The organism is Streptomyces sp. NPDC032745, from assembly GCF_055579465.1.
In genome coordinates, this window is sequence record NZ_JBVING010000009.1 from 55,657 (window position 1) to 111,330 (window position 55,674).

52 protein-coding genes and 8 pseudogenes (2 of these 60 cut by a window edge) are annotated in these 55,674 nt (G+C 68.7%); 35 read left to right on the forward strand and 25 right to left on the reverse strand.

From position 1 onward, the window contains the following. From ACZ5WG_RS23335 to ACZ5WG_RS23345, 3 genes are all read left to right on the forward strand, one after another. Positions 1-637, forward strand: partial view of a cytochrome P450 gene (locus ACZ5WG_RS23335; RefSeq protein ID WP_468725608.1) — the 3' portion only. 599 nt of this gene lie to the left of the window's left edge; 637 of the gene's 1,236 nt are visible here — the last part of the coding sequence; its start codon lies off the left edge, out of view; it ends in the stop codon at positions 635-637. A gap of 411 nt (positions 638-1,048) precedes the next feature. Next, positions 1,049-1,210, forward strand: coding sequence for a hypothetical protein (locus tag ACZ5WG_RS23340; protein WP_468725609.1), 162 nt, complete (start codon positions 1,049-1,051; stop codon positions 1,208-1,210). 448 nt (positions 1,211-1,658) lie between these two features. Continuing rightward, the gene (locus tag ACZ5WG_RS23345) at positions 1,659-1,784 is read left to right on the forward strand and encodes a hypothetical protein (protein ID WP_468725610.1); all 126 of its coding nucleotides are present in this window, start codon (positions 1,659-1,661) and stop codon (positions 1,782-1,784) included. A gap of 377 nt (positions 1,785-2,161) precedes the next feature. On the opposite strand, the gene ACZ5WG_RS23350 is transcribed toward ACZ5WG_RS23345, so the two are convergent. The 3 genes from ACZ5WG_RS23350 to ACZ5WG_RS23360 are packed head-to-tail and all read right to left on the reverse strand — an operon-like array spanning position 2,162 to position 2,903. Further along, the gene (locus ACZ5WG_RS23350; RefSeq protein ID WP_468725612.1) at positions 2,162-2,398 is read right to left on the reverse strand and encodes a hypothetical protein; all 237 of its coding nucleotides are present in this window, start codon (positions 2,396-2,398) and stop codon (positions 2,162-2,164) included. Positions 2,399-2,442: 44 nt separating this feature from the next. Next, on the reverse strand, positions 2,443-2,652 hold the full coding sequence (locus ACZ5WG_RS23355; protein ID WP_383512389.1) for a hypothetical protein: 210 nt from the start codon (positions 2,650-2,652) through the stop codon (positions 2,443-2,445). 23 nt (positions 2,653-2,675) lie between these two features. Then, entirely contained in the window at positions 2,676-2,903 is a 228-nt protein-coding gene (locus tag ACZ5WG_RS23360; protein ID WP_468725614.1) for a DUF6233 domain-containing protein, read from the reverse strand. A gap of 719 nt (positions 2,904-3,622) precedes the next feature. Between ACZ5WG_RS23360 and ACZ5WG_RS23365 the strand changes: the two genes are divergently transcribed. Then, positions 3,623-4,078 (forward strand): YbhB/YbcL family Raf kinase inhibitor-like protein, encoded by a 456-nt coding sequence (locus ACZ5WG_RS23365; RefSeq protein WP_468725616.1) that lies wholly within the window; start codon positions 3,623-3,625, stop codon positions 4,076-4,078. A gap of 85 nt (positions 4,079-4,163) precedes the next feature. Here ACZ5WG_RS23365 and ACZ5WG_RS23370 read toward each other — a convergent pair whose 3' ends face one another. Together ACZ5WG_RS23370 and ACZ5WG_RS23375 are read right to left on the reverse strand one after the other, a co-directional pair. After that, positions 4,164-5,261: a baeRF2 domain-containing protein gene (locus ACZ5WG_RS23370; protein WP_468725618.1), complete on the reverse strand. Its 1,098-nt coding sequence runs from the start codon at positions 5,259-5,261 to the stop codon at positions 4,164-4,166. A gap of 126 nt (positions 5,262-5,387) precedes the next feature. After that, entirely contained in the window at positions 5,388-6,245 is an 858-nt protein-coding gene (locus ACZ5WG_RS23375) for a TIGR01458 family HAD-type hydrolase (protein WP_468725620.1), read from the reverse strand. Positions 6,246-7,149: 904 nt separating this feature from the next. Between ACZ5WG_RS23375 and ACZ5WG_RS23380 the strand changes: the two genes are divergently transcribed. Together ACZ5WG_RS23380 and ACZ5WG_RS23385 are read left to right on the forward strand one after the other, a co-directional pair. Beyond that, positions 7,150-8,907 carry a cation:proton antiporter gene (locus tag ACZ5WG_RS23380; RefSeq protein WP_468725622.1) on the forward strand — a complete coding sequence of 586 codons (1,758 nt, stop codon included), beginning with the start codon at positions 7,150-7,152 and terminating at the stop codon, positions 8,905-8,907. Continuing rightward, complete coding sequence (locus ACZ5WG_RS23385; protein ID WP_468725623.1) at positions 8,904-10,223, forward strand: DUF2254 domain-containing protein; 1,320 nt, start codon at positions 8,904-8,906, stop codon at positions 10,221-10,223. Before ACZ5WG_RS23380 ends, ACZ5WG_RS23385 begins: the two co-directional genes overlap by 4 nt. Positions 10,224-10,946: 723 nt before the next feature. Here ACZ5WG_RS23385 and ACZ5WG_RS23390 read toward each other — a convergent pair. The 5 genes from ACZ5WG_RS23390 to ACZ5WG_RS23410 form a co-directional block, all read right to left on the reverse strand. Next, on the reverse strand, positions 10,947-12,098 hold the full coding sequence (locus tag ACZ5WG_RS23390) for an aminoglycoside phosphotransferase family protein (RefSeq protein WP_468725625.1): 1,152 nt from the start codon (positions 12,096-12,098) through the stop codon (positions 10,947-10,949). 265 nt (positions 12,099-12,363) lie between these two features. Further along, complete coding sequence (locus ACZ5WG_RS23395; protein ID WP_468725627.1) at positions 12,364-13,659, reverse strand: MFS transporter; 1,296 nt, start codon at positions 13,657-13,659, stop codon at positions 12,364-12,366. A 49-nt stretch (positions 13,660-13,708) separates the two neighbouring features. Then, on the reverse strand, positions 13,709-14,467 hold the full coding sequence (locus ACZ5WG_RS23400) for a GntR family transcriptional regulator (RefSeq protein WP_468725629.1): 759 nt from the start codon (positions 14,465-14,467) through the stop codon (positions 13,709-13,711). Between the two features lie 382 nt (positions 14,468-14,849). Further along, positions 14,850-15,005, reverse strand: a complete 156-nt coding sequence (locus ACZ5WG_RS23405; protein WP_468725990.1) for a hypothetical protein — start codon at positions 15,003-15,005, stop codon at positions 14,850-14,852. Further along, on the reverse strand, positions 14,939-15,325 hold the full coding sequence (locus tag ACZ5WG_RS23410) for a DUF6197 family protein (protein WP_468725631.1): 387 nt from the start codon (positions 15,323-15,325) through the stop codon (positions 14,939-14,941). The genes ACZ5WG_RS23405 and ACZ5WG_RS23410 overlap by 67 nt, the downstream gene beginning before the upstream one ends. Positions 15,326-15,583: 258 nt before the next feature. Here ACZ5WG_RS23410 and ACZ5WG_RS23415 point away from each other — a divergent pair, with 258 nt between their 5' ends. Beyond that, entirely contained in the window at positions 15,584-15,751 is a 168-nt protein-coding gene (locus tag ACZ5WG_RS23415) for a hypothetical protein (protein WP_468725632.1), read from the forward strand. 30 nt (positions 15,752-15,781) lie between these two features. On the opposite strand, the gene ACZ5WG_RS23420 is transcribed toward ACZ5WG_RS23415, so the two are convergent. Continuing rightward, positions 15,782-16,363 carry a hypothetical protein gene (locus tag ACZ5WG_RS23420; protein ID WP_468725634.1) on the reverse strand — a complete coding sequence of 194 codons (582 nt, stop codon included), beginning with the start codon at positions 16,361-16,363 and terminating at the stop codon, positions 15,782-15,784. A 581-nt stretch (positions 16,364-16,944) separates the two neighbouring features. Here ACZ5WG_RS23420 and ACZ5WG_RS23425 point away from each other — a divergent pair. Next, positions 16,945-17,502 carry a GNAT family N-acetyltransferase gene (locus tag ACZ5WG_RS23425; protein WP_468725635.1) on the forward strand — a complete coding sequence of 186 codons (558 nt, stop codon included), beginning with the start codon at positions 16,945-16,947 and terminating at the stop codon, positions 17,500-17,502. Positions 17,503-17,544: 42 nt separating this feature from the next. Here the strand turns inward: ACZ5WG_RS23425 and ACZ5WG_RS23430 are convergent, their stop codons facing one another. After that, positions 17,545-17,952, reverse strand: coding sequence for a transposase (locus ACZ5WG_RS23430; protein WP_468725637.1), 408 nt, complete (start codon positions 17,950-17,952; stop codon positions 17,545-17,547). 38 nt (positions 17,953-17,990) lie between these two features. On the opposite strand from ACZ5WG_RS23430, the pseudogene ACZ5WG_RS23435 reads away from it, so the two are divergent. The 3 genes and pseudogenes from ACZ5WG_RS23435 to ACZ5WG_RS23445 form a co-directional block, all read left to right on the forward strand. Beyond that, positions 17,991-18,351, forward strand: a pseudogene (locus ACZ5WG_RS23435) (transposase); the annotation flags it as partial. Between the two features lie 2 nt (positions 18,352-18,353). Next, positions 18,354-19,776 (forward strand): annotated as a pseudogene (locus ACZ5WG_RS23440) (NF041680 family putative transposase). A gap of 48 nt (positions 19,777-19,824) precedes the next feature. After that, entirely contained in the window at positions 19,825-20,358 is a 534-nt protein-coding gene (locus tag ACZ5WG_RS23445) for a hypothetical protein (protein WP_468725639.1), read from the forward strand. Positions 20,359-20,425: 67 nt separating this feature from the next. On the opposite strand, the gene ACZ5WG_RS23450 is transcribed toward ACZ5WG_RS23445, so the two are convergent. The 4 genes and pseudogenes from ACZ5WG_RS23450 to ACZ5WG_RS23465 form a co-directional block, all read right to left on the reverse strand. Next, entirely contained in the window at positions 20,426-20,899 is a 474-nt protein-coding gene (locus ACZ5WG_RS23450) for a hypothetical protein (protein ID WP_468725641.1), read from the reverse strand. Positions 20,900-20,973: 74 nt separating this feature from the next. Then, positions 20,974-21,660: pseudogene (locus tag ACZ5WG_RS23455) on the reverse strand (NF041680 family putative transposase); the annotation flags it as partial. Next, positions 21,606-22,319, reverse strand: a pseudogene (locus ACZ5WG_RS23460) (transposase). The pseudogenes ACZ5WG_RS23460 and ACZ5WG_RS23455, both read right to left, overlap by 55 nt. Then, positions 22,316-22,483, reverse strand: coding sequence for a hypothetical protein (locus ACZ5WG_RS23465; protein ID WP_468725642.1), 168 nt, complete (start codon positions 22,481-22,483; stop codon positions 22,316-22,318). The pseudogene ACZ5WG_RS23460 and the gene ACZ5WG_RS23465 overlap by 4 nt, the downstream one beginning before the upstream one ends. A 192-nt stretch (positions 22,484-22,675) precedes the next feature. Here ACZ5WG_RS23465 and ACZ5WG_RS23470 point away from each other — a divergent pair, with 192 nt between their 5' ends. Beyond that, positions 22,676-23,410 carry a hypothetical protein gene (locus ACZ5WG_RS23470; protein WP_468725643.1) on the forward strand — a complete coding sequence of 245 codons (735 nt, stop codon included), beginning with the start codon at positions 22,676-22,678 and terminating at the stop codon, positions 23,408-23,410. 164 nt (positions 23,411-23,574) lie between these two features. Beyond that, positions 23,575-23,850 carry a squalene/phytoene synthase family protein gene (locus ACZ5WG_RS23475; protein WP_468725645.1) on the forward strand — a complete coding sequence of 92 codons (276 nt, stop codon included), beginning with the start codon at positions 23,575-23,577 and terminating at the stop codon, positions 23,848-23,850. Positions 23,851-24,117: 267 nt separating this feature from the next. On the opposite strand, the gene ACZ5WG_RS23480 is transcribed toward ACZ5WG_RS23475, so the two are convergent. Next, a complete protein-coding gene (locus tag ACZ5WG_RS23480; protein ID WP_468725646.1) occupies positions 24,118-24,621 on the reverse strand; it encodes a hypothetical protein in 504 nt (167 codons plus the stop codon). Positions 24,622-24,876: 255 nt separating this feature from the next. Between ACZ5WG_RS23480 and ACZ5WG_RS23485 the strand changes: the two genes are divergently transcribed. The 3 genes from ACZ5WG_RS23485 to ACZ5WG_RS23495 all read left to right on the forward strand — a co-directional run bounded on the left by ACZ5WG_RS23485 (position 24,877) and on the right by ACZ5WG_RS23495 (position 27,260). Next, complete coding sequence (locus ACZ5WG_RS23485) at positions 24,877-25,047, forward strand: hypothetical protein (RefSeq protein ID WP_468725648.1); 171 nt, start codon at positions 24,877-24,879, stop codon at positions 25,045-25,047. A gap of 26 nt (positions 25,048-25,073) precedes the next feature. Then, complete coding sequence (locus tag ACZ5WG_RS23490; protein WP_468725650.1) at positions 25,074-25,418, forward strand: transposase; 345 nt, start codon at positions 25,074-25,076, stop codon at positions 25,416-25,418. 519 nt (positions 25,419-25,937) lie between these two features. Further along, positions 25,938-27,260: a TolB family protein gene (locus ACZ5WG_RS23495; protein ID WP_468725652.1), complete on the forward strand. Its 1,323-nt coding sequence runs from the start codon at positions 25,938-25,940 to the stop codon at positions 27,258-27,260. A 22-nt stretch (positions 27,261-27,282) separates the two neighbouring features. Here ACZ5WG_RS23495 and ACZ5WG_RS23500 read toward each other — a convergent pair whose 3' ends face one another. Further along, on the reverse strand, positions 27,283-30,153 hold the full coding sequence (locus tag ACZ5WG_RS23500; protein WP_468725653.1) for a helix-turn-helix transcriptional regulator: 2,871 nt from the start codon (positions 30,151-30,153) through the stop codon (positions 27,283-27,285). 311 nt (positions 30,154-30,464) lie between these two features. On the opposite strand from ACZ5WG_RS23500, the gene ACZ5WG_RS23505 reads away from it, so the two are divergent. From ACZ5WG_RS23505 to ACZ5WG_RS23525, 5 genes and pseudogenes are all read left to right on the forward strand, one after another. Next, positions 30,465-31,001 carry a nucleotidyltransferase domain-containing protein gene (locus tag ACZ5WG_RS23505; RefSeq protein ID WP_468725961.1) on the forward strand — a complete coding sequence of 179 codons (537 nt, stop codon included), beginning with the start codon at positions 30,465-30,467 and terminating at the stop codon, positions 30,999-31,001. A 36-nt stretch (positions 31,002-31,037) separates the two neighbouring features. Then, positions 31,038-31,201, forward strand: a pseudogene (locus ACZ5WG_RS23510) (IS630 family transposase); the annotation flags it as partial. Positions 31,202-31,551: 350 nt separating this feature from the next. Next, positions 31,552-31,944, forward strand: coding sequence for a hypothetical protein (locus ACZ5WG_RS23515; protein WP_468725654.1), 393 nt, complete (start codon positions 31,552-31,554; stop codon positions 31,942-31,944). A 368-nt stretch (positions 31,945-32,312) separates the two neighbouring features. Then, the gene (locus tag ACZ5WG_RS23520; RefSeq protein ID WP_468725962.1) at positions 32,313-32,669 is read left to right on the forward strand and encodes a recombinase family protein; all 357 of its coding nucleotides are present in this window, start codon (positions 32,313-32,315) and stop codon (positions 32,667-32,669) included. Between the two features lie 457 nt (positions 32,670-33,126). Next, the gene (locus tag ACZ5WG_RS23525; RefSeq protein ID WP_468725656.1) at positions 33,127-33,591 is read left to right on the forward strand and encodes a lamin tail domain-containing protein; all 465 of its coding nucleotides are present in this window, start codon (positions 33,127-33,129) and stop codon (positions 33,589-33,591) included. Positions 33,592-33,597: 6 nt separating this feature from the next. Here ACZ5WG_RS23525 and ACZ5WG_RS23530 read toward each other — a convergent pair whose 3' ends face one another. Then, positions 33,598-34,356, reverse strand: coding sequence for a Ku protein (locus tag ACZ5WG_RS23530; protein ID WP_468725658.1), 759 nt, complete (start codon positions 34,354-34,356; stop codon positions 33,598-33,600). Between the two features lie 222 nt (positions 34,357-34,578). Between ACZ5WG_RS23530 and ACZ5WG_RS23535 the strand changes: the two genes are divergently transcribed. Next, positions 34,579-34,707, forward strand: coding sequence for a hypothetical protein (locus ACZ5WG_RS23535; RefSeq protein ID WP_468725660.1), 129 nt, complete (start codon positions 34,579-34,581; stop codon positions 34,705-34,707). A 251-nt stretch (positions 34,708-34,958) separates the two neighbouring features. On the opposite strand, the gene ACZ5WG_RS23540 is transcribed toward ACZ5WG_RS23535, so the two are convergent. Then, entirely contained in the window at positions 34,959-35,108 is a 150-nt protein-coding gene (locus tag ACZ5WG_RS23540) for a hypothetical protein (protein WP_468725661.1), read from the reverse strand. Positions 35,109-35,291: 183 nt separating this feature from the next. Between ACZ5WG_RS23540 and ACZ5WG_RS23545 the strand changes: the two genes are divergently transcribed. Next, a complete protein-coding gene (locus tag ACZ5WG_RS23545) occupies positions 35,292-35,615 on the forward strand; it encodes a hypothetical protein (RefSeq protein ID WP_468725662.1) in 324 nt (107 codons plus the stop codon). Positions 35,616-36,302: 687 nt separating this feature from the next. Here the strand turns inward: ACZ5WG_RS23545 and ACZ5WG_RS23550 are convergent. The 3 genes from ACZ5WG_RS23550 to ACZ5WG_RS23560 all read right to left on the reverse strand — a co-directional run bounded on the left by ACZ5WG_RS23550 (position 36,303) and on the right by ACZ5WG_RS23560 (position 41,932). Then, a complete protein-coding gene (locus ACZ5WG_RS23550; protein ID WP_468725664.1) occupies positions 36,303-36,596 on the reverse strand; it encodes a hypothetical protein in 294 nt (97 codons plus the stop codon). 471 nt (positions 36,597-37,067) lie between these two features. Then, positions 37,068-38,060, reverse strand: a complete 993-nt coding sequence (locus ACZ5WG_RS23555; protein ID WP_468725963.1) for a helix-turn-helix domain-containing protein — start codon at positions 38,058-38,060, stop codon at positions 37,068-37,070. Positions 38,061-38,197: 137 nt separating this feature from the next. Continuing rightward, positions 38,198-41,932 (reverse strand): S8 family peptidase, encoded by a 3,735-nt coding sequence (locus tag ACZ5WG_RS23560; RefSeq protein ID WP_468725666.1) that lies wholly within the window; start codon positions 41,930-41,932, stop codon positions 38,198-38,200. Positions 41,933-42,691: 759 nt separating this feature from the next. Between ACZ5WG_RS23560 and ACZ5WG_RS23565 the strand changes: the two genes are divergently transcribed. The 6 genes and pseudogenes from ACZ5WG_RS23565 to istB all read left to right on the forward strand — a co-directional run bounded on the left by ACZ5WG_RS23565 (position 42,692) and on the right by istB (position 48,610). Beyond that, positions 42,692-43,588 carry a hypothetical protein gene (locus ACZ5WG_RS23565; protein WP_468725668.1) on the forward strand — a complete coding sequence of 299 codons (897 nt, stop codon included), beginning with the start codon at positions 42,692-42,694 and terminating at the stop codon, positions 43,586-43,588. A gap of 128 nt (positions 43,589-43,716) precedes the next feature. Beyond that, positions 43,717-43,893 (forward strand): annotated as a pseudogene (locus tag ACZ5WG_RS23570) (IS5/IS1182 family transposase); the annotation flags it as partial. A 996-nt stretch (positions 43,894-44,889) separates the two neighbouring features. Beyond that, positions 44,890-45,393: a GNAT family N-acetyltransferase gene (locus ACZ5WG_RS23575; protein WP_468725670.1), complete on the forward strand. Its 504-nt coding sequence runs from the start codon at positions 44,890-44,892 to the stop codon at positions 45,391-45,393. A gap of 250 nt (positions 45,394-45,643) precedes the next feature. After that, positions 45,644-45,991 (forward strand): annotated as a pseudogene (locus ACZ5WG_RS23580) (transposase); the annotation flags it as partial. Positions 45,992-46,160: 169 nt separating this feature from the next. After that, complete coding sequence (gene istA, locus ACZ5WG_RS23585) at positions 46,161-47,813, forward strand: IS21 family transposase (RefSeq protein ID WP_468725672.1); 1,653 nt, start codon at positions 46,161-46,163, stop codon at positions 47,811-47,813. Continuing rightward, positions 47,810-48,610: an IS21-like element helper ATPase IstB gene (gene istB / locus ACZ5WG_RS23590; protein ID WP_468725674.1), complete on the forward strand. Its 801-nt coding sequence runs from the start codon at positions 47,810-47,812 to the stop codon at positions 48,608-48,610. The genes istA and istB overlap by 4 nt, the downstream gene beginning before the upstream one ends. A 309-nt stretch (positions 48,611-48,919) precedes the next feature. On the opposite strand, the gene ACZ5WG_RS23595 is transcribed toward istB, so the two are convergent. Further along, positions 48,920-49,840 carry a nitroreductase/quinone reductase family protein gene (locus ACZ5WG_RS23595; protein ID WP_468725676.1) on the reverse strand — a complete coding sequence of 307 codons (921 nt, stop codon included), beginning with the start codon at positions 49,838-49,840 and terminating at the stop codon, positions 48,920-48,922. 143 nt (positions 49,841-49,983) lie between these two features. On the opposite strand from ACZ5WG_RS23595, the pseudogene ACZ5WG_RS23600 reads away from it, so the two are divergent. Together ACZ5WG_RS23600 and ACZ5WG_RS23605 are read left to right on the forward strand one after the other, a co-directional pair. Then, positions 49,984-50,298 (forward strand): annotated as a pseudogene (locus ACZ5WG_RS23600) (transposase); the annotation flags it as partial. 50 nt (positions 50,299-50,348) lie between these two features. Further along, on the forward strand, positions 50,349-50,900 hold the full coding sequence (locus ACZ5WG_RS23605; protein ID WP_468725678.1) for a transposase: 552 nt from the start codon (positions 50,349-50,351) through the stop codon (positions 50,898-50,900). Here the strand turns inward: ACZ5WG_RS23605 and ACZ5WG_RS23610 are convergent. After that, a complete protein-coding gene (locus ACZ5WG_RS23610; RefSeq protein WP_468725680.1) occupies positions 50,884-51,915 on the reverse strand; it encodes a hypothetical protein in 1,032 nt (343 codons plus the stop codon). The two genes, ACZ5WG_RS23605 and ACZ5WG_RS23610, sit on opposite strands and share 17 nt — an antisense overlap. A 164-nt stretch (positions 51,916-52,079) precedes the next feature. Between ACZ5WG_RS23610 and ACZ5WG_RS23615 the strand changes: the two genes are divergently transcribed. The 4 genes from ACZ5WG_RS23615 to ACZ5WG_RS23630 form a co-directional block, all read left to right on the forward strand. After that, the gene (locus tag ACZ5WG_RS23615) at positions 52,080-53,018 is read left to right on the forward strand and encodes an NADP-dependent oxidoreductase (protein ID WP_468725682.1); all 939 of its coding nucleotides are present in this window, start codon (positions 52,080-52,082) and stop codon (positions 53,016-53,018) included. 599 nt (positions 53,019-53,617) lie between these two features. Further along, positions 53,618-54,250: a hypothetical protein gene (locus ACZ5WG_RS23620; protein ID WP_468725965.1), complete on the forward strand. Its 633-nt coding sequence runs from the start codon at positions 53,618-53,620 to the stop codon at positions 54,248-54,250. A 692-nt stretch (positions 54,251-54,942) separates the two neighbouring features. Then, positions 54,943-55,368, forward strand: a complete 426-nt coding sequence (locus ACZ5WG_RS23625; RefSeq protein ID WP_468725684.1) for a hypothetical protein — start codon at positions 54,943-54,945, stop codon at positions 55,366-55,368. 57 nt (positions 55,369-55,425) lie between these two features. Beyond that, a protein-coding gene (locus ACZ5WG_RS23630; RefSeq protein WP_468725685.1) for a hypothetical protein crosses the window boundary here: on the forward strand, positions 55,426-55,674 show its 5' portion. It continues 171 nt past the right edge of the window; the window shows 249 of its 420 coding nt (coding positions 1-249); it begins with the start codon at positions 55,426-55,428; its stop codon lies off the right edge, out of view.

Genomic DNA, 55,674 nt, shown 5'->3' on the forward strand with positions numbered 1-55,674 from the left:
GCTGGACGGCTACGTCCGCGACCGCCGGGCCCACCCCCGTGAGGACCTGTGCTCGGACCTCGTGGCCGCTTTGGCCCCCGGAGAAGGGGAGTTGACACTCGAGCAGCGTCACGAGCTCGTGGCCAATCTGCAGAACCTGCTGATCGCCGGCTTCCTGACGACGAGCGCGCTCATCTCCACCGCCCTGCTGCACTTGCTCACCGACCGGGAACAGTGGCTCCTGCTGCGTTCCGATCCGACGCTGATCGGCGCCGCCGTGGAGGAGTGCGCCCGCTTCGACACGGCCATCCAGGGCTTCCGGAGGGTCACGACGCGGCCCGTGACGCTGGGCGGGACGAAGCTGCCGGCCGGCGCCACCGTGCTCGTGGCCTACGCCTCCGCCAACCGCGACGACCACCGACACGCGCGGGCCGACCGGTTCGACATCCGCCGTCCCGTGGACCGGCGCCACCTCGCATTCGGCCACGGGCCGCACAATTGCCCGGGATCCCGCCTGGCCCGGGCCCAACTCCACCTGACGTTGCAGCTGTTCTCGCACGCCCTGCCCGGACTGCGGCTGGACCCACGCCGCCCGCTGCCATCCATGCGCCCCACCCTCATCCACCGTTCGCCCGAGACCCTGCACGTGACCTGGTGAGCAACTGATTCCAGCCGTGGCAGCCACTGGCCACTGCCCCAACGGTTTCTGGAATCAACCCGGTTCACGATCCCTTCCGAACGGCAGCTCGGCGAGCTCGCGGCGCAGGCCGCCGCCGAGGGCGGGCGGCCGCTGCCGATCTGCGGCGACTTCAGATCCCCCGGTCCCTCTTGTGCTGCTCGGTTCCGCCGACCTCCCCGACCCGCACGCGCGGGTCGTACGGGTGCTCGTGGCCCCGGTAGCGGCAGCACCGTGTTCGAGAACAAGTTCTATGCACATCGAGCGGGCAACGGCCTGCCTGGCAGGTCCTGACGTTATGCGCTCTCCGGAATGATTTCCTCCGCAAGGGTTGACGTGGGCGCCTCCCAGGCGGATTGTGATCGCCTCGGCCGCACGATCGCTGGAGGTCTCGTGAGCGAGTTCCATTCAAGGGTGATGACGCTGCCCAACGGCTCAGCCGCGGGTGCGGTTCTGACAGGAGCCGGCGCGGATCTGAGCGACGAGGAGTTCCTCGAGCGGTACCCGCGCGTGGCTGAGATCCTGGCTCGCTGGGAGCGTGAGGACCTGGACTAGGAGGAGGGAGGTTCGATGCCCCGCCGGAGAAGCGCCCCTGCCCACCTTCGCCCCTGGGGAGACGGCGGCCTCGCCATCCGCCACCACAAGGACTGCGAATGCATCGGACGCATTGAGTGCGTGGGCGATGAGTAGGAGGGCTGGTACCTCTCGTGGGGGTACTTCGGCTTTGCTCCTTCGCGGCATGAGGATGCTCAGGCGGCAGTCGTCGCCGCTTGCGAGGGCTACCCCGCATACCTGGAGAAGGATGCGGAGGGGCGTGAGCACTACGAGTACGAGGAGCGATTCGTTCGACGGCAGGCCGGCGCACTCGCTCGCGCGGGCGATCCGCGTTCTGGCTCGGGGCCGGCGAGGATGGAAGTCGACGCCAAGCAGCGACCCCGGCTGATCATTCCTTGCCGTCGGCGCCGCCCTGCCGGGCTGATGCCCCGCTGTCGCAGGAAGAACCGTGCAGCTGCTCGACCGCCCCGCCCCGTCCACCGATGAGACCCGTATGCTGCTGGCGCAAACCCGCCAGGAACCGCTGCTGCCCGCGGCCACATCGTCGCTGCTGCTCGCGGTGCTCGGCCGATGAAGGCGATCGCCGCCTCGGTCGAGGACTTCACGCCCGGGACGGAGCCGCAGGTGGTGCCTGACCGGCGCCGTATCCGGATCGCTCCGACAGCGGCGCGTGCGCTCGAGGCCTGCTTGGGCGCGCAGGAGACGTCCCCAGAGGAGCCGCTGCTGCTGGGCCTGCCGACGGTCGGGACGCTGCCTCGCGTGCTGCGGGCTGCTGCCAACCGGGCTGGTGTCGAGGCCGACGAGCACTCCCTGCGCCGTGTTGCGATCTTGCGGCGGGGTGCCGGGGTGCCGGGGTGCCGGGGTGCCGGGGTGCGGGTCTACGGTGCATCCACCGGACCATCTCGGGCCGACGCTGCTCCCAGTCCTCCCCACGGGAGGGTCGCCGCGCGCTCAGGCGTCGTCGCGCTCCTCGTACACATGCGGTTTCCCGCCTTGCCAGGCGATGACCTCGGAGTCGCCGAGTACGAGGTCGTCTGGGCCGGGGACGTCGATGCGTCGCAGGAACTCGATCAGGTCCCGGTCGGAAAAGGCGACGCCGAGGACGGTGTCGACGCCGCGGATTCGGATCACGACCCGCCGGCCGCCGGTCGGGGAGATCCGGTGCACGAGGATCGGCGCATGGTCCATGGCTCCAGCCTGCCGCCGACGTCCCGGCAGGGCATCCGGAGCATTCACTCGCTCCACTCTTCCGGGCCCCCGCCGAGCCACCGGATCGGGGGCCAGCCGTCCGCCGTCTCCAAGCCGGCCGCGCGGAGCAGCTCGACCACACCGGTGAAGCTGTGCGCTACGCCCAGGGCCCGGTCTTCGGCGTGAACGTGCGCCACGACGGCCCGGCCGTCTCCGGTGAGCGGGTGGACGACGATGTACACGCTGTCGGCCATACCTCCAGGGTGCGGCTACCCGGTCAATCCAGCACGCCAAGTGCGGTGTCCGGTCGGTGCTGCGTGCACGCCTCGACGCCCTCGGCGAGGGCACGCCGGGCCGTGTCCCGGTCGGCGGGCTGGCAGCGTGACGGGTTTTCCCAGCAGGTGCCGACGTGGACGCGGACGTGGACGCGGACGTGGACGCGGCGACCGACGCCGATGCTGTGCTCGATCAGCCCGTCCGGCGGCGGCGCGGGCGGCCGACGCACGGCCTCGGCGCTGCTCCTCCGCGGCGATCCAGCCGCGGGTCCGCTCGAGACCGGAGGCGACACAAGTTCGACTCTGCCCGCCCGTCCAGAACCCTTGACTGCAAGTCTTGAATTAAGTCTCGCGCCGGCCAATCGCGAGTTACCGCAGACGCCACTGCAACCGGCTCAGCAGCTGATCCTTGCCGCGGGCGTCCCGGTGGTCAGCCGCGTGCTCGGACTCTCTGGATCTGTGCAGGTACGAGGCTGCGCTTGCCCGCCAGCACGTCGTGTAAGCGTCTGCTCTCTCCGCGCGCTTGCCTCCATGTTCACGCGCTGAGCTTCAGCAAGGACGCGATTGGGCTCGAAACCCGCCTCACCAGGAGTCTGCATCACGACGCGTCAATCGCGTCAATAGCCGTAAGGAGTTCTTCCGCTTCACCCCAGCCGAAGTCAAGGCTGTACTTGAGCGGAGCGCTGGCGACCACCTGGTCGAGTTCAATGAAGTCGCCGAGGCGATCGAGTGGCGCAGCAGCATTTCAACGGGCGCAGGGCAGGTGTGAGGGTGGTGACACAGGACGCGCGAAGTAGCGACCGGCAGGCTCCCGCGCCCGTAGTGCCGGGCGGCCCCGCCCGGGGCTGCGCCTCGTCCCAGGCCGGGCAGTGGCGTGGCCGACGCCCCTTCGGGTGGATTCCGGCACGCAGCGGTACGGAGAGGGTCGGGGGCGGGGAAGACGGCGGCCGTGACCGGAATCCAGCTGACCAGCGCCGCCTTCACCGACCACGCCGAGATCCCACGCCGTTACAGCGGGGAGGGGGAGGACGTCTCACCACCCCTGACCTGGACGGCCGCGCCCGGGGGCACGGCCGAGCTGCTGCTCCTGTGTGAGGACCCCGACGCACCGGGGCCCACCTTCCTGCACTGGCTGGTCACGGGCATCGATCCGTGGACCGGGGGAGTGGAGGAGGGGCAGGAGCCGCACGGCGGGACGTCCTGGCCCAACGGGTTCGGACGGCTGGGCTGGGGTGGGCCGATGCCGCCGCCCGGGCACGGGCCGCACCGCTACTTCTTCCGCCTGTACGCGCTGTCGCAGCCGGTCCGCCTGCGCGACCGGCCGAGCGCGGACGCAGTGCACAGCGCCGTGCAGGACAAGGAGCTCGCGCGCGCCACCCTGGTGGGCACGTACCAGCGACTCTGAGGGCACGGGGAGGTCCCCGTACGCGGAGCTGGCACCGGCAGCGGGCAGGAGACCGGCCCGCGGCGTGGGGCAACGGGGTGCACCGTCAGGCTGGGATGCCGGGGTCGGCGTAGCGCAGCAGCGCCCCGACCCCCTCGTCCAGCCCCAGCTCGTCCTCCGGCACGACGACCAGTTCGGCGGCGGTGCCGACGAGGGCCCGCACCAGGGCCTCGTCGGCTGGTTCCTCGCGGGGCGCTCGTACCCCGAAGGCGACCAGCTCCTCCTCGGCCAGGGCGAGCTGGGTGGGCTGCGGGCCGGTCCACAGCCGCAGCGAGGCGGCGGGCAGGCGGTTCAGCAGCAGTGCGGAGACCTGGCCGCGCTGCAGGGCGGCGAGTGTGGCCTCCAGCCCCTCCGCCGCGGGCCCGCCCAGGGCCCGGCGGCCGATGAAGACGTTCACCAGGTCCCGGTCGTGCTCCGCCATCCGGCCGCGGAAGACGCTGTCGAGCTGGGGCTCCAGCAGGGCCCGTCCGGTGTCCGTCGGCGTCGGGCCCCCGCACCGTACGACCTTGTCGCGCAGGGCGCGCGGCAGCCGGCGGACCAGGACGTTGCCCGCCCACGCGTCCCCGGCGACGACGACGGCGTCGGCTTGGGTGCGCCGCGCCCAGGCGTCCAGTCGGTGGCCCAGCCGGACGGCGCTGTGGTGCCAGGTGGCTACGGCCACGTTGTGGTGCAGCCGCTCACCCGGGGTCACGGTGGAGGCCGGCCAGGTGCCGGACTCCGCCTCCACCGTCACCCAACCGTGCGTCTCGGCCGTCGGCAGCCCGCCGTAGTGCACCACCACCGCCAGGTAGGGGATCTCCGGCAGGTGCTGGGCAACCAGCGGCATCGCGTCCGGCAGGGTGCCGTAGCGAGCCAGGTCGTGGGCGGGCGGCCGGGGCAGTTCCCCGTCCATGACGAGCGAGCCGTTGGCCACGAAGATCGCCTGTCCGTGCATCCCGGGCACGCCCGCGTCCGCGCCGACCACCTCCTCCAGTACGCCGAGCAGCGACTGGTCCGCACCCTGGCGGGTCAGATCCGCGCGGAGCCGGCGCCAGCGCAGGGCGACGGCCCGGTCGGGCCGCTCGACGTCCCGCGAGGTGTCCAGGTACACCGAGGCGAACGGGCCGGACTCCGTGTACAGGGGTTCCAGGAACGACAGTTTCATTCCTCATCACCATCCCAGGCCGCTCCCAGGCGTCCCCTCTTCCGATGATGCGCGCGGGGGCGGGGCGGACGGAGACCGGCATCGGGATTGCGCGGCGGACCGTCCCGGAACCGCCGTGCTCAATGGCTACATCCCAGGTCTGCTCCTGCCGGAACCGGAACCGGAACCGGAACCGGAACCGGAACCGGAAACGGGACCGGGATCGGGACCGGCGCCAAGAAGGGCAGGCAGGTCGGCGAAGGAGTCGAGGACGTGGTCCGGGGTCCCGGAGGCGGCCCGGTGCGTCTCGGGGAGGTACTTGCCCGTCCTCACCAGTACGCCGGTGACGCCGGACCGCTGGGCGGCCAGCACGTCCGACTCGATGTCGTCGCCGACCATCAGCGCTTCGGACGCATCGGCGTCCAGGTGGGCGAGGGCGCTCGCGAAGAACGCGGGCGCCGGTTTGCCCGTCACCTCCGCCTCGGTGCGCGATGCCTTCTCGAGCCCCTCGAGGAAGGCCCCCGTGTCCAGGTCGAGGCCGCCCTCGGTGCGCCAGTACAGATTGCGGTGCATGGACACCAGCCGGGCTCCGCGCTGCAGTTGCCGGAAGGCGCGGTTGAGGGCCTCGTAGCCGAACTCGGGGCCCGCGCCGCCGAGCACGACCACGTCGGCGTCACCCTCGTCGACGAGGGTGACTCCCGGCAGGTCGCCCCGTACGTCACCGCTGTTGAGCAGGAGGCAGCGGGCGCCCGGAAAGTTCTCGCGCAGGTACGCCGCCGTGGCGGCCGGAGCGGTCAGGACGTCCGAGGCACCGACGGGGAAGCCGAGGCCGGCCAGGCGCGTGGCGATGGAGGCCCGGGTGCGGGAGGTGTTGTTGGTGACCAGCGCGATGCGCAGGCCGGCCGCACGCAGCCGCTCCATGGCGCTGACCGTCCCGGGCAGGGCCTTCCAGGAGACGGTGAGGACGCCGTCGATGTCGATCAGGACCGCTCGGATTCGCTCCATGGAACCGACGGTAGCCCACGGGCTGCGCCGCGGCGGGCCGGTTCCCGGGCGGTGGGCCGGCAAATGCCGTTGCTTCAGAGAGCGTTCCGGACGGGTTCGCCCTGGACGCTTCCGCTTCCCACCAGCCGCACATCACCACCCTCCAGCGCTACATGCGCACCGCTGAGCTGGACGACGTCTCACCCCTTTCACCGAGTCCTGCGGCACGGCTGCGGCCTCCGTCACCGACCCAGGCGAGGGCATCAGCCGGAGTACCCGCGACTGGGTCGAGGGATACGTCCCAGCCCAGAGCGGGCGAGGGAAGTACACGGCCCACGTCACCGTCGGCTTCGCCACGCTCGATGACCTCAAGGCCATCGAGACCGAGCCGTTCAACGACTTCGACGTCCACCCGGCCGCCGTCGCCCTCTACCGGCTCGGCAACAGCGGAGCCGCCCGCAGACTCCTCAAGAGCTGGACCATCCCGCACTGACGGCCGGTCCGGCCGCCCGGGGCTCAGGGCCTCCTCACGCAACCCGTCGACTCGACGGCGGGCAGCGAGCTCGTGCTGTTCCAACAGTCCGACAACCGACGGCATCCGCAATCTCCCGGGGAGCGACGAGGCGACACGCCACCAATCCCGCCGAATCGCCGAACCTATGCCTGACCAGCGAAGACACCGCCAACAGAGTCGGAACGACAACAGCTGCTCCCGGAGCGGTCCCGCAGCGGCGTGGCACGCTCACCCACCGTTGCCCGAGAGCCTTGGGCAAACCGATTGGGGTCACTGTTCATCAGCTCGGGTGTTCGTGCGCAGGAGGGCTGATCGGGTGGCCGTTGTCTGTGTCCGTCGCGATGGACGACGTGGGGTTTGGAGGACGCGGTTTGATCCCTAGACCCCGACGTGGCGAGGAGGAGGGTTCACGTGACCGACGAGGACATCCTTCTGGGCATCGCCCTGACCGTGGCCCTCGCCGCCGGATCGCAGGTGCTGGCGAACAAGCTGCGGGTCCCCGCGCTGATCGTGCTGCTGCCGGTCGGCTTCACCGCGGGCGCCCTGACCGACGTCATCCACCCCGGGCGGCTCGTGGGCCCGGACTTCCCGGCGTTGGTCTCGCTGTCGGTCTCCGTGATCCTCTACGACGCCGGCCTGGGCCTGAACCCGCGCAACCTCACCGGCCGCACCCGCGGAATCGTGGTCAAACTGCTGATCATCGGGATCCTGGCCACCTTCTTCGCCGTCTCGGCCATCGGCCCGGCGCTCTTCGGCATCCCGCTCAGAGTGGCTGCCATGATCGCTACGATCCTGGTGGTGTCCGGACCCACAGTCGTCGGCCCTCTGTTGGAGTACGTCCGGCCGACGGACAGGCTGCGGCGCATCCTCATCTGGGAGGGCACCCTGACCGACCCGATCGGCGGCATCCTCGGCGCCATCGTCTTCCACGCCGTGGCCACCACCGGCCGGATCGACATCGGACGCGGCTACCAGCTCGGGCAGTTCCTGATCAGCATGGCCGTCGGCATCGCGGGCGGTGCGGTCGGCACCGCCCTCCTCTGGGTGTCCCTTCGCGTGCTCCGGCTCGGCGAGACGCTCGGCACCCTGGCCCAGCTGGCGACCGTCGTCGTAGTCTCCGCAGGCTGCGACATCGCCCGCGACGACACCGGCCTCATCGCCGCCATCGTCACCGGACTCGCCGTCACCAACCTCCCCGGCCTGGACATGCCGGCCCGCAGGCCCTTCCTCGAAACACTCGTCCAGCTGATCATCGGTCTGCTGTTCATCTCGATCTCCTCCGCCGTCACCCCCGCGTCCGTGGCACCTGTGCTCGTCCCCTCACTGATCCTGATCCTCGTCCTCGTCCTGGTCCTGCGGCCGCTCATCGCCTTCGCCGCCGCCCGCCGCTCCGACCTGACCCCGGGCGAATGGGGCTTCCTCGGCTGGATGGCGCCTCGCGGCATCGTCGCGGCCTCGACCGCGTCCACGTTCGCCGCCGGCCTGGTGCAGAAGGGACTGCCCGGCGCCGCCAAGATCGTTCCGATCACCTTCCTGGTGATCGTGGGAACGGTCCTGGTCTACTCGCTGACCGCCGCACCCGTCGCCCGTCGACTCGGCGTGATCCGGCCGGCCCGGACCCGGCCGCTCCTCGTCGGCGGCGACGAGTGGGTGATCGGCCTGGGAAAGGCCCTGCAATCGGTCGGACTCGACGTGCTGATGTGGGCGGGACTCGACGAGGAACGCGAGCGGATCACGAGGGCCGGCATCGAGCTCGCGCACGGGGAGATGCTGGCGACCGCGACCAACCCCCGGGCCCGTCTGGAGGGCGTCACGGCCGTGTTCCTGCTCACCGACGACGACGACTTCAACGCGCTCGCCTCCGTCGTCGTCAAGGACAACGTCGAAGGCCCCGTCTACCGCGTGGGTCCGCCCCGGGACAGCCACGGCGTGGTCGCCCCCTACACGGGAGGCGACATCCTCTTCGGCCGCGAACTCGTCCGGCACCACCTCGCGGCCCGCTACGCGCAGGGCGCCCGCTTCCACGTGCAGCCGGGATCCCTGCCGATCCCCCCGGACCACGACGTCCTGTTCGTCATCAGCGCCGACGGCCGACTGGCCCCGGTCACCGAGACCCAGCCGATCGCGCCGCTCCCGAACGAGACCGCCGTCCTGCTGGGCCCGGCATGATGTCCTGGGCCGCCCGCTTCCGGTTACAGCAGTACGCCAAGGCCAGCCTGTGGATCGTCCCGCTGTTCGGGCTGGTGCTCGGCGTCGCTCTGGCCGCAGCGGCGGCCGCCGCGGAAGGGGCCTCCTGGCTGCCGAAGACCTGGGACTACTCCGCCACGACCGCCAGCAGCGTCCTCAGCTCCGTGGTCGGCTCCATGGTCGCGCTGCTCGGGTTCGTCGTCACCATCGGCGTCCTCGTCATCCAGCAGGCCACCGGCACACTCTCCCCCCGCTACATGCGGCTCTGGTACCGCGACCGGCTGCAGAAGGCCGTACTGGCGACGTTCACCGGCACCTTCGCGTTCGCCTACACCCTGCTCAGGAGCATCGAGGAGAACTCCGTCCCCAACCTCGGTGTCACTCTGGCCGGCGTCGCCGTCTCGGCCAGCCTCCTTCTCCTCCTGATCTACCTCAACCGTTTCACCCACAACCTGCGCCCGGTGGCCATCGCCGACATCGTGGGACGCCTGGGCGAACGTGTTCTGGAGCGCGCCGCGGCGCACGCAGGGAAATCCGTCGTGCCCGGCGCAACTCCGCGACCGAGCGCCCCGACGGGCCGCATCCGCTCGGAACGCGGCGGCGTCATCCAGGCGATCAACGCACCCGGCATGGTTTCGCTCGCCGCCCGGCACGACTGCGTCCTCGTTCTGGCCGCCTCCATCGGCGACTTCGTACCGTCCGGCGCCACCGTCGTGGAGATCCACGGCAGTGCACCCCTGCCGGATCCCCACCGGGTGACCGGCCTGCTCGCGCTCGGCGCCGAGCGGACAATCGAGCAGGACCCGGCCTTCGCCCTGCGCATCCTCGTCGACATCGCCATCCGGGCGCTCTCTCCCGCCGTCAACGACCCCACCACGGCCGTCCAGGTCCTGAACCACATCGAGACGTTCCTGCACACCGTCGGCCGCGTCGGACTGCGCAGCAGCTACGTGCTGGCCGACGACCAAGGACGGCCGCGCCTCGTCCTGCCCGGCCGGCCATGGGAGGACTACCTGCAGCTCGCCGTCACCGAGATCCGCGACTACGGCGTGACCTCCGTCCAGGTGTGCAGGCGCCTGCGGGCCCTCCTCGAAGGCCTCCTCGCGGCGCTGCCGCAGGAGTGCCGGCCTGCCCTCCACGTCGAACTCTCACTTCTCGACCTCGCGGTCGGCAAGGAGTACGGCGACACGCCCCGCCGGGCCGACGCCCGGACCCCCGACCGCCAGGGCATCGGCGGAGGAGGGCACCGCAGGGACGCACCGCCCGACGGCCCCACGCCCGGCAAGTCCAGCCGATAGACAGTCCTCCCCCGTCGGCGGCCCCGCCAGGAACGCGGTCAAGAGACACCATGGCCAGCTTGACCCTGCTCGTGACAGAGGCCAGGCAGCCGCCGCGGGCTACGAGTTCGCCGCCATGGGCGACTTCAACCGCGACCCCGACACCCTGCACAGACCAATAGCCGTGGCCACGCCTCGCGGTTCCCTGGCGCCAGCGGTACTCGGGGACGGCCTGATCGCGTTGATGCGTTGACAGGTGCGCGTGGGCCTGGTCCACCGCCGACCCGGCCGCTCGACCGGAGTGAAGGGGACACGATGACCACCGCCGAACGCCAGCGCCGCCCCGGCACCACCGCCGAACAGACCCCTGCCGGACCACCTGGCCGGGCCGAGCCCGCCTCCTCCACAGGCCCCTCCACGGCCGCCTCCCCGCCCAACTTCCGGCAGCGGCCTGTTTCCACAGGTCAGCCCCGGCAGCCAAGGGGTGCCGGGAAGTCCGACAACCCTTCTGTCTCCAACCGACCTGAGTACCGCTACGGGTCGGCAGGGCCTCGGAGGGGCGGATACCTCATACACCCGGCATACCGCGACGATCATCGATCGTCAGCCCCAGCTCGTGGTCTCCACTTGCTTGCGCTATCAACGGCGGCGTGTGGCAATTGCGGGTTGCTTCAATCCGGTTCATCCGGTTCATCCGGTTCATCCGGGGCACTGGGGCGAGAGCTGTGAGGGGGATGCTCGGGATCAGTGCCGAGCCCGGTAGGGCGGGAAAGTTGCCGAGTCGGTGAAGTCCTGGTCGGCGTCGGGCCAGCGGCGACGCAGCACGGCGGCGACGCGGCGGAGCCAGGAGGTGAGGTGGGGAAGTCTCCTGTGGGCCTGGGCCGTGTGGGCGGAGGCTTCCAGTGTTGCGATGAGCTGGAGTCGGCTGTGGTCGCCTGGTGAGCGGGTGTCGACCAGGGGAAAACGTTGTAGCCGAATGAGCGCCCAGGACACGCAGGCGGCTGCGAGGCCGTGTCCGTATCGCTGGTCGTCCTCGGCCTCCGGGATGCCGCGGACCAGGGCGCTGCGGTACTGGTCAGTGATGCCTGTGGTGGTCGGGTCACCCACGCTCAGCCAGGCCGGGCCGGGCACGTACATGCATACGGCATCGGTCAGAGCGTGGGCGTAGCCGGCGAATTCGAAGTCGATGAGGCGGGCGTCGGCCGCGCCGGAGGGGTGGAGCAGGATGTTGTTGGCTTCGGCGTCCCCGTTGCTGAGGGCGAGGAACGGGCCTGGAGCGGCCAACTCATCGAGAGCCGCGGTGCATTCGTGGGCGGCCCGGCCGCTGAGGGGCACCCCGAGCGCCGAGGCGTGCCCGATCGCTCCCGCGCGAAGACCGGCGAGTCGTCCTACCCGGTCCGCCGCAGGGTCAACCGGTCCCAGCTCGGCCCTGCGGGCGTAGTAGCTGTCGGCCTGCCCGGCGGTGGCGGCACTCAGCACACCGCGGGCACGGGCGAACGCGGCCAGTCGGTCGCCGTGCGCTGCAGCTCCGTCCCGTCGGAGCAGCTGGTCCAGACACACGCGAGGAGCGAGGTCCTCCAGGACGAGGAACCCGGCAGCGGTGTCGGCGGCGATGACCCCGGGAACGAGGTCGAGCCCGAGGTCCTCGCTCAGGAACTGGAGCGCGGCCAGCTCGGTACGCAGCCGCCATGAGGCGGTTCGCGATTCGCGTAGCCCGTCCGGTATCCACTTGACGATGACGGAGCGCGGCAGCGGGGCAGTACTTCGGAGCCAGACCCGCGCGACAGCCCACGGATCCACCCGCTCCCAACGGTCGACAGCAACCGGCGAGGCACACAGGTCGGTCAAGAGGTGCTGTAGCACCTCGACTCGGAAGATCCCTCTGGGGGAAGCCATCCGCTCACTCTACGATTTTCCCCTCCAAGTAGGCCATGCGTGCGAGGAATCAAGGCGAGCAGTCTGGTCACCCCTGGAGCGCTGCATGCTGGGGGCCCAGGTGACGGGCTGGGGTCTTGTGGAGGGGGTGGGGGAGGTCATGGCTGCCAAATCAAGAATGACCGGCAAGAGCGACAGCAGCTCCAGGACAAGGTCGTCGCGGCACTAAAGTCATCGCCGCCTTGCTCGTTGAAATGCAGCCTTGCGCGAGCAGGCCACCAAACAATCAGCCGTCATCATCCCCCTCGACCGCGCCAACTTCACGTCTGATTGACAACCCTTGGCCCAAAAGGTCATACGTGCGCATTGTTCGAAGCGGTGACAGGAAGTTGGGAAGGACGCTCAGCGTCATACCGGCTGCAGCAATCCACAAAGTGCCTGCTGCCCCGAACACAGAGCCCGAGATTCCACCCAAAAGCCCACCAAGAGGAATGCCACCCCAGGAAACAAATCGAGCTGTTGCGCTCATCCTGCCCAGAAGCCGATCCGGCGTCAGGGCCTGCTGAAAGCTTGACTGAGCCACCACGCGGACGACTCCACCCAGCGAAAGAGCCGCGAGTCCGATCGCAGCCAAATACACGCTCCAACCCGTTCGCGCCAACGGCATGAGCACGGTCAACGGGCAGGTAACCAGCGACGCAAGCCAGATGACCGGACCTTGACCGACCCGCTTGGAGAACCTGGTTGCCAACAGTGCACCCAGCAAAGCGCCACAACCCATTCCCGACAAAATGAGGCCGATACCAAATGGCTGGAGACCTATCTCCCGCTCCAAAAAGACCAGCAACATGGTTTGATACATGGCCAGGAAGAGGTTGAATATCGCATCCCCCAGCATAATTGCACGTAGCGTAGGGTACTTGACGACGAACTTCAGCCCCTCCTTGATCTCTCGAGCCAATTGAGGATGCTCGCTCGGCTCCGGCTTCTGTTCGCGTTTCCGGATGGTGATCGCGAGCAGTCCCGACATGGCCATCCCGGCCGAACTCACCAAAAGCGTTGCAGGAGCTCCAACTAGGCCGACCAGCGGCCCTGCCGCCGTCGGCCCGCTGATACTGGTCACCGAGCGTATGGCCGACAGTTTTGAGTTTCCTTCCACAAGATTGCCTCGTCCCACCAAGTGCGGGAGATAGCTGACGTAGGCAACATCGAAGAAGACAGTCAACACTCCATGAACCAAGGCAACTGAATAGAGCCACCAGATGGTAAGAAGGCCCGCCCACCACGCCACCGGAACCGTCAAAAGGAACAGCGCGCGAGCGAGATCAGTGCTGATCATCACCGACCGCTTCCGCATGCGGTCCACCCACGCACCCGCTGGCAACCCGACCAGGAGCGATCCTGCCGAAGTCATCGCGACCAGTAAGCCCACCTGGAACTCGTCAGCATGCAATGCCGCGATGGCAACCAGAGGCAAGGCCAGAAAGATGATGCGGTCACCCAGCTGACCGAGCGCAGTGGCAGCAAACAAGCGCCCGAAGTCCCGATTACGTAAGAGGCCGAGCCGGGAGGAGTTTTCCATGGAATACCCAACTGTCGAATTTTTGCTGTCTCTCTAACGGCTGCCACGACTACGGACAGTCGACTCCGAACTCGTAGACCACTTCCCGGCGCACGTCCGGAATGACCATGTCGGCCGTTTCCACCGGACGTCCATCCGTGTCGAAGATGGTCCGCTCGATCTGAAGCACGAGGTCCCCCACGCTGATCCCCAGGAGGTTCGCCTGCGCCTGGGTGGCACGAGCTGGGCGCGGCACCTCGGCCACAGTCGAGATGACCACGCCGATGGAACGCATGCGCTCGACCACGCCCTTTCCCGCCAGGGGGCCCATCTCGGGCAGTACGATCGGCGTTCCATCCGTGATAGCCATCGGCTCCCAGGATTCGGAAAGCTGGACGGGTTGCCCGTCGGCGAGGAACTCGTAGTGTGTATTGACACAGAGGTCCCCGGAGCTGATGGCGAGCCGCTCGGCGATTGACTCGGGGGCGGGAACGCGCACCTGACTGTGTGAATCCCAGGCGTCGGCCCTGCCCCGCTCCCTCCTGTCGGGCCAAGAGGGAGAGCCCTTCCGGCGTTCGCGGTGCCGCGAGCGGACCAGCCGCAGACGCTCTCGCGGCCTGCGGACGTAGGTGCCCGAGCCGGCGCGTCCTTCGAGGAGACCTTCGTTGATCAGACGGTCCATGGCCCTCTGCATGACGTTGCGTCCGACCCCGTACTCCACAGCGAGCTGTGCCCGGGACGGCAGACGCTCCCCGATCTCCCACTCTCCTGCAAGAATCCGTGCGCGCAGCACGTCGGCTACTGCGAGGTACGGCGCCTCTCGGGGCATGGATGATCCTCCGGTTGTCCTGTTCTGCGGCAGCTGGTCATTCTCAGGGGGTGTTGGCAAGTTACTGCACCAGGAAAAAGCTGCTGGAGTAGAAATACGCTCCGAGCTCATGCATCTACGGAAGTTGGTCGGTAAGCAGACCAACTTGACCTGCTGATCGGCTGTCGGTCGCCAAGGCGTGGACCCGGCGGGCTGGTGCGGGGGAAACAGTCCGGCAGGACGACCAGCCTCTGCTGGCTCAGTGGATGCACGAGGCTGGAGGAAACCGAGAACTCCTGGCAGTCGTGCGCGGGCGGATGGTGATGTAACGAACCGTTACGGCGCGACGTACCTGCTCGTGGCGCTCAGCACGGGGCGGATAACCGCCGTGCCGGAGTCGAGGTCAACAGAGCTGGGGGCGCACCGGACTCGGCGTAGTCCCGGAGGACAAGTTGGCGTCCTTCACGTCGGACAGCGGCGGCGTCTGGTCGATCAGGTCGAAGAAGTCCGGGCTGTTCGGGGCGTGCTGGCCGTCGATGGGCTTGTCATCGGATTGCATGGCGGGGCGTCTCCCTCGCTGGGTTGGTGTGGTGGGCGGTGGTGCGCAGGCCGGAGGGCCTGGCGCACCCGACCCGTGGGTTCGGGTGCGAGGCAAGTGGTCCGGAGCAGGGAGTCAGAGGCCGCGGGTGTCGGCGAGGCCGACGGCCTGGTCGAGCATTCGCATCGGGATGCGCGGCCGGAGTCGTGGGCGTCGTTGAAGGACGGCACGGAGCCGACGTCGTCGCCGAACTTGCGGCGGATCGCGTCCAGGAGCACGGCGGCCGCGCCGTCTTCCAGGCCGCTGTCGCCGCGGCCCTCGAGCCGGATGGCCCCGAGCATGCAGCGGGCGCCGTCCTCGTCGACCAGGGCGCCGGAGCACCAGCCGCCGGTGAGTTGCCGCCGGTGAGCAGCCGGTGGTGGGCGCCCGGCAGAAGGGCCGCGACCGGCGTCGGGTACAGCTCGGGCAGCGGGGCGGGCCCGGTATCGAGGGGGCCGACGATGATGTCGGCCAGGTCGACGGGCTCGGTGGGGACGTGCGCGGTGTTGACCTCGTAGGCGATGGCCGCTTGGTCCAGGCGCACGGTCGTCGCCGCGTTGATGAACGCCAGGCGTTCCTCGAGGGACAGTTCCGTCGGCGGCGCGGGCGCTGCGGTGGTCGGGGCGGCCTGCGTCCGCGCCTCGTCCGTCGGGCAGCTGTCCGTCGTCTACACGGTCAACCGCCTCACCCGGCACCTGTCCGTCCTGGACATCGTCTGGCTCGGGTAGCAGCGCCGTGCCCTCGGCCGTATCAAGGGGTCAGCCGATGCGGACGGTGATCTCGGGGAGGGGTATGTCGGAAAGGTTCAGCTGGAGCCCGGTCAGGGTCAGGTAGGTCTGCGAGTCGGTCAAGGCGGAGGTGGTGGACGGAGCCTGGGTCTTCCCGCGCGTGCTCACGAGCAGGTACCAGCCCCCGCGCTTGTAGCTGCGGGAGGCGTCGGGGCGGTCGCCGTTCGGGTTCAGCGTCCAGCCCTGGCGCTCGAGGTCGGCGCAGATCGAGTTCATCTCCGACTGTGCGGCGGTCTTCTCGCGGACGGCCATCCAGCCCGTCCTGTTCGAGTTGGCGCCGGCCGCGCCGGTCGGGCGGCCCTGCGCCGGGTCGAGGCCCGCCGCGCTGACCGCGGTCCGGATCACCTCGTCCACGGCGTCCCGCGTGAGGGGCGGTGACGTGGACTCCGGTGTGGGCGCCGCCGTGGATGGGGGCGGCGTGGGCGCGGGCGCGCCCAGGTGGATGCGCCCGTCGTCGTCTACCTGGACGTGGTCCGGCAGGACCACGGCGGCCAGACTCACGATCAAGGTCGCGGCCAGTCCGATCCACACCCTCTTCAACAGCGCGTTCAACGCGAAACTCCCCCCGAGTGATCATTCAGAGGGAGTCTCACACATACTGCTCGGCGCCCGGCCATGACGCCGCATCTGCTTGTCCATCAGGCCGCATGGCCTGTCACGTGATTCGGTTGCTTGATCTGTGCTGGTCCATGGCGGTGTGGGGGATCTGTGAGGACAGGTCGGCGCGGTGGAGTTGGTGTCATCGGAATGGGCTGACCGGTCAACAAGATGCGGTGTAGCAGCCAGGAGCACGGCGATGAGCAGGGGGGATGGTCCTGCGGTTCACGTGATCACTGTTGTGCACACAGGACGCGGCACCAGCGAAGGCACGCCCGCTCGTCTGCGAGCCGCTCCGGGACGGACGCTAACAGCGGCACGGCCGTGGTCGTGACCGCGAAGCGACTGCCCCTCTCAGGCTGTGGCCCGGGTAGGCAGGGCGATGAGCTGGACCGCTATCTGAGCTTTCAGCGCCCCCTACGTCGCAGCGGCATTCGGCGCAACGTCACCGGAACTTGAATGAGTGTCTGACAAGCCAAAAGTGCAGGTCACAGGCCGAGGAATCATCCAGAAAGCCTGGACTTGCGAAGCACGGAATGATCCAATACGGGATGACATCGTTTTGGGTAGGTAAGCGGGTACGTCTGCGTGGTATCGAGCCTGGTGACGCGACTGCGTTCATGCGCTTCGCGGAAGACGAGGAGGGGCTGGGGGACCTGGTCAGCCCGCCTCGGTCCGCGGAGGGATACCGCGTCTGGGCCAATGAACGCGCGACTGCCAAGCTTGATAGCGACCGCTTCCAGCTGGCAGTTGAAGCCGTCGACACAGGAGAGATAGTCGGGGCCGTCGGCTCGCACCAGGCTGACGCGCGTGCGGGCTGGTTCGAGTACGGCATCACGATCGGTGCTGAGCATCGTCGCAAGGGTTACGCGGCAGAAGCCGCGGCCGTGCTGCTTCGCTTCATGTTCAATGAGCACCGATACCACAAGTGCCAGGTGCGGATCTTCGCGCACAACGAAGCGTCTCTGGCTCTCCACCGTAAGCTCGGCTTCGTAGAGGAGGGCCGACTGCGTGAGCTCGTGTACTTCTCCGGTCGGCACCACGATGTCGTGATGATGGGCATGCTCGCCGACGAGTTCGCCCAACTGCACTGACCGGGGGCGGTGCAGACACCGGAGGTGTCACATCGCCACGGCTTAACTATTCGCTACGGGCTGCTTCTTCGTCCAGTCGGCGCGGGTCCCTTGCGGGTGAGGCCGGGTCATGAGGGTGATGAATGCCCAGGTCAGGTGGGCCTCGGAGTTTTGCGGGAGGCGTTCGTAGTCCTGGACGTTGCGGCGGGATTTCATGATCCAACCGAGGGTGCGTTCGACTTTCCAGCGACGTGGCAGGACGACGAACCCCTTCGAGCCGCGGGGCCGGGAGACGGTCTTCAGGGTCATCTTGAGGAAATCGTCGGACCAGTTCACGAGCTGGCCGGCGTAGGCGTAGGCGGAGTCGGCCCAGACCCGGGTGATCTGCGGTTGCATGACACGTAGGCGCCAGAGGAGCTCGCGGGCCGCGTCGGGGGCGGTCATGTCGGCGGGTGTCACCGTGATCACCACGGGGAGGCCGAGGGTGTCGACGGCTATGTGCCTCTTGCGGACGCAAGCGGCACCTTGTCGTCGACACCAAGGGCCTGCCGCTGTTCGCCAGGTCACCCCCGCCGACATCACCGACCGCGACGCAGCCAAGCAAGTCCTCTTCCGGCTACGGCTCATGCACCCTGAGATCACGATCGTCTGGGCCGACTCCGCCTACGCCGGACAGCTCGTAACCCGGGCGAAGAAGTACCTGAGCCTGACGATCAAGACGGTGAGCCGGCCCAAGAACGCGGTCGGCTTCGTCGTCCTGCCCCGCCGCTGGGTCGTCGAAGATCACTGGCCTGGGTCATGCACCCCCGCAGACACGCCCGCGACTACCAGCGGCTCATCCAACACTCCGCATCGCTGACCACCTGGGCGCCTTGCCGGTGTTGTCAGGGTTCCGGTCGGAGCTGTACGCAAGCCTGGCCTCCCGGAGCGATGCGTTGTTCGAGCTGTGTGACGCGCTGCTGTGCAGCGACGGACCGGTCCGCACGCTCGTGGACTTGGCGGCTCGCGCCGGAACACCGCCGTGGTCACGGGGCCTTGTTCTCCGGGCTGAACCGGGGCCGGATCGAGGTTGCCCGGCTGCGGTGGGCCTTGGCGGGTGTGCCGTTGCCACGGGCCAGGGACGGCCGCGTGGTGTTGGCGGTAGACGTGTCTCCGTGGCTGCGGCCGGACGCCGACACATGCTCGGACCGACCGTTCTGCCACACCTTCGGTCGGGGCCTGGGCAAGCACCAGATGGTGCCCGGCTGGCCGTACTCGATCGTCGCCGCGCTGGAGACGGGCCGGACCTCGTGGACCGCGCTGCTGGACGCGATCCGGCTGGAGCCCGGCGCCGACCTGGCTGCGGTCACCGCCGACCAGGTCCGCGATGTCGTCGAACGCCTCGTGGAAGCTGGCCAGTGGCGGGAGGGTGACCCGAACGTCTTGGTCGTCCTCGACGCCGGATACGACGCACCCCGTATCGCCCACCTCCTGGCCGGTCTTCCTGTCGAGGTGCTGGGGCGGCTCCGTTCGGACCGGGTGATGCGCAAGCGCGTCCCGGTGTCGTGGATCTGCCCGCCGCAAGGCGGTCGCCCGCCCAGGCACGGAGGCGAGTTCGTCTTCGGTGACCCGGCCACGTGGGCGAAGCCACCGCGGTCGCAGTCACCAACACCGACCGCTACGGGACCGCAACCGCCCAGGCCTGGGACCGGCTCCACCCCCGGCTCGCCCGCCGGGCCGCTTGGAGCGACCACGAGGGGCCATTGCCCCTCATTGAGGGCACCGTGATCAGGTTGACGGTCGAGCAGCTGCCCAGCGGCGGGGTGAACAAGCCCGTCTGGCTGTGGTGGTCGGGCAACGGCGCCGCCACGCAGGACGTCGACCGGTGCTGGCACGCGTTCCTGCGCAGGTTCGACGTTGAGCACACGTTTCGTCTGCTCAAGCAGACTCTCGGCTGGACCCGGCCCCGCCTGCGCGACTCACAAGCGGCCGACTGCTGGACCTGGCTCGTCCTGGCCGCACACGCCCAGCTCCGTCTCGCCGGCCCGCCCGCTCGCTCGGGACCTCCGCCGTCCCTGGGAGCGGTCGGCCGAACCGAACAGACTCACCCCCGCCCGGGTCCGGCGGGGGTTCAGGAACCTCCGCGCGAAGACAGGCACGCCAGCCGGTGCACCAAAACCCACCAAGCCCGGCCCCGGCCGCCCGCTCGGCTCGAAGAACCGACAGCCCGCCACCCGCCACGACGTCGGACGCGTCCTCGCCACCGGCGAGTCCTACCCACGACCCGCATACCACAACGTCGGCACCAAACCCTGACGAAGAAGCCCCGCCCCCAGAGATTCGATCGGCACGTAGGGTGCGGAGATGGACATAGTCAGCGGTGTCGTCGGTATCCGGTACTCGCACTTCTACATTGCCGAGCACATCGAGGAGGGATTCGAGAGTGTCGACAATCTGCCGGACTTTCATACCGACGAGTCCGTGATCGTCACACCCGGCATGCTCACCGTCGTCAGTCGCGTCCAGGCACACGATGCCTGGGTAACCCTCATGGCAGCCGAGGCCGAGCCTGTGCAGCAGACGGAACAATGGCAATCGCTCGGTTCCTGGCTGTACCGGCCCATCTACGGAGGCCGGATGGGAATCTCCGGCCCCACCACCGGCCCTGCCACGCCGGCGATGGGCTGGCTACCGGGTAACCAGGGGTTCGCCCCAACCCTGACGCTTCACCCAGCGACGATCTACAGGGTTCACGTCTACGCCAGGGGCCGAGAGGACTCCCGAGCCCGGTATGAAGCCGCAATGGCCCGCAAGGAATGGGGACTCAGCAAAGGGTTCGAGGACTACGTAGCCGTCTTCATCCCTGCCGGAGAGCAGGCCCCCCGCGCCGCAGGTTAAAGGGCAAGCTGAGCTTGCCCTTTAGCCTCGGCAAGGAGGTGGGCTGCGGGTGGGAGGTCTTGCTGGCCTATGACTTGTCGGGGCAGTCAGCCTCAGTCCAGGTCGCGACGAGGTCACGACAGACGACCGTGAGTGATCCGTTCCAGAACGCGATCTCGTGGCTGCAACCGTTCTGGTGGGGCAGGACCTCATCGAGGATTACGGTCCCCAGGTCCGCCCAGTTGCTGTTCTCGACGCCTCCGGCATCGAAGCTGGAGACGCCTGCATAGCGGATGACCAGGTCTTCGTCGTGCTTCCAGCAGTTGTGCCGGAACTGGATCTCCACCTGCTGGTCATCAGCTCCGATAGTGCGGACGTACTGGACCTCCAGATCCTTCACGCACCGCTTGCTGTAGAAGTCGTAGTGCTCTGGGGCAGTCGCGAAGCCCCGGGCTCCGGCTGGCAGATCGTCAGCCAGCGAGGGCAGACGTTCCAGGTATCGAGTAGGGGATATGACGCCTGACATGTTGCCGACCTGCGCATCCAGGTTGATGTACTCCATCGTCCTTCATCCCCGCTCGTGGCTCTGTTGGCCAACGAATCGTCGCACGATCACCATGCTGTCGGACCGGTGATTCACGCTGCTGTACTCGGTCCTGAGCTGCGTCGGGGTTTGGTGCCGACCTTGTGGTGTGCGGGTCTGGTGCAGGACTCGCCAGTGGCGAGGACTCGTCCGACGTCGTAGCGGGTGGGTTTCGGTGCACGTGCTGGCGTGCCCGTCTTCGCGCGCAGGTTCCTGAACCCCCGGTGGACTCGGGCGGGGGTGAGTCTGTTCGGTTCTGCTGGCCGTTCCCAGGGCCGGCGGAGGTCCCGCGCGAGTGGGCGGGCGAGTCGGAATTGGGCGTGTGCGGCCAGGACGAGCCAGGTCCAGCGGTCGGCCGCGGCGGAGTCCCGCAGCTTGGGGCGGGTCCAGCCAAGCGTCTGCTTGAACAGGCGGAATGTGTGCTCCACGTCGAACCTTCGCAGAAACGCCCGCCAGCACCGATCCACGTCTTCGGAGCCCGCGGCGGTGCGGGACCACCGCAGCCAGACAGGCTTGTTCACCCCGCCGCTGGGCAGTTTCGCGACCGTCAACCGGATCACGGTGCCCTCGATGACGGGCAAGGGGCCTTCGTGATCGCCCCACGCCGCCCGGCAGGTCAGCCGGGGGTGCAGCCGGTCCCATGCCTGAGCCGTCGCCGTCCCGTACCGCTCGATGTCGGTCACGGTCACCACCGCCGCCTCGCCCCAGGTCTCGGGGCGGCCGAAGACGAACTCACCGCCCTTCGAGATCTTGTCCCAGTCCCGCCGGCCGCGTAACGGAACGAGGCCCGCAGCAGGTGAACGACACACGTCTGTGTGATCGCCTGCGGCCAGACCGCCGCGATCGCGTCAGGCAGCCCCTTCAAACCGTCACAGACGACCATGCAGACGTCTTCCGTGCCGCGGTTCTTGATCTCCGTGAGGACCTGGAGCCAGTACTTGGCGCCCTCGCCTCCGTCGCCGGCCCAGAGTCCCAGGATCTCGCGAGTGCCCTCGACGGTGACCGCCAGGACCACGTAGAGCGGCCTGTTCGCGACCTTCCCGTCCCACAGCTTCACGTGGACACAGTCGATGAACAAAACCGGGTAGACCGAGTCGAGGGGCCGGTTCTGTCATTCGTTCATGCCATCGACCACCTTGGTCAGGCCGAGGGCGGACAGCGAGAGCACCGTCTCGTCGACCCCGGTCAGCCGACGCTGCCGCTTCTTGACGATCTGCGGCTCGAACGGGCCCTCCCGGTCCCGCGGGACCTCGAGCACGACCGGGCCGACCTCGGTCACCACAGTCTTCGACCGGGTCCCGTTCCGGGTGTTGCCCGAGCCGGCCTTCTCATGCTTCTCATGCCCGAGGTGGCCGGTGATCTCGCCTTCCAGGGCCGACTCGAGGATCCTCTTCGTCAACTGCTGCAGCAGACCACCCTGGCCCGCAGCTTGATCCCGTCGGCCCTGGCCCGGTCCATCAGCTGACTGATCAGCTGATCGTCCAGAACCTCCAGAACGTCCGGCATCAACCCGGACGGCTGCACTTCCGCCACGGCCTCCGCCGACACGGTCACCGCTGTCATCAGGCGTCACTTCCTATTCGAAGATCCACCGTTGCCCGTACAGACCCGTACTAGCCCGTATCCGTCCGGGCCGCGCAAAACACCTCACCGATCGCGACCCCCAGCCTCCCGACCTGCCAGCACATTTGCCCATGCGGCAGCACCCTGCTAGCTTCGGGCGATTTGATCACTTGGGGTGGGAGGGGCGTTGAGGTGACCAGCTTCGGGATCCGGTGCGTGGCTGGAATTGCGATGCTCGCGTCGGTCACAGCTTGTGGCAGCTCGACGAAGCCTCAACAACCGATGCTGGCTGCTGAGCTGCAACCGCAGTCGGCTGCTGAGCTGCGAGCACGCCTTCTGCCCGCAGTCTTGCCGGGCGGCTGGACCTCCGTGGCGGATCCCAAGGATGAGAAGCCGAAGGGAGCATCGGGCGCGTCGACAAGACCGCCGTCCTGCGTGGAACTCCTCGATGGGCAGACGGTTGTGGATGCGAGTACGACGGCATCGTCCGCGTCCGCAACAGCCACGTTCAGAGGTGGACCCTCCGTTGAGGGCGGCGTCATTCCCGGCCTGGAGACGCTCTACTCGTTCCCGGGCGATGGTGCGCACCAGGCGATGCAGGACATGCGCAACCTGGTAGATCGGTGCCGGAGCGTGGATCTGCCGCGCGCGTCATGGGAGCCCGCCGAGACCGCCAGTTTCACCGTCGCCGAAGGTCCCCGGCTCGGAGATGAGAGCCTCGTCATCCAGGCGATGGTCACGACGAGCAGCACGGGTTTCTCGCAACACGCTGACGCGACTGTTGTGCGCGTGGGGAGTTCGCTCGTGGTCATCAGCACCGTCCTCTCGCTGACCCAGGCAGAGGCCGATACCGTCGCGGCGTTCATGCCTGCTGCCGTAGCGCAGGTCAAGTCGAAGCATCGCGAGCCAGTCGACGCGGTCTCGTGACACCCTGTCGGATTTCGATTCGGGAAACGATCACTCAACGGACGGGAAGCGATCCTCAGCAGCCCATCCAACGCTGATCAGCCCAATCGTGAACAGCGCGCCACGGAGCGGGCCGGGCCCGGAGGCAGTCCGTCACCTGGCCCGGCGCCGTGATCACCTCCGGCTTGATCCTCCACCAGGTACCGGACCACGACTTCGCCCAGACCTGCCGGGTCCTCTCCGACGGAATCCAGCGCACCGACAACCTCTTCGACGCGGCCGACGACCTGCGCGAAGGGCGTACGACGCTCCCGACAGCCGACCTGGACCGGGACGGCGTCACCCGCCGTGAACTCGCTCTGGGCATCGATACGCCGGGCGTGCGGGCGTTGCTGACGGCCCATGTGCGCGCCGCCCGGAGCCCCTGGAGGGCGAGCCGCATGTGCGACGAGGCCCCCTGAGGTCTCCCCCTCCTCCGGCCGCCGCCTGATCGGCCTCTACCACCACCGCCTGGACCGGTCGGCGACCGCGGGGTGACCACCACCCGCACCCCAGTGCACGACGACCCGCTCACCTGCCTGCGGCCTACCGACCTCCGTCCGCACCCCCGTCCCCGACGACCCACGCTCACCCTGACACCCCGAAGCGAGCAACTACGCGGCATTGGGGTAGGCGAGGCGGGGTAGGGGCACCGTGACCGCCTCAACTTTGGGGCGTTCGGCCGGAGGTCAGCGCAGCTGGATGCGGTACGACGCTGCGTCGCCGTTCAGCATCAGGCGCGCCTCGCCCGTCGCCCCCGCGTACGTTCCCGTGCCGCCTGTCACCGCGGCCGTCGTCGGGTAGGGAGGGCGGCCGAAGCGGTCGGTCAGGGAGGTCAGGACGAGGGTGCCCTTGTCCGTGCGCAGGACGCGTTCGCACTGGACGACCGTGCCCTCGTAGCGGGCCAGGACCACGTCGCAGCGGTCGCTCGCGTCGCCGACGCGCTTGCCCGCGCGCTCCTTGCCATCCTTGTCCGTCGCCGTGGAGTGCAGGTCGAAGTAGGTCGTCCAGCGGTCCCCGGTCTTGGGGTGCTCCGGCTCGGTGCCGACCTTCTGCACCGTCGTGAGGCGGATATCCTTGTCCCCGTCCGCCGCGGCGGGTTGCAGGGACAGCACGCTGATCGTCACGGCGCCGGCGGCTGCCACCGCGGCGGCGGCGACGCTCATCGTGCGGCGGGGACGGTCACGGAACATGTCGATCCTCCAGATTGAGTCGGAGCAGCCCGGGCCCGCCGGAGTCCCCCGTCCGTCCCGCGCAGCACTGCGTTCATCTCGACGCCGACGGTATCGCAGAGCGACCATCTGCCGACACATTGTCACCCACGAGATATGGCCAAATGTTCGATAATTGAGCACGGTTGGGAGGGCACCGCCCCGCCCGCCTCTGCGGCCGATGCCGTTGGCTGCGTCCACCGAGTTCGCCCGGGAGCGGCCCAGCGGGACGAAGGGATGGTGGTGGCCGTGTGTGCCGCGCTGGAGCACGCCCTGGCCTTCCCGCAGGGCATCGCCGGGCAAGCGGTGCAGCAGTACATGCAGATGGAGGCCAGCAAGGCAGGGCCCATCGCTGCCGTCCACGGCGGCCCCGGTGCGGACGGGGGACCAGCCACGGAGGGGCATTGACCCCGGGTTTTGGACACCGGAGAAACTTGGACCTTGATGGTCCAAGAGAACGGAGTCCCCGTGGGGATGAAGCACCATCCCGCAGAGTTCAAGGCGGACGCGGTTGCGCCGGCCGGTCGAGGCCAGGAGCGACGATCAGGTCGGCCGCTGGTGATCTCGGGGTTAACGCCGAGACACTACGGAACTGGATACGGGCCGCCGACGGGCGCCGCCCCGGCGCCCACTCCTCGCCGCCGGCCGCTGCGCAGGCCGGCGGCGACGCCGTTCAAGCGGAGCTGGCCGCGGCACGCAAGAGGATCCGCGAGCTGGAAGAAGAGCGCCATATCCTCCACAACGTGGCCCGGTATTTCGCGGGGGAGACACGCTGGTGAACCGCTGCCAGTTCGTTGAAGATCACCAGCGCCGGTTCGGCGTAAAGCGCCTCTGCGACATCCTCGGGGTGTCCCGTTGGAGGGGCCTTGACCATGGGTTTTGAACACGTCTATGCGGCTCGGGCCAGGGTAGTTGCTGTTGATCGGGAGCAGCTCTCGAAGGCGTGTATGCCGAACGCGTCGGTCTGCTCAGGCGTGTCCGTCATCGCCGCACGGCCGATGACCGCCTCCTCGACCGGTTCACAGCCGATGCGCCCACCGCGCTCCGAACGACAAGCCTGGGGTGAGCCGGCGAAACCGCAGATGGGTCTCGCCGGCCCGATCCACTGGCTGTTGCTCACTGCAAAACGCCGGATCGGACACGGCACGCTGAAATGTGCCGTGCGAGATCCAAACGCGCGCCGCGCAGAACGCGACGCCGAAGGTGTAGGGGGTTCCCTCATGCTTCGGCCGGTCCGACACGGAACGCTGATCAGAGCAATTCGCTGCCGTGGCGGCGAACCGAACAGAAGGACACCCATGAGACGTCTCTCCGTAATCCGCAACGCAGGGCGCGCAGTGCTCGCGTCCGGAATCGTCGCGGCGCTGCTAACGGGCGGCGTCGCGCATGCCATGGACGCCGAACCGAAGCCGGCAGGCACGGCACCGATCAGCAACTCCGCCAGCGGGCCGTCGATCTCCGCCGACGGCCGCTACGTGGCTTTCGCTTCGCTGGCAAGGGATCTGGTGGCCGGCGACACCAACCGGGCGGACGACGTGTTCGTGCGCGACCGGCAGACCGGCGTCATCACCAGGGTCAGCGTCGACTCCGCGGGCAACCAAGCGAACAACGTGAGCCGGAATCCGTCGATCTCCGCCGACGGCCGCTACGTCGCGTTCGAGTCCTTCGCGACGAACCTGGTGGCCGGTGACACCAACCGCTACCGCGACATTTTCGTGCACGACCTGCAGACCGGTGAGACGACCAGGGTCAGCGTCGGAAGCCACGGCGAGCAGAGCGACAGTGAGAGTTTCCATCCGTCGATCTCCGCCGACGGCCGGTTCGTCGCCTTCGACTCACCCGCGTCGAACCTGGTGGCCGGCGACACCAACGACGTCCACGACGTCTTCGTGCGCGACCGGCAGACCGGCGAGACCACCAGGGCCAGCGTCGATTCGAACGGCCGCCAGGGCGACGACATCAGCCAACTGCCGTCGATTTCGGCGGACGGGCGCTACGTCGCCTTCTCCTCCGGGGCGAAGACGCTGGCCCTGTTCCCCGACACCAACCGCGCGGACGACGTGTTCGTGCACGACCAGCTGACCGGGTACACCGACCGGATCAGCGTCGGTCCCGACGGCAGCGAAGGCAATTCGGCCAGTCGCACGGCGTCGATCTCGGGCGACGGCCGCTTCGTCGCGTTCGAGTCCACGGCGTCGAATCTGGTGGCGGGCGACACCGTCGGTCCGATGGACACCGACATCTTCCTGTACGACCGGGTCACCCGGACGACGACGCAGGTGAACCTCGGTCCCAATGGCCTGAGCGACAGCAGGACCCCCGGCCAGGAGCGCACCACGCTCTCCGCCGACGGCCGTTACATCGCGTTCGTCTCTGGCGAGGAAAAGCTGGTGACCGGCGACACCAACTCGAGCTGGGACGTGTACGTGCGCGACCGGGTGACCGCCACCACGACCAGGGTCAGCGTCGCCAACGACGGCTCGCAGAGCGACGGGTACAGCTACAGCCCCTCGATTTCGGCCGACGGCCACCACGTCGCCTTCACGACCAGCGCGACGAACCTGGGCGGTGACGGCACCAGCCGGAGGTTCAATCTGTACGCGCGCGACCTCGGCAACTGAGTTGTTGGCTGCCGCGGCGTCCTCAATCACGCGTCGCGGCGGCCCACACACCGGCCAGAGCAGCACGACCGGAGACGCCGACCTTCGCGTAGGCCCGGCCCAGGTGGACTTCGACGGTCTTGGGACTCAGATGCAGCCGGAGGCCGATTTCCCGGTTGGTCAGGCCGTCCGAGGCCAGGTTGACGATCTCGACCTCGCGGGCAGTCAAGTCGAAGCGCGCGACGCCGCTTTCGGGCCGGGGGCCGCGCGCGTTCAGGCGCCGCTCCTCGCGCGCGACCTGAGGCAGGAACAGTTGCGCGTCACACCGGGTGAACAACGCGCGGGCGGATACGAGGTGCGCACGGGCCTGGTCGATCGCCCCGCTGCCGCCGAACGCCGTCGCGGCGAGCAAGTGCGCCCGCCCGGCCTCCACGGCCGCCCCGATCCGGCCGAACGCGTTGGCAGCGGCGACAGCGAGCGGTGCGGCTGCCGCCGGATCCGTTGGCAGCGTGGCGATCGCGCGGGCCTGCTGTGCCATGGCGGTGCGCAGCGGAAGCTCGAGCTGGCCGGCTGCGTCCTCCGCTCGGTCGGCCCATGCTGCGGCCGCGGCAACTCGGCCGGCCGCGACCTCCGCCTCCGTGAGCATCAGGTACACCAATGGCCTGGTGCGGAGGCCCACCGCAGGCAGCTCGGTCCCACCGCCACTGGTGAGCAACAGCTCGATGCAAGCGTGCGGATCACCCGAGTGCAACATCGCCTGCGCCAGCATTGCCTCTGCCTGGCCACTGCGCCAGGAACTCATGGCCGTCGCCTGGTCGTCGGCAACGATGGCCTCCTTACCCAGGCGGATGGCCTCGGCCAGGTCGCCGCGCCAGGTGGTGATCCAGCACCCGAAGGTCAACGCCATGACGCGCAGCTCCTCGCTGCCGGTCAGTTCCGCCGACTCCAGGCTGTCGTCGAAGCAGGTCGTCGCCGCCGCCAGCTCGCCGAGGTAGGCATGCACCATGCCGCGGATCGCGGTCAGCAGCGCGATCTTGTGGGACTGCCTGCTCGCGCGAGCCAGTTGCAGGCCACGACTCATGTGCCGGCTCGCAGACATGAGCCGGTCGGCGGAGACCTCCGACCAGCTCAGCCAGAACGCCGCATCGATGTCGCGGACCAGGTCGCTGTCGGGCAGCGCGTCCAGGAGCGCGGCCGCCTCGTCCAGCCGGTCCGTCCGCCGGTCGATGAGCGTTGCGGCCGACAACGCCGTCGCCAGCAGCATCGGATCCCCGACTTCCCGCGCGGCGGCGATCGCCTCGGCCACCCGGTCCTGTCCGTGCTCGCGCTCGACACTTTCACCGGCCACGAGCGCGACGAGCAGGACGGCCGCCGAGTGGGCGTCAACACCTTCGACGCGTCTCCACTCGCTGTGCAGCATCGCCCTGGCCTCGGTATAGCGCCCGAGGATCTGCTCCACCGTCGCACAGGCCCGCGCTGTCTGTGCCCGGATCTGGGTGAGTTCGGCAGGCAGGAGCCGCAGCACTTCGTGCATGGTTTCCCTGGCCTGCCGCAGGTCGCCCGTGGCGCCGAGTGCGTGTGCCAGCCGGCCGAGCAGGATCAGACGCTGCGGCGTGGCCGACTCCGAGTCGGGGAGCAACCGGATGGCCGCCCGCAGGAAGTGCCCGGCGGTCGCCGGCGTGGTGTGCATCGTCGCCTCGGCCGCCTCGGTTAGCGCCGCGACCGCCTCGAGGTCACCGCGGACGGCGGATCGCTCCACGTGCCGGGCGAACTCGGCCGGCGGCGCGCCCCGGCTCCGGAGCGCCGACGCGGCCCGGCCGTGTGCCTGAAGCCGCCAGCCAGGACCGGCGTCCTGGTAGGCGACGCTGCGCACCAGCGGATGCCGGTACCGGAACCGGCCGGTCGTGCCGTCCAGCCGGACCAGGTCACGCTCGGCGAGCCGGTCGAGCGCGGTGAGCACGGACCCGCCGTCCATGGCTGCCGTTTCGGCGAGCGAATCAGCCTCGAAGTCGTCACCCACGACCGCGGCGGCGTGCGCGACGACCCGCTCTTGCGGGGTCAGCGCGGCCAACTCGGCGGCGAGCACCGCGTGGACCGCCACCGGGATCGCCCCGTCGGGGTGGAGCGCCGTATCACCGACGGCGATACCCCGCTCACCGGCCCGCACCAGGGCTTCCAGGTAGAACGGGTTTCCGCCACTGGCCTGGTAAAGCTCTTCCCGCCGGGAGCGGCCCAGACCTTCCGGCATGACGCGGCCGGCATCGGCTCGGCTCAGCGGCGCGAGTTCCAGCAGCTCGGCCCCTCCGCCGTTCGCGGCGCGGGACAGCGCGTGCCACAGCCGCAGCGACGTCTGCCGGGGCCTGCCCGCCAATGCCAAGACCAGCCGCGCCTGGGGCGGATGGCGCAAAAGGTGGTCGAGCAGCTCGACCGAGCCCTCGTCCGCCCAGTGAAGATCGTCGAAGACGAGCAGCAGCCCGGACGGCTCGGCGACCAGCTCCAGCAACGCCCGAACCGCGCGGTGCAGCCGGTACCGCTCCGCGTCGACCAGGTCGGCGGGGCCGGTGGCGGGAATCGCCGGGAACACGGTCGCCAGCAGTGCGAGCTGCTGTTGCCCGAGGACGGCGAGACGCTCCGGGCCCAGCTCGGCGAGCTGGTCGTCGAGCGCGTTGACGAACACACCGAACGGGATGTGGGACTCGAACTCCGCCGCGCGTGCGCTGCGGACCGTCCATCCTGCTGTGTCCGCGAGCTTCCCCAGCTCCGTCAGCAGCCGACTCTTGCCGATCCCCGGTTCGCCGGTGACCGCGACGCACCAGTTGCCACCTTCGCCCGCCAGCACCGCGCGCAGGATCGCGATTTCTCGCGCCCGGCCAGGAAGTCCGCCGACGGGCTCCCCTCTCGCTTCGTCAGTCATGCTGGCATCGATTCACTTTCCGTCCGGGACCCCTCGGCAGGCGGCCCACCCGATCACGGGCCGAGTTGCTGCACCTCGCCGGGGGTCTGTGCAGTAAACGGTGTAACTGGTTCGGTATCTGGGTGGGGTTGATGCGAGGGAGTGGACACTGGGGTTCATGCGACGAGTGACAGCGTACGTCGTGTGATCAGCTGTTGTTCGAACCCGGCTGGTGTGAGTCAGTGCCGCAGCACGCATCGTTTGCCCGCCCCGTGGGAGACAAATGGTGTGCTGGGCACGGCGGTTGCCGCGTAACCTGCCTGGCTGTGGACATGGGACGTGCTGATCAACAGCTCCGCCTGATCGCTGAGGCCGTGCAGGTTGCCGGAGCTCTTGGGGTCGAGGTGTGGCTTCGCGGTGGATGGGCCATGGACTTCTTCCTCGGCGGGATCACGCGGGATCATGAGGACATCGACTGGTTCGCTTGGGCAGACGATGCCGAGGCCCTGGCGGAAGGCTTGCTGCTGCACGGCTATCAACCGGTCCCAGGACCGTCGCCTGACCTGCAGCTCGACTTCGCCAAGGACGGGCTGGACAACAGCTTTACGCTCCTGCACCGGGATGCGGGCGGCCGTGTGGTGGTCGCCGGGGGCCCATGGGCCGGTGCGCCCTGGCCCGAGGGAATGCTCGACGCAGGGCCGGGCCGTATCGGTGGTCTGCAATGTGCGATCGTCAGTCCGAAGGCCCAGATCGAGATCAAGCGGATGATGCCCATCTGGGATCCCTCCCGGCCTCGACGGACCAAGGACGCCGAGGACATCGCCCGACTGGAGGCAGCCCTCAGAGCACGGGGCAACCAGTCTGAGTGAGGCTCTTGGGAGTCTGCCGTCCCCTACAGCCGGGCCGTGGCAGAACGAGTACGCGCCCGTGAGATCGATGACGACGAGGGCAAGCGGCTGTTGCGGATTATCCGCAGGGGCACCGGGTCGTGGTGACCTGGCGGCGGGCCCAGACGGTGCTGCTGTCCGCGCAGGGCATGCAAGTGATGAAGATTGCCGAGGTGTCGTTGGTGGTCTTCCTGGCCGCCGATCCGGACCCAGATGTGCGCGAGAGGATCGCGCACCGCGCGGACCTCGGACCTGCCGAACGCCGCGCGCTCGCCGCAGACCCCGACCCGAAGGTGCGGCTGGCCCTGTCCGTGCACCCCGAGCTGGGCGAGGAGGAACGAGCCGGGATCGACTACAGCATCCCCGTGAACGACTGCTTCGACTCGCAGCCGGAGGCCTACGTGGTCCGGGACCCCCAACGCGTCCGCCGAGACGCGAGTTCCGGCCACCCCTGCTGCGCCGGAAGGCGGCCACGGACCGCTCTCTGCCGCCCGACCTCGTAGAACGCCTGGCCGCCGACGACGATCTCAGCGTGCGCGTACTGCTGGCCCAGAACCATCCGGACGCCCCGGCGTCACTCCTGCTGCGCAGCTTCCTTGAGTACAACGGCCCCGAGCGTGCGCACCTCACCACCCGGCCGAACTTCCCTACCACCGGCCTGGCCGCCTTCGCCGACCATCAGGACCCCGAGGTCCGCGCCTTGGCCGCCCGCGACCCCCAGACCGCGCCGGCAACCGTGGAGCGACTCACCCGGGACCCGGACCCTGCCGTGCGAGCCGCACTGGCACGCCACCCGAATCTTCCGCAGCCCCGGCTGACGGAACTCCTCGACGACGAGGAACTGGCCCATGCGGCCGCGGCGAACCCGGCATTGGAACCTGAAATGATTCACCGGCTGGTGAGGATGCAGGGACAGCGGGCGTGACCGCGGTGGCCCAGCCGGGCCGGTGGGGGCCACAGCAGCGCCGGCCTGCAGCCTACGCGGTCGCCCGCACCGTCTGTTGGGGCGCCCTCGGTGCCCCTGTCCGCTGCTCTCCCCGGAGAGCAGCTTGAGTACGTCGAGAACGTGCCGCAGGCTGGCGGACCATGCCTGCAAGGTCTCCGAGAAGGCGCAGCCGAGTACGCACGCCAGCTGACCGAAGGGCAAGACGAAGGCTTGGACAACGAACCCGCAGGTGGGCGCTGTCGACAACTTGTGTCGGGAATCAACGTCGGTGAACGGTCCGGCCGACAGATTCCGACACATGCACATCCGCTACGCGCGGCATCGGCCTGCACGTCATCGAGCAGGGCATCGACACCTCCACCACGGAGGGCCGCGTCATGTTCGGGATGCTGTCCGTACTCGCCGAGCTCCAGCGCGAACTGATCGTGGCGAACACCAGCGACGGATTCGCGTCCGCGCGGGCCCGCGGCCGGGTCGGTGGGTACCGGCCCAAGCTCACGGAGGACCAGGCCGCACTCGCCCGGCAGCTCTACGACGCCCGCGAGAAGACCGTCCAGCAGATCGCCGACTCTTCGGCGTGCCGAGGTCGACGGTGTACGGACACCTTGGCAAGACCAAACCGTGCCCCGCCAGCCGAAGAATACCGTCACCACGGAGCCACGAAAGCTACTGGCGGGTTATTTGTTCCCTGGTGTCCGAGCTAGGACTACGCGGCCAACGCGGTGGCTCTGCTCCGCACCGAGGTTGCTGCCGAGGGGCGTTTGGGCCTGCCGCAGCGAACGAAGTGATATGCGGGCCATGGGTGTGTGTGCGAAGAATTCCGCAGAACGGTTGTTACTCGGTCAGCTACTCCGGGTGGGTGAGGCGGGGAAGGAGTGCGCCCGGTGGTGCGCCGGAGTGCCCTGTCCTTGGGTGCGGCTCGAGGGGTGGGTGGGTGTAGGGGGCGGTGAATGTCAGGGCCACGCCTGCGGGATGTGCGTGGTGTGTGCAGGCGAGTGTGACGGGAATGTCCGTGTCTGGTAACCGCCCTCGGCGGGGGCTGCACCGGGGCGGGGATGGGGTCGAGAGTGTGGCCCTCGGCTCACTTCGGGCCGGGAATCCGCACCGGTTGCTGTCGCCTGCTTCGGCAGGTGGGGCACTGTTGTTGAGGGAGCGTCACCCATGTCATCTACTGCTTCCGCTGTCCGTCGTATCGCCGCTACCGTCCTTGCCGCCGGGGCGGTGGTCGGGGCTGCCGCGTTGCCGGCGGCCGCCCAGGACGGTCACCGTCAGCGTCCGCGGGTGGAGATCAGCCGGGTCCAGGCCGACAGCCCCGGACGCGACGACCGCTCCAACCGGTCCCTGAACGCGGAGTGGGTAGAGCTCACCAACACCACCCGCGAAGCCGTCAACCTCCGCGGCTGGACCCTGCGCGACGACGACGGCAACCGTTACCGCTTCGACAACATCCGCATCAACGGCCGCGCCACCATCCGCATCCACACCGGCACCGGCCACAACACCCGCACCGACCTGTTCCAGAACCACCACGACTACATCTGGGGCAACCACGCCGACACCGCCACGCTGCGCGATGACCGCGGCCGCACGGTCGACACCGAGTCCTGGGGCCGACGCCACCACTGACCGGTGTCAAGGTGTGGGCGGCCGCCTGGACGGCGGGCGACCGCCCACACCACACCTCAGGGGGGCGAGCTGGCCGGCCCAGGCAATGAGGCGGGGCAGCGCACGCTGCGGGACCGGGTGCGGCAATGTCGGCCCGGAGCCAGGGGTGCGGGGGCCGTGGATGGTGATTCGTCCTGGCCCGTTTCGCCGGAGTCGGGCCCCAGCTGTGGCTGACTGGGGCGGGCGAAGAGGGGGGTGGGGCCCGGGAGTCAGGGGGGGAAGGGTGACTGCCCGGGCCGGTGTCGCGGTACCGCGGGGGAGCGGTATGCATTCCGTCGCGACACCTGGAGGAACGATTCGGCGGCCAAGAGGTAACGGGCCTGGAAGGCAGAAGCGATCCACATGCCTCCCGGAGCTGGGGCGGGAGCCGGCAGGTAAGGTCTTCTGGCGCGCCCTGTCCCGGGTGAGGGCTTCCTGGAGCCCGTTCTCGGTCTTCACGGCGACGAGGTATTCGTGTTGGCGCATCACGAACGTTGGGATCTCGGCCTTCCCGGCCTGCACGAGAGCCTGCTCGAGGAGGCTGTACACCTTGCCGTACTCCGTACCTCTGGGGGCGAGGTGGTACGTCTTGTCGAAGAAGATCGGATCGACGGCCTCGAGGTCCACGAACCCGGCGATGCCCTGTGCTTGCGAGCGGCCGGGCGCGATCTCGTCGAGCTCCTTCGGCTCGACGAGGACGTACTCCTCGCCGGTGTCGTAGCCGTTCACGATCTCCTGCAGGTCCACCCGGTCGGCGGTGCCGTACTTCCGTTGGCAGCCACCCGTGGAGCGGGCTGCCCTGCACGCGAAGCCGGAAGGGCGGGGGCAGCAGGGTCCGCGGGACCGGCAGAGGAAGGGCGGGGGGCTTTCCCCTATCAATGCCGTTGGCTACCTTGGTAGTTGTCCGTGCCAAGTGGGGGCCGTGGAATCCGCTCTGTCAGAGCGGGGGCCGTTTAAAGGGGTATGGACATGAGTGATGACAAGCTGTCATCGCGTCGGGGCCGGCTGGCTGCCGAGATCGCGAAGCGGATCGCAGTGGCACTGAGCGCACGCGCTCTGTGGGTAGTGATCGTGGAGCTGATGCGAGGCGAAGGCTGATACCCGACATCGGGCGGGGTGCGAATCCGCCCTGCGTCTCCCGCCCACCCGCCCTCCGAGGTCGGAAGAGGCCCGCCCTCCCCTGCTCTCGGAGGGCGGCTCAAGCCAAGCAGGCCCCTCACGGCTGGCTGCCCGCGTAGCGCGCTGGTCTTGGAGGCGGAGCCGGAAGGCCGGGGGCGGACCCGGCGCGAACACCCCCAACGGGCCGAAAAGATTGGCCTCGGCGGATGAAGCCAAGGGGATGGTCATCCTCATCGCCGCGGGGGTTTCGTGCGTTCTTTGATGGTGACTGCGACGGCCACGGTGATGGTGATCGTGATTGCGCAGAGGAGGAGTGCGCCGAGTATGTAGGCGAGTGTACGGGCTGCTGCCCAGATCAATTCGTCTTCTGTGAACGTCACGGGTGCTCCCTCTATCCGGAGCGAGGCTGTCTCGCGGTCTCGAGAGTCTGCCCGGTGGGGTGAGGTATCTGGCAGGTCGTTACCGAACCGGTCCCGGTACGGCAGCTGCTGCTAGTGCTGTGACCGCATATGTTCACCGGCTTTGGTGTATGTGGCTCGGTTGGGCCTGAGTACTCTCGGCTCGTGGAACGTCGCGAGCAGTATGTGAGATATCGGCAGGATCGGACCGTGCTGGCATCGATCGGGGCTCATCTTGATCCCCGGATCAGTCAGATCAGCGTGCGGTTGCCTCGGTCCGTGGCCGAGTCGGCAGTCGCTGCCTGGGATCGCGAGGAACTGGGTCGGATCGGCGAGGAGAGCCGCGAAGAGTACGAACTGCGTGACGATGCTGCCGAGCTGGCCTTGATCGGCCTGGCGATCTCCTCGCGCGGCGTGTGGGACGGCGAGGAGGTCGTCGTCGACCTGGATGTCGTCCAGATCGCGGCGGCGTTGCAGGCTGCGCGGTAGATCAGGCTGCAGCAGCGGGGGATCACCCTCCCCAGCGGATGCCCTTTCTCGCTGCGGGCTCAGGCGCGTTCGCGTCGCTGGGCGGCGAGGACGCCGGGGTGGCGGCTCTGGTGGTCTCGCACCGGCGCCACCGCGCGGGACGTCGACCGGTGCTGGTAGTCCTTCCTGCGGCGTTTCGACCTGAAGCACACGTTCCGGCTGCTCGAGCAGACCCTCGGATGAACCGGCCGCGGCTGCGGGACTCCGGGGCGGCTGACCGCTGGACCTGGCTCATCCTGGCCGCACACGCCCAGCTCCGCCTCGCCCGCTCCCTCGCACGGGACCTCCGCCGGCCGTGAGAGCGCCCGGCAGAACCGCACAGTCCTCCGGGCGAAGACCGGTACGCCAGCAGGTGCACCGAAACCCACCCGGCCAGGCCCCGGACGACCTCCCGGATCCCCAAACCGTCAGCCCGCCACCCGCTACGGCGTCGGGCGGGTCCTCGCCACTGGCGAGTCCTACAGTCAACCCGCACACGACAAGGCCGGCACCAATCCCCGGCGAACCGGACAGACGGCCGTCCTCGCGGGGCGGCTGCTCCGTGCCGGACGCCCGGGCCTGCCGCTCATGGAGGGCGGCCCGGGTAGACCGGCCCGGCGTCAGCCGGGCATGTCGTGTGGCTCGGTGGTGCGGGGTCGTGGGCCCGTCTCAGTTGCCGATGCCGGAGCTGCCGATGCCGGAGTTTGCGATGCCGTGGCTGCCGATGCCTGTGTTGGCGATGCCCGCGTTGCCCAGACCCCAGTTGGCGATGCCTGCGTTTCCGATGCCGTCGTTGAGTGCGCCCGCGTTGCCGATGCCGTCGTTGAGCGCGCCTGCGTTGCCGACGCCCGAGTTCCCGAAGCCTGAGCTGCCCACGGAATGGCCGGGTCCCGTGTCGTCGGCGCTGGCCGCGCCGGCGCCGCAGACGGCCAGCACCGCCGCGGCACCGAGCGCGGTCGTCACGCGGAGAAGAGTTGTGTGCATCGTTGCATACCTCCTATTTCGGGCATCTTTGCTTACTATCCCTAGCACGTGGCCATGTCCAATACGGGGAGGAATGCCTCGAAGCTGCCGTGTCGTCCAGGGGTCTCGTCCGACGGTGTGCAAGTCACGGGTCCACGGTCCAGAGGCCCCGCTCAACGTCTGGGTGGCTGTGGCCGGTGCGCTGGCCGATCATGATCAATTCCACCAGGATTTCCTCTGTCGCAGCCACTCGCACCCGCTGTCGCGGAGCACCGCCGCGCTGATGTTCCCCTGCGATCGGCCCGGACCTCCGGCGAGGCCCGGACCGTCAGTACGAGGTCCCGGTGATGGGCGGTGCCTCCCGTTGTCGTGAACAACGCGGGAGGCTCTTGCCGGCCGACGCGCCCTCGGCGACGGCCTTCCGCAGGCCCGGCTTCGGCATGGTCGCCCCGTGGTTGTCGGCGTTCCCGTTCAGTGTGCCTCTGCCCAGCCGTGTCGGACGGCGTGACCGCCAAGCTGCATCCGGGTCCGGACCCCGGCCATGTCCATGAGGTGGCGCAGGCGTCGCTGCAGCGTGCGCGGTGACACACCGAGCTGCGTCGCGACGGCCTGATCGGTCAGGCCGGCCAGGAGGAGCGCGAGGATCCTCCGGTCGAGTTCGGTCGGGCCTTCGGGCCCGCGCTCGACGGCGGTTTCGGCTGCTCCGCCGGTGCCCGACAGCTCGAGGGGGTGGGCGGTGCGCCATATCGTCTCGAACAGCGCATCCAACGCATCCAGCAGACCGCTACGGTGCAGCAGCACGGCACCGGGCTCCCCGTCCGGTGTGACCGTGAGCGGCACCAGGCCGAGGTCGGCGTCGGCCAGTACGAGTTTCATGGGCAGCTGGTCGGCGACGCGCAGTTGTACGCCGTTGTGCAGGGAACGGATCGCATCGGTCACGATGCCCGGCTCTGCCAGCGAGGCCCGGTCCAGAATCGCGCGGAATTGCACGCCGCGGCTGATTGCCACGGGTTCGGCCGTGTTCTCGTCGGGGGGCACGGCGACGAACGGTGCGGTGATGAAGGTGCGGACCTGCGTGCGGGCTGCGTGCTGAACCTGCAGGAAACGATGACCGATGGCGTCGACGCCCGTGACGACCTCGATCAGATCGTTGATGCTGCTTCCGGTCATCGCCGCCCGGTGCTCCTCGGCGAAGGTCACCAGGGCCTGCTCGGCCATGCGCAGCCCGTCTCGGCGCTGGCTGATGAGCGAGCCGAGCGCCATGGCCGGCGGCGCGGCGGTGAACCGCTCGTCCGCCGACCTGATCACCAGTCCCCACCCGACCAGGCGGGACAGGGTCTTGTCCACGTCGGCTGGCGGTACGAGGAGCCGGTCCGACAGCAGCATCGCGGTGGAGTTCGGCAGCCCGAGGAGCGCTCGGTAGACGTGCTCGTCATCGGGTTCGAGGCCCAGCACATCCAGCATCGACGACCGACTCCGTTCCGCTTGCCACAGCGGGGAGAGTATGCGCCACGGCGGCAGGCCAGGGGTAGTCCCTGCTGGAATCACGTGTGACGGGAAGAGCCCTGGGGAGGCGACTCCCCGGGGCCCGACTGCGCGGTTCATCGCAGGCCGTACGCCCGGATGATCTCGTTCTTGACGCTGTAGCCGCTGTTCGTCTCGGCGCCCGCGCGGACCGAGATGAAGCCGCCGGGCTTCTTCGCCGTCCTGAACGAACCCTTCCAGTAGCCGTCAGCGCCCTTGGCCAGGGTCACCTTCTGCCAGGTGGCGCCGTCGTCGTACGAGACGTCCAGCTTCACCGACTTGACGGTGCCCGGCAGGGTGCCGCCGTCCATCGACACCGGCTTGAGCGCGATCTGCTGGGTCGCGTTGGCCTTGACGTCGCCGTGCAGGTCCGACTCCAGCTTGTAGTCCAGGTTCAGCACCGAGAACCGCTCGAAGAAGTCGGAGTCGACGGTGTCGGACATGAACGTCCATTCGGTGTGGGTGCGCGTCGAGAGCCGGAAGACGTCGCCGGGCCGCTCGGCGTCGAGGACGGCGCGGTAGGCCAGGTTGCCCTTCGGCACCTCGATCCACTGCATGTCGGTGCTGTGCGGATTGTCGTGGATCAGCGTCTTGCCCTGGAAGACTTGCAGGTGGGTCGGCGTCTCACCCCACGGCAGGTAGCCGCCCAGCCGCATGGTGTCGCTGGAGGAGGCCCATGCCTGCACGTTCCACGTCATCTGGTTCTGCCAGCGGGAGTTGTACACGCCGAAGGACTCGCCCTGGCCGGGGCGGATCGCCGGGGCGAACCAGTCCAGACGGGTGGTCCTGCCCTTGGCGTACGTGTTGTCGCCCGACACCATCACCCACGGCATGGCGCCTTCGACGCCCTGCGCGTGGAACTCCCTCCAGACCTGGCCGGGCGTCACCCATTCGGTGCGGGTGCCCGGGTGCCACTCGCGCTCGGGGAGGTTGAACGACGGGCTGAGGGTGAAGTCGGAACGGTAGCCTTCCGCCGCCCCGCCGTCCGTGGCCGAGTAGTAGCGGGCATCGATCCGGGCGAGATCATCATGGGTCGGCTTGTAGACCAGAGCCCGGTCCGGCACTTGGCCGGGGTAGTCCCGGGTCAGGTCGTAGACGAACGGCGTGTACTCGGTCTGCTTCGCGGTCAATTTGAAGGTGCCGGCCTTGGCCATGGCGATGAGGGTCTTGCCCGCGTCGCGGTGCACGCCGGCAACGGGGATGGTCGACTCGCCGACGTATTCCATCAGGGCACCGACACCGTCGTTGACCACGATCAGGGCCTTCGCGCCGGCCGCGACCGCGGCCTCGGTGCGCGCCTGCGGCGAGACCTCGTCGCTGCGCTCGACCACGACGGCCTTCCCCTTGGCGCTGACCTTCTCGTATGCGGCCGCCGCGCCATTGCCCGCGTAGACCGCGTCCGGCCTGTCCGTGGCGGTGCTCAGCGCGCTGCCCGCCTGCACCAGCGCCTCGAAGGCGAGCCGGCCGTCCGGCGTGCTCAGACTGAGCGGTGGCTCGCCCTTGCGCCAGCGGGTGATCAGCATGAACTCGCCCTGCGTCATCGGCTCCGTCGGTGAGACGTAGACGTCGTCGTACGTCGGCGGCACTATGTACCCGCTGCGGTAGTCCGTGAACGGGTCGAGGCCCTTGTAGTGGACGTTGAAGTCGACCTTGCGCTGGCGGTCCTCGGTGCGCTGCGGTGCCTCGGTCTGCAGCAGGCGGGCCTTGCGGGCGTCCAGCACCACGTCCGCGGAGCCGTCCTTGAGCAGGGTTTCCGGGTCGACCAGCACGGCCAGGCCCGAGCGGTCCTGCTTCTCGCCGGCCACGTCGAGGTACGCCGAGACGGTATACAGACCGGGCGCCATGCGCATGGTGGTAGAGCCTTCGACGTACACCGTCCACGGCCAGAGGTCGCCGGCCAGGTTGACCGTGGCCCAGCCGGCGGCGGGCTTGCCGTCCCGGCCGATCAGCTTGATGTTCAGGTCGTAGCGCTCCTCCTCCTTGAGCAGCGCCAGGGAGGTGCGGGTCACCGGCTTCCCGGTGGTCGCATCGGTTCCTGTCACGTGGCCGATGTCCCGGCCGGCCGGGGCGGTTCGCGGGTCACCGGTCACCGGGACGGCGGCGGTGCCGCCGGCCGGGACGGTCACCGTGGTCGTTCCCAGCCTGAACGTACCGCCGTTGTTGGTCAGCGCCAGGTTCAGCTTGATGTCGGAAGAGCCGGAGTTGGTGAAGGTCAGGTCCTTGGTGACGGCGGCGTCGCTCGGCTCGTGCGGCCACGTGTAGTTGCCGAAGAAGAGCGATCCGGTGCCGTGGACCGTGGTGCGTACGGCGGCGGCGACGTCGAGACGGCCGGTGCCGACCTCGTACGGCGAATACCGGTTGCCCAGACCGTTCGCGGTGCTCATCAGGTGTTCCTTGAGCCGGGCGCCGGTCCAGTCCGGGTGCTGCTGGGCCAGGACCGCCGCCGCGCCGACCACGTGCGGGGTGGCCATCGAGGTGCCGCTGAGGGTGCGGTAAAGGCCCTCGCCACCGCCGCTCATCTCCTGCGAGCGGGCAGCGGTGATGTCCACGCCGGGCGCCGCGATGTCCGGCTTCATGGCGCCGGAGTAGGCCAGCGGGCCGGTGCTGGAGAAGGACGCGAGCTGGTCCTGCTTGTCCGTGGCGGCCACGGTCAGCGCCGAGGCGGCCGCACCCGGGGCGGAGATGCTCTCCGGGCCCGCGTTGCCGGCGGCGATGACGAACAGCGTGCCGTACTGAGCGGACAGCGCGTCGACCGTCTGCGACATCGGGTCGCTGCCGTCCGTCGGGTAGGAGTCGCCGAGGCTCATGTTGACGACGTCCGCACCGGACTCGGCGGCCCACTGCATGCCGGCCATGACCCAGGAGTCCTGGCCGGAGCCCTCCGCGCCACCGAGCACCTTGCCGACGATCAGGTCGGCGCCGGGGGCGACCCCCTTGTTGGCACCGCCGGAGGCGGCGCCCGAGCCGACGATCGTACTGGCAACATGTGTCCCGTGCCCGTTGACGTCGGTGACGGCCTCACCCGGGACGAAGCTGGCCGTGCCGTCGATCAGGCCGGCGAAATCGGGGTGGTTGACGTCGATGCCGGTGTCGAGAACCGCGACTTTGACGCCCTTGCCGGTGTATCCGGCCGCCCAGGCCTCGGGCGCGCCGATCAGCGGCACGCTCTCCTTCAGGTTGGCCTTCACCCGGCCGTCGAGCCACAGCTTCGCCACACCCGCGCCCAACGACGCGCTGCCCCGCGGCGCGACGTCGGTCCAGAAGGTGCGGGCCTGGCGCTTGTCGGTGCTGAGCGCGGCGCCGCGGATGCCCTTGAGGTCGTGGGTCAGCTTGCTGCCGCGGGGGGCCATGGGCTCGCCGGCCGAGCGGGACTTCGACGGGGCGTACGTCGCGATCAGCGGCACCGCGGCCGACTTCGCGTCGTCGTAGCCCATCTCGATCAGGTCGGTGACGTTGAACAGCCGCCGGTCCAGCTTGTCGGTGCCCAGCAGCGGCACCGCCTCGTCCGGGATGACGAACAGGTCACCCTTGACCTGTTGGACCTTTACGCCGCCGACGGCACTCTCCGGCCGTTTGACGTCGGCCGTCTGCCGGCCGTCGGCCATCGTGGTGACCGTGACGACATCGCCGGTGACCAGGGTGACCTTGTGGGTCGCCGAGGGCCGGGCGGGAACGGTGGGCTTGCTCGGAGCGGCTTGAGCGGGCGTCTGCAGAACTGCGACCCCGGACGCCAGCAGCGGCACCACGGTGGCGGCCGAGATCAGCTGCCACCGCCTGCGCCGGAAGGCGGAAGCCTGAGAGGGGGAGAACATGCCATGGGTCTATCGGCCCGGTAACACCGCCGTGAAGGCCTGGCGACGGCAAGTCCTCGCCATGGCGAGGACTCGCCAGCCGTGAACCGCGCGAATCCGGGCAAGGCGAACCCAGCCATGGCGAGCGGGAGTTGATTCACCGTCCCCGACGGGTCCGTGCTGCCCCAAGGATTCGAGCACATCGAGGGGACCTGTCCGGTGAAGAAGACCCTCGCCCTGTGGGCGGCCCCGGCCACGGCAGCATCGGGTAGGCATCAGCGCCGGCTATCCGGTGGACCTCGGACAGCTGCGCAGCTCCGACAGCTCGATGGCGTATGCGGTGTCGTCGTGGGAGAACGATGACGGAAGCGTGATCGTCATTCACGGAGTGTGCGTCAGATCCGATGTCGGGCTTCCGGGCGGCCGGTTTGGACGACGAGTTTGGGAGCCGGCGAGGAGAAGCGGGGCTGACGACACGGCGCCCCCACAGGCCCCACCGGCACCCTGACTCACGGCCGCCGCGCGTTCGCACGTACATCGCATGTGCAGCGATGTACGGAACATGTCACAGGGCTCGTATCGCCAGGTGCTGTTGCTTCCCCCAGAGCTCCATCGGTGGGATGTTTACGGGCCGGAGCGGCCCGTAGCAGGCCGCAGGGAGGGATCGGGGTGGACACTTTGACACGCCAACAACACCGCACCGGCAACGAAATAACCGGAAGGGCTCGGAGAATCGGCAGGACCGGCGCAAACGGCACAACGCCGCGCCGCTGGGCGGCCATGACCGCCACGACGATCGTCATGGCCGTACCACTGACCCTCGGCGCCGCAGGAGATGCGGGGGCGGCGGGGGCGGTGGGGGACCACCCGATCGTCTTCGCCCGCTACACCGCGGCAGCGACCACGGAAGACCTCTACGCGATCTCCTCCGGCGGGGGCACGCCCGTCAAACTCACCCACACCTCCACCGTCAGCGAGGTGAAACCCAGTTGGTCCCCGGACGGCAAGCGGGTTGCATTCGTCCGCTACGGATCCGGTGGGGCCATCGACGGCATCTGGACGATGAAGACCACGGGCGGCGACCTGAAGGCCGTCCCCGGCGCCGAGGGCGCCTCCGACCCGGCGTGGTCCCCGGACGGCAAGCGGATCGCCTACGCCAAGCCGGTCGGCACCCAGCACGAGATCTATGTGGCCGACATCGACGGCACTCCCGCCACCCGCCTCACCCACACCGCGGCGGATGACCTCCATCCGACGTGGTCCCCGGACGGAAAGTACCTGGCGTTCAACCGCGCGGACGCGGCCGGACACAGCAGCGTGATGCGGATCCGGCTGTCCACCTTGGCCCAGACGGCGGTCACCGGGCCCGGCTCCCACGACTGGACGCCCGACTGGTCGCACAGCGGCCGGATCGCCTTCAGCCGCGTGGACTCGTCCGGCTTTGCCCACCTCTACCTCGTCCGACCCGACGGCACTGGTCTTCACCGCATCACCGCGGCCCGTTTCAACGACAAGAACCCTTCCTGGTCCCCGGACGGCAGCCGCCTGGTCTTCACCAGAGGTGGTGCCGACGATGCGGACCCCGAACACCTCTACCTGGTACGGGCCGACGGCACCGCACTGACCCAGCTCACCAAGACCGACTCCCATGACCTGGAGGCTGACTGGCGCCCGTAAGAAGCCATCTCATTTGGATGGCTGGGTAGGCCGTCGGTCGTGGCGGGGATTGTTGAGCGGCTGGTGCCGGACGAGTTGTGGGAGCTGTTCCAGCGGGTGGCGCCGGAGGCGCCATTACGGGCCCTGAAAAGGGGGACCTGACAGGTCCGAATCCCGTCGACAGGGGCAAGTTCGGATCGAAGATCCACTTGATCACCGAGCGGACCGGTCCGCCCCTGTCCGTCGGAATCTCGGGGGTGAACCTACACGACAGCCAGGCACTCGAACCCCTCGTCCGCGGCATACCGCCCATCCGGTCGCGCCGCAGACGACAACACCAAGCCCGTACCAGCCACTACGAACAACGCGGCCACACGCCGCCCGAAACTACCCACCAGTCAGAACAAAGGCCGTTGCTGTACTAAGTACGGCTACTCATGCGCGACTTGTGAGCCTCGCCTAACTTCGCTAGGTGACTACAAATTCGGAAGGGCAGTCGCACACGTTCGGCCGGGGGCTGTCCTGCTGCTTGCTGTTCACTGTTCTGCCTGTCATCTGGCTTCTCGCCGCTTCAGTCCTGCCGGAACGGGTCTTTTGGTTCCCGTTCTGGGTGGGGGCCGTGATCTGGAACGGAGCGGATGGCCAAGGCGGTATCAGCCACTTGTTCAACTGACAACAGGCAGGCCCGGGTGCCGTGGACACGGCGAGGCCATGGGACTCGATGACGACCCTGAGGGGTTGCACGACAAGCTGACCGGCTCGGGAACAGCTTTCCGGGGTTGCTTGCGCATGGTCGGCGGGGGATGTGAGAAGGGGGAGGGCTTTGGTGTGGGTGGCTGGTGTCAGCGTGGGGCGTCAACTCTCGTCCGCGCATGTCACGCGGGATGCCGAATGCTGTGCTTGTGATGCCGGGCGGTGGCCGGGCGTGGCTATGGTCGGTTTTCAGTCCGCGTCGACAGGGCGTGCGCGGGCGAGGCCCGGTGACCAGAGCGCTCTGGCGGCAGTAACACCGGGCCGCCCAACCACCCCACGGACCAAGGTCCGGAGTCCGAACGCGCGGCCCTGTGGCGGGGGCCACCCGCCCCGCTGAACCTCCACGAGTTGTGACCCGCTCCCATCGCATCACCTGCCTGCCTGCGCCGCACAGTCGGGGCCGACGGCGAGCCTGAGAAGCCGTTGCCATACCGATCATGGAGTCTGCCGATCGAACGGGAGTCTCGATCGGATGATCGCGGGCACTGCCCGGCATGAGAGCAGGGCCTGGCGGTATACGGGGAAAATCCAGAGGAGCGGACGGCCGCGCGCTGCTACGGTCGGGCGCTATGAGCTGGCTCCCCGATAACTTCGTCCATCCCGTCCTGGTACCGCTGCCGGGCAGTGATCATCACCTGCGGCCGATCCGGGAGGCGGACACCCCGCTCGACTATCCGGCTGTGATGGGTTCGCGCGAGCGGCTGTGGACCATCTACGGCCCAGCCTGGGGCTGGCCCGCGGCCACCATGACCTACGAGGCCGACCAGGCCGACCTGTTGCGGCACGAGAAGGAGATCGCCGCACACCAGTCTTTCAACTACGCGCTGTTCGACGCGGCGGAGACAGCTCTGCTCGGCTGCGTCTACATCGACCCACCGGAGAGGGCCGGCGCGGACGGCGAGATCTCCTGGTGGGTGGTGGACGAGCTGGTGGGCAACAAGGTCGAGCAGGCCCTCGACGAGCTGGTGCCGCAGTGGATCGCCGCCGACTGGCCGTTCGAGCAGCCGCGCTTCCTCGGCCGAGAGATCTCTTGGTCGGACTGGCTCGCCCTGCCGGAGCACCCGGACGCGTAAGTAGCTTTTATCGTAATGCTCTGGGGACCGGTGCTCGAACGGCCGTCGTCGGGTGCTCGGCGCATGCGAGGAGGGCCTCCTGAACAGCTCGCTGGTGTCGAATCACTGAGCATCAGGAGGCCCTGGTGTCGCAGTTTTGCGTGCCGATGCCCGTGCAGTCCACCGCGGGTACTCGGGAGTGTGACTGTCTGGCTCACCGGTTCGGAAGCGCTGCCGACAATCCCTGCGAGAGCGTCGATATCCGAGCGACATGACGGACGCGGAATGGGTGGTGTGCGGCCGCTGCTGCCGGTGCCGGGTTGGATGCAGGGCCAGGGCGGGCAGCCGGAAGCGTACTGCCACCGGGCCATACTGGACGCGATCGGCTATCTCGTGGACAACGGCATCAAGTGGCGGGCGATGCCGGCCGACTTCCCTCCGTGGGACCGGGTCTATGCGTTCTTCCGGCGCCGGCACCCGTGGCTTCGACGGAGGCAAGCTGGTCAACGGACGTAAGCGGCACGTCGTGGTCGACACCCTCGGGCTGCTGCTGGGCGTGATGGTCACCGCTGCTGATGTGGGTGATCGCGCCGCTGCACACATCCTGCTGGAACAGGTGGCTGTCGCTCACCATTGCCTGGCTGGCTCTATAGACGACAAGTGACTCCAGGCGGAAGGTGACTTCTGACTCCACTTGGTGTGGGTGGAGTTCGTGTTGATGGGTTTTGGCTCCAGTGGAGGGCTGGTGGTGGGAGGATCGGGGTGCTAGCGAGCGTGAGGGGACTTCAGTGCCCGGCTCCAAGGTCGAGTTGTATGCCTCGATCCGTCGTGACGCGCGAGAAGCGGGTCTGTCCAGTCGCGCGCTGGCGTTGAAGTACTCGGTGGGGCGGCGCACGGTCGCTCTCGCGTTGGAGTCGGCGTGGCCGACTGCGCGGAAGCGGATGCCGCCGCGGGGGTCACGTCTTGATCCGTACAAGCTGGCCATCGACGGGATGCTGCGGGCGGATCTGGACGCTCCGCGCAAGCAGCGGCACACACTCACGCGGATCTTCCACCGGCTGCTCGACGAGTACGGCGCTGAGGAAGTGTCGTATGCGATGGTTCGTGACTACGTCTACGACCGGCGCCGGGAGATCCGGGTCGAGGAGGGCCGCGGGCCGCCGGCCTCCTTCATCCCGCAGACCCACCGTCCGGGTGACGAAGCCGAGGTCGATTTCGGGGACGTGTGGATCAACCTCGGCGGCACCCTGACGAAGTGCTTCCTGTTCTCGCTGCGGCTCTCGTATTCGGGCCGGTCCGTCCACAAGATTTTCGCGTCCTGCGGGCAGGAGGCCTTTCTCGAAGGCCACGTCCACGCGTTGAACACGCTCGGCGGCGTTCCCTACGGCAAGATCCGCTACGACAACTTGCGGGCGGCGGTCGCCCAGGTGCTGGGTCTGACCCGGCGCCGGGTTGAGTCCGAGCGGTGGACCGCGTTCCGCTCGCACTATTCGATCACCAGTTTCTACTGCCACCCAGGCATCGAGGGCGCCCACGAGAAGGGCGGGGTCGAAGGACAGATCGGGTGGTTCCGCCGCAATCACCTGGTCCCCGTCCCGCAGGTGGACACCCTCGCGGAACTCAATCTGCTGGTCGAGCAGTGGGACCGGCAGGACAACGACCGCCGCATACGACTCCGCCCCAAGACCATCGGCGAGTACTTCCAGGCCGAACACCCGCTGCTGGTCCCGCTGCCCGACGAGGTTTTCGAGACGGGGTTCGTCTCCTTGGTGAGGGTGGACCGCTACGGGCAGGTCTCGGCCCGCACCAATCGCTACTCGGTGCCAGTGCGGCTGATCGGTCAGATGGTACGGATCGTCCTGCACGCCTCCGAGCCCGTCGTCTACGACGGGCCCAAGGAAGTGGCCCGGCATGAGCGGCTGATCGCCAAGGGTGGATCCCGCCTGGACCTGGACCACTATCTTGAGGCCCTGGTCCGCAAGCCCGGCGCACTTCCCGGCGCCACCGCCCTGGAACAGGCCCGCTCGGCCGGCAAGTTCACCCCGGTCCACGACGCCTGGTGGCAGGCCGCCTGCAAAGCCCACGGCGACCCCGAGGGCACCCGGGCCCTGATCTCGGTCCTGCTCCTGCACCGGCATATGGCCCACGAGGACGTGGTCGCCGGGATCGCGGCCGCCCTGAAGGCCGGCGCACTGACCGCGGACACCGTCGCACTGGAGGCCCGCAAAGCAGCCGACACTGATGCCAGCGTGCCCGCTCCGCGCCAGGAACGGATTACACGCCCGGCGGAGGGCGGGGCGACGGTGACCTCGCTGACCGCGCGCCGGTTGGCCGCGCTGCCGCCTGACCCCAGGCCGCTGCCGTCGGTGGCCGCCTACGACGAACTGCTGCGGCTGCGCCGTCGGCACGCCGGACCAACCGCCCAACAGGGGGAATCATGAGTGCAAAGCGCAACCGGGGACTTACCGAGGAAGCCGCGGACGCGGCCGTGGACCAGGCATGCCGGATGCTGCGGCTGCCGACGATCCGGGCCCAGTACCCGGAACTGGCTACGGCGGCCGCACAGGACCAAATGACCTATCGCGGGTCTCTCGCCGAGCTGCTGATGTCGGAATGCGACGACAGGGCCCGGCGCCGCTCAGAGCGGCGCATCAAGGCCGCTGGCTTCCCGCGGGATAAGTCACTCCGGGCCTTTGACTTCGACGCCAACTCGGCCATCGACCCTGCCGCGATCCATACCCTGGCCTCCTGCGACTGGGTCAGGAAGAGCATGCCGCTGTGCCTGATCGGCGACTCCGGGACCGGCAAGTCACACCTGCTGATCGCGCTCGGCACCGAGGCCGCGATGCAGGGCTACCGGGTCAAGTACGTCCTCGCGACCAAACTCGTCAACGAACTCGTCGAAGCCGCCGACGAGAAACTCCTCGCCAAGACCATCGCCCGCTACGGCCGCGTCGACCTTCTCTGTATTGACGAGCTGGGCTATATGGAACTGGACCGGCGCGGTGCCGAACTCCTCTTCCAGGTTTTGACCGAGCGCGAGGAAAAAAGCTCTGTGGCGATAGCCTCCAACGAATCGTTTGGAGGCTGGACGAAAACCTTCACCGATCCCCGACTCTGCGCGGCCATCGTCGACCGCCTCATCTTCGGCGGCCACATCATCGAGACCGGAACAGATTCCTACCGCCTGGCCGTCACACGGGCCCGTGCCGAAGCGGCCGCGGCGGTCACGAGCTGACGCCCCGGTCACAGGGCTGGGCTGTTCCCTGCGGATCATCGTCACCAGGCTTGCGCTGGCCTAGGTACGGTGGCGGCATGGCGACGATCCTGCGGCACTGCTGCCGTCCTACGAGCACTGCACGGCCTTCCGTCGCGGGCTGCACGGCAGCTGACCGTTCGTCCTGCCAAGGAACCTGGCAGGGGGCGGGTACGGCCGAGGCGGAAGCCGCTGGCCGGCTGCGTTCGCCTGCCGGCGGGCCGGGACCCGCCTCCGAGGGCGGAACGCGGGGAGCACGGGCCGAGGCGGGCCCGTGCTCGCCTCAAACGCTCAGCCGCGCACCGGCGCGGGACCCATCGCGTTCAGCGCGGTGACGAGTTGGCGTTCCTCATCGTCGAAGTGGGCTTCGAGCCGGTTCGCCAGCTCCGCCACCTCCTCCCGCAGCCGCGCCGGGTCGTCCCGGTCGGGAGAGAAGTCCTCGACCAGTTCCTTGATCCGGTTTTGCAGCTCGGCCACGACCTTGTGTTCTTCGGCGAACTTCTCCAGCACCGGTTCCAACGCCGGGAACCGCTCGCGGAGCACGGGGAAGGCGCCGATGTCCTCGCCGGTGTGGTGGACGTTCAGCGCGTGGCAGAAGTCCAGGCAGTGCGACCGCAGTTCGGCGAGCGGGTTGCCGCCCTCGGCCTGCGGAGCGATGTCATCCGCCCTGCCCTCGACCACGTCGTCAATCCGCCTGCGCAGGTCCGCCAGCTCGCCGCGCAGCCAGCCGTGTAGTTCGACCAGTTCGTCACCGAGGTGCTTGACCCGGTCGGGGTCGAGGTCGATCGGGTGCAGTGCGACGACCGGAATGATCCGGTCCGTCTTCGTCTGGTACTCGCCGTACCCCGGCTGCTGAGCGGCGATCTCCGAGAAGAGCCTGTCGCGCTCCTCGCGCGGGGGGATCGAGGCGATCGCCCGGTAGGTGCGGGCGCCTGTCTCGACCGTCACGACCGCGTTCTTGCGGATGTTGTGGTACCACGCCGGATGGTTCGGTGACCCGGCCGCCGAGGCGACTACCAGGTCCTGCCCGTCGATCTGCATCAGCCCGAGCGGCTGGGTGCGGGGCCGACCGGTGCGGGCCCCCCTTGTGGTGAGAAGGCACAGGGTGGAACCCTCGAACATCCCGCCGACTTTCCCGGCGTTGGCACGGAATTCGTCGATGACGCCCCGCTGGAACTCCAGAAATTCTTCGAATTGAGTCTCGTCTGACATGTAGGTGGAACCCCTGGAAAATCTTGTGCCCGCCCACCGCGCACCCGGCCGGGCGCACCGCCTGCGGGGCACGGTAGGGAGGCTATCACCGCGGCGCAACGTCCGTACCGGTCACAGTTGGGCAGCCGGAGGGGCCCGGGGATATCCCGGTGGAGACCGTGCGTGTGGCGCGGGCGGCGTTCCCCAGAGCAAGCTTGGCGATCCGGATCCGGGACGAGCTGGGGGGTGCTGTTCCGCGACGAGCAGTTCGGGGACCTGTTCCCTGCCCGGGCAAGCCCGCCTGGCCGCCGGGCCGCCTCGCGCTCGTATTGGTGTTGCAGTTCGTGGAGGGGCTCACCGACCGGCAGGCCGCGGAAGCGGTGCGGGCAAGGATCGACTTCAAGTATGCCCTCGGCCTTGACCTGGGGGATCCGGGGTTCGACTTCTCAGTGCTGTCGGAGTTCCGTGATCGGCTCGTTCAGGTCACCCCGCCGACCAGATAGGTGGCGTCACTTCTCACATTCAGATCTTGCCCTTGAGGCCCCTGAACGGAGTCAGAAGTGACCTACCACTGGAGTCACTTGTCACTGACACAGCCAGCCTGGCCCTGGTCTGGGCCGACGGCGGCTACACCGGCAGTCTGATCGAGCACTGCCTGGCCGCGCTCGACCTGGTCCTGGCGATCGTCAAGCGCAGCGACAGCATGAAGGGATTCGTGGTGCTGCCCAAGCGGTGGATCGTCGAGCGTCTCTTCGCGCATCTGATGCGAAGCCGCCGCCTGGACCGCGACTTCGAGCTTCGTATCGCCAGTGCCGAGGCGATGATCTACTGGTCGATGGCCGCCCTCATGACCCGTCGCCTGGCCCGGCCACACCGGGGCCGAGGGCGAACCGGAAGCGCGCCGGTACTTGCTCGAGGTCCTTCTCGTGTGCTGGTCGACTCGCAACAGGTGGTGACGTGGTGGGCCGGATGCCGAGTGCCCGGGAGGCCCGGTACGCCCGGCATCCCGCCGTCGGCTGCGGGGCCGGCGTCCGCGTGTCCTGGTGCGGTGGTCCGTACGGCAGCTACTGGATGCTCGTGAGGTGCGGATGTCCCGGGTCGGCGGGGCAGGCGAAGACGTTCAGCTTGCCCCAGCGGCCCACCTGGACCCCGGTGGCCGCCCCGCCCCCGCCGACGGCCGGGTCCCGTTCCTCCAGCGGCATCCAGCTGCCGCTTCCGCCGTCCCACTCCGAGCTGGCGATGGTCAGCAGCAGTTCCATCGGGGCCGCGCAGGCCGGGCAGTCCAAGGTGGCGGCGTCGGTCAGGTTCCAGGACGCGTAGCCCCCGGCGCGCCAGCCGGGCGGGATGGACAGGTCGAACTGGTAGGTCGGCCAGTCCCATTCCTCCGCGTCCGCTTCCTCGGCCTCTTCTTCGAGGGCCTCCTCCCTTGCCTCGATCCGGGCGCACAGCTCTTCGGGCAGCAGCCCGGCGAAGGGGTACGTGACCACCTGCTCGGGGTGCAGCACGCACGGCTCGGGTACGTAACCCTCGAAGCCCACGACGTCCGGCACGGGCGGCTGCGCCATCGCCCCGACGACCTCCCACGACAGGCGCCAGCGCAGGTCCAGCAGCATGCCGGTTCGGTTCTCGCCGTGCGCGTCGAAGGGGCACCAGAACACCTGGAGCAGATCGCAGCCTTCCGGCCCCGCAAGCAGGTCGGGCACGTCCCGGCGGTACAGCTGGGCCAGAGCGATCATCGGGAGCGGATCCGTCTGCCCGCTTTCCCCCGCCGCCTGGTGCATGCGCCTGAGCTCCTCCAGGAGCCGCCGCTCCTCGTCCGTGGGGCCGGAGTCCGGGTCCCGGGCCCACGCGGCGGCCAGGAGCTGCCGCTCCCGGTGGATGTCCGCGGGGCGCCGGCCACGCCCGTGGGGGTGCGGATCGGTGCACACCGGCCACGGCTCGTCCGCCGGCCAGAGCATCGGCCCGCCCACGGAGCTCACCGACGCGTCGGGGCTGCCCGGCCGCGGGTGCAGCCGGGTGGTCGTGCCGCGGTGGGCGGCGAGCCCGGGGAAGAGCACCTCGACGTCGAGCGGGCGCGGTGGCGTGGTCCTCGTCATGATCCCGAACCCTAACGGGCTGACGCGCGCTCAAGCGGGTTTACCCAGCGCTACCGCCACTGGTTGCGGTAGCGCGAAGACATCGCCGCACTGGGGTGTCTTTCGTGTCAGGCCGGGGGTGAAGCCGCTTCTCTTTCATGATCATCAGGCGCAGAATGTTCTGCATGACGACGACACGGGTGATCACACAGCAGGCCCTCGGCGGCTCCGACGTGCTGGAACTTGCCGAGATACCCCTTCCCTCGCCGGGCCCGGGCGAGGTCCTGGTGCGCGTACGGGCCACCGGCATGAACCCTGCGGACTGGAAGGTCCGTATCGGCAAGGTGGACTTCTTCGGCCCGCCGCCGTTCGTGCTCGGCCACGAGTTCAGCGGCACGGTGGAGGGTATCGGCGAGGGCGCCACCCGCTTCGCGGTGGGCGAGGAGGTCTACGGCTGGACCGTCCCCCCGCATGGCAGCCACGCTGACCACGTGGTGGTGACCGAAGACCGGATCGCGCCAAAGCCGCGCACCCTCGACCACGTCGGCTCCGCGGCGCTGCCGATCTCCGGCTTCACCGCCTACCAGGCCCTGGTCACCCTCTCCGACATACAGCCCGGCCAGCGGGTGCTGATCCATGGCGCGGCCGGCGGCGTCGGCCACCTGGCCGTGCAGATCGCCAAGTCCCGGGGCGCGTACGTCATCGGCACGGCCCGCGCAGCCAAGCACGACTACCTGCGCGGACTCGGCGCTGACGAGCTGATCGACTACACGGTGGAGGACTTCTCGGCCCTGCGCGGCATCGACGCCGTGCTGGACACCGTCAGCAACGACTACGGCCCGCGTTCCCTGCCCACCCTCAAGCCCGGCGGCATCCTGGTCGACGTCGTCGGCGTCGGCGTGGACCGCACCGAGGTGACAGCCCGCGCCGCCGAACTCGGCATACGATTCGTGGAGTTCTTCCTGGAACCCACCCCCGCCGTGCTGACCGCCTTCGCCAAACTCGTCGACACCCACGGCATAAGCCCCACGATCGCCGACACCCTCCCGCTCACCGATGCCGCGAAGGCCCACGAGCTCAGCGAGACCGGCCGGGTCCAGGGCAAGATCGTCCTCGTGCCGTAGTCCCGACGTCCCGGAACCATAAGGTCGAGAAGGCGGGTGCCCGACTCCGGCTGAACTCGCCGGGCCAGGTGCCCGGTCCTCGTTGTCCATGGCGCCGGCCCCGACCAGCCGCATCTGGGCGGGGCCGAGGCCGTCCCGAGTTGGGCGGCAGGCGACCTCAACACCTGGGTGCTCACGAAGCCACCGGCCGAGCCGTTCCGCGTCGCGTCCTTCCCAGAGCGTGAGCGGGAGCCGGGTGGTGGCATCGACGAGAAGAGTTCCGTAGGTGTCGCCGTAGAGCGCGAAGTCGTCCACCCCCAGCACCCGGGGCGTGACCACTGGCGGAAACGGCACCCGCATCGGCTGGGCCAGGACGGTGCACCGCGAGAGCCTGATGTTCAGGATCCGAAGCATCCGGGAACCGCCCCGGCCGGCCAGCACCACGCCGACGTCCTCCACCAAGCGCTGCAACGGCGGTGTCCGCCATCTTGCCGGAGCCCCGTATCTGCTCAGGACGGTACAAGCGAAGGTGGTCAGCTCCCTTGGTCGAGCCGAGGGTGCTCGGCGTAATGGGGAGGCGATACGGGCGGGAGTGCGGAACACTTCGTCGGGTGATCGTGATGCAGCCCGTCCTGGAGATATACGCACCTGACGGCTTCGACCTCTGGCCTGTCGCCGAGAGCGAGCCGTTCGGCTTCCTGCCCCTCAGCGGTGAGCTCTCACCCGCTGAGGTCGGGACGGCGGTGATGCGCATCGCCAGCTGCAATGACATCGACCCTGACGGCGACCGCCCGCCTCGTCCGGCCGACCCGCTCGCCTCGTTCCTTCACGGACTGCTGACCATCGACCACCTCTTCGCAGCCGGCGGCCTGCGGGTCACCGACAACTCCACAGGCGTCACCTTCCAGCCCGACTGCTGCGATGGACTGGAGGACTGGCGCGACTGGCATCAGTTCGTCGACGACGGCATCCTGCTCGGATTCGGCCACGCCCCCGTGTCACCGGTTGCGGAGCGCTTCGGCGACACCGTCCGGCTCACTGTCAATGCCGAGCAGAACGACAGCCCGGTGATCGAGCTGTCCGTCACCGAGCTCCGTCACCTGCTGGCCGGTGCCGAGCGCGACCTGGCCGACTTCCTCACGCTGGCGGCCGATTGGGCCTCCAGGCACCTGCCCGGCCACTGCGCTCCCGTCACAGCCGCCCTCTCGCGGGTGCTCGACCTTCCCGCGCCGGCCATGCCGCCGGAGCCGTAGGAGGGCACAGATGCCTGGACTGGATTGAGGCAGGCCATAGCCCGGCTGTTCGGTCGTGGCGACGACCAGGGCGCGAGCGCTGCACTGGAGCGCCTCGACGGGACAGCGGCAGCTGTCGGGGCAACCGACCGCGGGGATGCCAAGCAGGTGTGGAAGTACCAGGTTGCCCTGTGGCAAGACCGGTTCGAGGGCTTGATGGAGAGTTTTGACGCGGCCGAGCGCCGGTGCGTCGGCGGGCGATCGGTGGCTTCACGCCGTCGGCTCCGGTGGGCAGCCTCTCCCAGAACCCCGCGACAGCCGGGGGAGGGGGTTCTGCGCATGACGGCGGCCGCGGCCTCCAGAACAGCCGCGCGCCCGGCCGGATTACCTTGCGCCGAGACGGGCGCAGCCGCCCGGCAGGGCCGGATCGATGAGAGCGCCCACGCGTTCGGGCACCGGCTGATCACCTTCAACAACCTCGGCTTCGCCGGCGTCTCTCCGGTGTCCAAACTCCGTGGGGCTGGGTTCGATGGGGTCACCTGGGTCTGCTACCACATCACGTCGACCGGCGAAACCTCCACTTTCAGAGGTCGCATGCCTCCGGGCAACGGCCTTAACGTCGTTTCACCACGACAGGTTCCCAAGTCAACTGAGCTTAAATCAGCAGAGATTGACGCACTGTCATCGTCTATCCCTTTCGCCGAGGAGCCCTAATGCACCTACGCAAGACGGCGGCCCGGATGGTCGCGGCGACCGCGGTCCTGGCAGGCGCCATGATCGGCACTGCCGTCCCCGCCCATGCGGCCGGCGGATGCTGGAACGGAGGCTTCAATGTCAACAGCGGGGGCGACTACACGTACCGTGCATACATGTGCCACAACCGCTCCGGGGCACCGGTGTGGGGTGCGACCAGGGACATGGACTATCCCAACAGCGTGGTCGGTTACATGTACTCCAATCCCAGCTGGTTCGCCTGCAGGATCGACAACGGTCAGTACAACGGCAACGACATCCATCCGTATCGGTGGCTGCTGACCCAGGCCGACAACGGCGCGTGGGGCTGGATGAAGGACACCGACATCTCCTCCGAGACCAATCCGGTGCCGTCCTGCGAAGACTACTGGTCCGGCCGCCTCTAGCCACACCGCTCCCGTCGCACGGCCTCCTCGGCGCCCTTCACGTCACCTGGAGAATCCATGCACTTCCGCGCTGCCACGACCGTACGGAACGCCGCCGTGCTGCTCACGGCCCTGTTGCTCGCGCTCGCGGCGAACGTCTCCCTCGCCGCTCCGCAGGCACATGCCTACAACAAGTATTGGATCACGACGTTCACCCTGGCGAGCGGATACCCGAACCCGGTCTGCGGAACGAGCAACGGACATCCGTGCGGACCCAACGGCTATCTCTACGCCGGAAGCAATTACGTCTTCTGCCGGGCTTGGGGA

Coding starts and splice junctions, on each gene's coding strand:
- ACZ5WG_RS23350 (WP_468725612.1), bottom strand. CDS start 2,398: ATGGACCATGCGCCGATCCTCGTGCACCGGATCTCCCCGACCGGCGGC.
- ACZ5WG_RS23355 (WP_383512389.1), bottom strand. CDS start 2,652: ATGGCCGACAGCGTGTACATCGTCGTCCACCCGCTCACCGGAGACGGC.
- ACZ5WG_RS23370 (WP_468725618.1), bottom strand. CDS start 5,261: ATGAAACTGTCGTTCCTGGAACCCCTGTACACGGAGTCCGGCCCGTTC.
- ACZ5WG_RS23375 (WP_468725620.1), bottom strand. CDS start 6,245: ATGGAGCGAATCCGAGCGGTCCTGATCGACATCGACGGCGTCCTCACC.
- ACZ5WG_RS23385 (WP_468725623.1), top strand. CDS start 8,904: ATGATGTCCTGGGCCGCCCGCTTCCGGTTACAGCAGTACGCCAAGGCC.
- ACZ5WG_RS23390 (WP_468725625.1), bottom strand. CDS start 12,098: ATGGCTTCCCCCAGAGGGATCTTCCGAGTCGAGGTGCTACAGCACCTC.
- ACZ5WG_RS23395 (WP_468725627.1), bottom strand. CDS start 13,659: ATGGAAAACTCCTCCCGGCTCGGCCTCTTACGTAATCGGGACTTCGGG.
- ACZ5WG_RS23400 (WP_468725629.1), bottom strand. CDS start 14,467: ATGCCCCGAGAGGCGCCGTACCTCGCAGTAGCCGACGTGCTGCGCGCA.
- ACZ5WG_RS23405 (WP_468725990.1), bottom strand. CDS start 15,005: ATGCAATCCGATGACAAGCCCATCGACGGCCAGCACGCCCCGAACAGC.
- ACZ5WG_RS23410 (WP_468725631.1), bottom strand. CDS start 15,325: ATGCTCGGGGCCATCCGGCTCGAGGGCCGCGGCGACAGCGGCCTGGAA.
- ACZ5WG_RS23415 (WP_468725632.1), top strand. CDS start 15,584: ATGAACGCCAGGCGTTCCTCGAGGGACAGTTCCGTCGGCGGCGCGGGC.
- ACZ5WG_RS23425 (WP_468725635.1), top strand. CDS start 16,945: ATGATCCAATACGGGATGACATCGTTTTGGGTAGGTAAGCGGGTACGT.
- ACZ5WG_RS23445 (WP_468725639.1), top strand. CDS start 19,825: ATGGACATAGTCAGCGGTGTCGTCGGTATCCGGTACTCGCACTTCTAC.
- ACZ5WG_RS23450 (WP_468725641.1), bottom strand. CDS start 20,899: ATGGAGTACATCAACCTGGATGCGCAGGTCGGCAACATGTCAGGCGTC.
- ACZ5WG_RS23465 (WP_468725642.1), bottom strand. CDS start 22,483: ATGACAGCGGTGACCGTGTCGGCGGAGGCCGTGGCGGAAGTGCAGCCG.
- ACZ5WG_RS23480 (WP_468725646.1), bottom strand. CDS start 24,621: ATGTTCCGTGACCGTCCCCGCCGCACGATGAGCGTCGCCGCCGCCGCG.
- ACZ5WG_RS23485 (WP_468725648.1), top strand. CDS start 24,877: ATGGTGGTGGCCGTGTGTGCCGCGCTGGAGCACGCCCTGGCCTTCCCG.
- ACZ5WG_RS23495 (WP_468725652.1), top strand. CDS start 25,938: ATGAGACGTCTCTCCGTAATCCGCAACGCAGGGCGCGCAGTGCTCGCG.
- ACZ5WG_RS23500 (WP_468725653.1), bottom strand. CDS start 30,153: ATGACTGACGAAGCGAGAGGGGAGCCCGTCGGCGGACTTCCTGGCCGG.
- ACZ5WG_RS23505 (WP_468725961.1), top strand. CDS start 30,465: ATGGGACGTGCTGATCAACAGCTCCGCCTGATCGCTGAGGCCGTGCAG.
- ACZ5WG_RS23525 (WP_468725656.1), top strand. CDS start 33,127: ATGTCATCTACTGCTTCCGCTGTCCGTCGTATCGCCGCTACCGTCCTT.
- ACZ5WG_RS23535 (WP_468725660.1), top strand. CDS start 34,579: ATGAGTGATGACAAGCTGTCATCGCGTCGGGGCCGGCTGGCTGCCGAG.
- ACZ5WG_RS23555 (WP_468725963.1), bottom strand. CDS start 38,060: ATGCTGGATGTGCTGGGCCTCGAACCCGATGACGAGCACGTCTACCGA.
- ACZ5WG_RS23560 (WP_468725666.1), bottom strand. CDS start 41,932: ATGTTCTCCCCCTCTCAGGCTTCCGCCTTCCGGCGCAGGCGGTGGCAG.
- ACZ5WG_RS23565 (WP_468725668.1), top strand. CDS start 42,692: ATGACCGCCACGACGATCGTCATGGCCGTACCACTGACCCTCGGCGCC.
- ACZ5WG_RS23575 (WP_468725670.1), top strand. CDS start 44,890: ATGAGCTGGCTCCCCGATAACTTCGTCCATCCCGTCCTGGTACCGCTG.
- istB (WP_468725674.1), top strand. CDS start 47,810: ATGAGTGCAAAGCGCAACCGGGGACTTACCGAGGAAGCCGCGGACGCG.
- ACZ5WG_RS23595 (WP_468725676.1), bottom strand. CDS start 49,840: ATGTCAGACGAGACTCAATTCGAAGAATTTCTGGAGTTCCAGCGGGGC.
- ACZ5WG_RS23610 (WP_468725680.1), bottom strand. CDS start 51,915: ATGACGAGGACCACGCCACCGCGCCCGCTCGACGTCGAGGTGCTCTTC.
- ACZ5WG_RS23615 (WP_468725682.1), top strand. CDS start 52,080: ATGACGACGACACGGGTGATCACACAGCAGGCCCTCGGCGGCTCCGAC.
- ACZ5WG_RS23620 (WP_468725965.1), top strand. CDS start 53,618: ATGCAGCCCGTCCTGGAGATATACGCACCTGACGGCTTCGACCTCTGG.
- ACZ5WG_RS23625 (WP_468725684.1), top strand. CDS start 54,943: ATGCACCTACGCAAGACGGCGGCCCGGATGGTCGCGGCGACCGCGGTC.